Genomic DNA, 55338 nt, shown 5'->3' with positions numbered 1-55338 from the left:
ACCCGCCGTCCTCATGTCATTTCGCCTGCATGCGCCGTTCGTCGATGACGACGTCCGTGTTGATGGCGTAGACGAAGCAGCCGCCATCTCGGCCATTCCGCGCGGGATCGCTGTTACATTTCGCCAGCGCAGAGGTTTGAGCGTCCTTCAGGCTGGGATCCCCTGCCGAGATGAACAGCTTGCCCCAAGGATGGATCGCGATCGCCTTGGGCTCCATGGCCTTGTCGTAGTTCTGCACGTCAGGGCGCTGCCGCGTGATCCGCCGGATGATCGGAATCTGCGACAAGTCGTACTTACCTGCATAGTGCAGCCGCGGCATGTCTTTCGACATCATCTCGCCCTCCACAACGATCTCCTCATTCACAGCCAGCAGAGCGCATGGCTTGCCGTAGCGCAGCTGACACGCTTCAAGCGAACGGTCGCCGGTGACAGACGCGTCTTCATGCTCGCAGGAACGAAAATAGCTTGCACCGACAAGCTCTACTGCTTGTCCCTTGTTGGACTTACAGGCGACGTAGTCCTTGATCAGCGTATCGCGAGAGGTACTCAAAGCGGGGGTTGCCGCCGCGATAATCGCAGCCATCGCTCGTTCGAATTGTGATTTTCGCTCTGCATCGGTCAATGTCGCCATCGCCATGCTTGGCAGCACGAGGAAGGTTATCAGGAATTTCGTGATTCTCATCTTGCGCCCCCCAGCCTGAGGCAGAACTGTAGCCCGTCTGATCCTGCAGAAAAAACGATTCTTTGTGCGGACGACTGGGATTTGCGGCATTGCCAGGCAGGGACAGTATGCCTCGATTGTGCTGGTCAATCGGGCGCCGATCGGCCAAAAACGCTCCTGTCCGAAACCCTCCATGGTTAGCCGCCCCATGACGATCCCGACCGTCACTCCCGCCGATATCCGCCGCGCGCTGCTCCTGCGCGAGGAAATCGCGCTGCTCGATCTCAGGCATGAGGCTGGTTTCGCCACCGGTCATCCGCTGTTCGCCGCCAACATGGCCGCGGACCGGATCGCGGTCGAAGCCGAGGTGAAGCTGCCGCGTAAAAATGTGCCGATCGTGCTCTATGATGACGGGGAGGGGCTCGTCGCGCCCGGCGCCGAACGGCTTGCCGCACTCGGCTATACCAATATTTGTGCGCTCGATGGCGGGCTGAAGGCCTGGCGCGCTGCGGGTTATCAAGTATTCGAGGACGTCAACTCCTACTCCAAGGCCTTTGGCGAGCTGGTCGAATCGCGCAGGCACACGCCCTCGTTCAGTGCCGACGAGGTGGCAAAACTCATCGCGGACAAGGCCAACATCGCCATCCTCGACGTTCGCCGCTTCGACGAATATGCCACCATGAACATTCCGGGCTCGGTCAGCGTGCCCGGCGCGGAGCTGGTGCTACGGGCGGGCCAGGCCGCGCCTGATGCCGAGACCACCATCATCGTCAATTGCGCCGGCCGCACCCGCTCGATCATCGGCACGCAATCGCTGATCAATGCCGGCGTGCCGAACAAGGTCCGCGCGCTCCGCAATGGCACCATCGGCTGGACCTTGGCGCGGCATACGCTCGACCACGGTGCCGACCGGCGCGGCGCGATCGGCCCATTCGAAAGCGGCCCGGCCAATGCACGCGATGTCGCCTATCGCGCCGGTGTCCGCCATATCGGCGCGCGCGAGATGGCTGCGCTTGTCGCGCAGACCGATCGCACGCTCTATCGCTTCGACGTGCGCGACGCGGAAGAATATGCCGCTGGCCATCTTCCGGGCTTCCGCCACTATCCCGGCGGCCAGCTCGTCCAGGAAACCGATATGGCGGCGCCGGTGCGCGGCGCGCACATTGTTCTGACCGACGACAAGAGCGTCCGCGCCGACATGACGGCGTCCTGGCTCGCGCAGATGGGCTGGGAGGTCTATGTGCGGGAAGGCGGCTATGACGGCGCGCTCGAAATCGGCCCGCCGCGCGTCCTGCCCAAGCCCGATCCCGCCCACCGCTACCGCCGCCCCTATGAAGGCACCGGCGTCGACGAGCGTGCGATGCAGGCCTATCTCGAATGGGAATACGGCCTGGTCGAACAACTGCGTCTTGACGGAACGCACGGGTTTTACGTCATCTGACGACCGCACCGCCATCTTCTCCCCGTATCCAAACCCTATTGTGCTGCGCATCCCCCGCGGTCTATGAGCTGCGGCAAAGCTGTGACCCACGGAGATTTCATGCCAGCCCCAGGCCAAAGCCCTGAGCGGAACGCGAAGGCGCTGCTGCTCGAAGGCGTCAACGACAGCGCCGTGGACCTGTTCAGAACTGCGGGTTTCACCAATGTCGAGCGCCTGACCAAGGCGCTGGACGGCGAAGATTTGCGGCGGGCGCTCAAGGGCGTGTCGCTGCTCGGCATCCGCTCGCGCACCCAGATCACCGATGAGGTGCTCGCGGCGGCCGACCAGCTTCTCGCCGTCGGCTGCTTCAGCGTCGGCACCAACCAGGTCGATCTGCTGGCGGCGCGCAAGCGCGGCATTCCCGTGTTCAACGCGCCGTTCTCCAACACGCGCAGCGTCGCCGAGCTCGTGATCGGCGAGATCGTGATGCTGCTTCGGCGCATCTTCCCGCGCTCGGTGTCGGCGCATGAGGGCGGCTGGGACAAGTCGGCGACCGGCAGCCGCGAGGTACGCGGCCGCACCCTCGGCATTATCGGTTACGGCAACATCGGCTCGCAGCTCTCGACGCTGGCCGAGGCGATCGGCATGCGCGTGATCTATTTCGACCGCACCGACAAGCTCCGTCACGGCAACACCGAACCGGTCGAGAAGCTGGAAGAGCTGCTGGCGCAGAGCGACGTCGTCAGCCTGCACGTGCCGGAGACGCCGGAGACATCAGGCATGATCGGCGAGAAGGAGCTGCGGGCGATGAAGCCCGGCTCCCTCCTGATCAACAACAGCCGCGGCACCGTCGTCGATCTCGAAGCACTGGCGGCGGCCCTGCGCGATGGCCATCTCGCCGGCGCCGCCATCGACGTGTTTCCGGTCGAGCCGTCCTCGAATTCAGACCGCTTCAAGAGCCCGGTGCAGGGCCTCGGCAACGTCATCCTCACCCCGCATATCGGCGGCTCGACCGAGGAGGCGCAGGAGCGCATCGGCGGCGAGGTGGCGCGCAAGCTGGTCGATTTTTTCATCACCGGCTCGACCACGGGGGCGGTGAATTTCCCGGAGGTGCAGCTGCATTTGCGGCCCTCCGGCGCGCGCTTCAGCCACGTCCATCGCAACGTGCCGGGCATGCTGCGCCGGCTGAACGAGGTCTTCCTCCAGCGCGACATCAACATCGCCGCGCAATATCTGGAGACCGCCGGCGACCTCGGTTACGTCGTGCTCGATGCCGACCTCGGCGGCCAGGATTCAGGCGCGCTGCTGGAGCAGATCCGCGCCCTCGACGGCACGGTCGGCGCGCGGCTGGTGTTCGAGCACTAGGCCAGGTCGCGGGAGGTCCCACGTTCCAGTTGCATCTCGCAGCAAAAGCTCCCTACAGTACGCCATTGGTGTTCGACGACGTGTGACAAATCGCGTCGAATTTGAGTTTCAGTTGCGTGAGTGCCGCCATGGAACGGGACGCCGTACTGATCGATCTCGCGCTTCAAGGCGGCGGTTCGCACGGCGCGTTCGCCTGGGGCGTGCTCGACCGTCTCCTGGAAGAAAAGTGGCTCACCATCGCCGCGATCTCCGGGACATCGGCGGGCGCGATGAATGCGGCCGTGCTGGCGGATGGCTGGATCGCGGGTGGCGCCGAGGGCGCGCGCGACGCGCTCGAAAGATACTGGCGCCGCGTTTCGAAGGCCGCGGCCTTCAGTCCGCTCCAGCGCTCGCCGCTCGACCGGCTGATGGGGCGCTGGACGCTCGACACGTCGCCCTTCTACATCCTGACCGACCTGATGTCGCGGGTGCTGTCGCCCTACGATCTCAATCCGACCGGTTACAATCCGCTGCGCGCAGTGCTGGCCGAGAGCATCGATTTCGAGCGGCTCGCGAGCTCACCCATCAAGCTGTTCATCACCGCGACGCGGGTGCGCACTGGGCGCGGACGCATCTTCCGCAACGCGGAGATCACGGCGGATGTGTTGCTGGCATCGGCCTGCCTGCCGACCATGTTCCGGGCGGTCGAGATCGACGGCGAGCCCTATTGGGACGGCGGCTATGTCGGCAACCCGACGATCACGCCGCTGGTGCGCGAGAGCGATGCGCACGACACCATCCTGGTGCAGATCAATCCGACTGAAACGTTCGAGGAGCCGCGGACGGCTGCGGAGATTCTCAACCGTCTGAACGAGATCTCGTTCAATTCGCCGCTGATGAAGGAGCTGCGCATGATCGCGCTGCTGCGCCAGGCGGCGGACCCCGGCAGCGGCGAGGGCGCGCGCTGGGCAAAGATGCGGACCCACCGCGTCAAGAGCGACATGCTGGCGAAGTTCGGGGCGTCGTCGAAGCTCAACGCGGAATGGGAGTTCGTCTCGATGCTGCGCGCCGAGGGACGTCTGGCGGCGCAGACGTTTCTCGACGAGCACGGCGCCGATATCGGCCAGCGTTCGACCGCCGATCTCGACGTCCTCCTGGCGGAGTGCTGAGGCGTGGGTCTTCTCGGTATTCTCGTCGGGCTCGGTCTGCTCGTCCTGTTTGCCTTCCGCGGCTGGAGCGTCCTGCTGCTCGCGCCGTTCGCTGCGCTCGTCGCGGCGCTGTTCGGCGGCGAGCCGCTGCTCGCGAACCTGACCCAGATCTTCATGGTGAATGCGGCGGGGTTTCTGGCGCAGTTCTTCCCGATCTTCCTGCTCGGCGCCGTCTTCGGCAAGTTGATGGACGACAGCGGCGCGGTGAGGTCCGTGGCGGGCTTCATGGCGCAATGCCTCGGCGAGCGACGCGTGATTCTCGCGGTCGTGCTGGCCGGCGCGCTTGTCACCTATGGCGGCGTGAGCCTGTTCGTCGCGTTCTTCGTCATCGTTCCGATGGCCCAGTCACTGTTCCGCGCGGCCGCGATTCCGCGCCGGCTGATTCCGGCCGCGATCGTGCTCGGGACGTCGACCTTCACCATGTCGGCCCTGCCGGGCACGCCGTCGATCCAGAACGCGATCCCGATGCCGTTCTTCGGCACCACGCCGTTTGCCGCGCCAGGCCTCGGTATCGTCGCGTCCCTCATCATGCTCGGCGCAGGCCTGTGGTGGCTGCAGCGAGCCGAGGCTGCGGCCCGCCGTGCCGGAGAAGGTTATGGCGAGGACGTGCGGGGCGCGGCCGAGCACGCCGCCGATGACGAGCTGGTCCGCGAGCGCGCGACGACCGCACGCGAGTTCGATCCGGCCGAGATCCGGCACGGTCGCCGCAGCGACGGGGCTGCTCCGGTGGCGAGCGCCATCCTGCCACTGGCAGTCGTCGTGGCCGTCAATCTCGTGATGTCACTCCTGGTGTTGCCGCGGCTCGATGTGTCGTATCTGAGCGAGCAGCGCTTCGGCGGAATATCGCTGGCCGCGGTCGCCGGCGTATGGTCGGTCAGTGTCGCACTTGGCGCGGCCATCGTCGCGACCATCGTGCTGAACTGGACCCGGCTTCCCTCGTTGCGGCAGACCATGGACGCCGGCGCCAATGCATCGGTCCTGCCCGCACTCAGCGTTGCAAGCCTCGTCGGATTCGGCGCGGTCATCGCGGCGCTGCCGGCTTTCGAAACGGTGCGCGACTGGGTGCTTGCGATCGAAGGCGGTCCGCTGGTCTCGCTCGCGGTCGCGACCAATATTCTCGCTGCGCTGACCGGCTCGGCGTCGGGCGGCCTGACCATCGCACTCGACGCTCTTGGCCCGACCTATGTCGACCTTGCCGCGCGCACCGGCGTCGACCTCTCGCTGATGCACCGCGTCGCGGTGATCGGCTCGGGGACGCTGGACATCCTGCCGCACAATGGTGCCGTGGTAAGCCTGCTCGCGATCTGTGGCCTGACCCATCGCGACAGCTATTTCGACATCGTGATGGTCGGCATCGTGACGTCGCTGCTGGCCCTGGTGGCCGTGATCGTTTTGGGCGGCGCGTTGGGATCGTTCTGAACGGAATTCTGGCATGAGCGATTGACGGAGGAGCGAAGGTTGCATTCAATGCGGCCAACTGTCGAACGCAACAGGCCGGGGTGAAAACGATGACGCGAGCGAGTGCGAAGCTGTGTGCATTGCTTGTAGGTACGGCAGCTGCGCTGGGCGCAAGCAGCGCGTCGGCAGCGACCATGGCCGAGGATGCAGACACGGTCTGCAAGGGCCTCGTCGGCGGGACCGATGCCGTGAAGATCGATTCCGCAACGTTGCAGGCGCCGTCGCAACTGGCCGTGGCCGAACGCGGCCCGACGCCGTCGGGGCGCGTCACGCCCGCCAATCCCGGCTTCTGCAAAGTGCTCGGCCATATCGATCCCACCGATCCCAAGGCGCCACCGATCAAGTTTCAGGTCAATCTTCCCGTCGAATGGAACGGCCGCTCGCTGCAATATGGCGGCGGCGGCTTCAACGGCGTGCTGATCACCGGTTTGACGTTGCCGCCGGCCTACCCCTTCGACAAGCCGTCGCCGCTGGCGCGCGGCTTCGTCACCTACGGCACCGATTCCGGACATGAGTCCAAGCCGGGCGAGCCGCCGCAGCTTTTTGCGCTCAACGACGAAGCCTTCGAGAATTTTGCGCACCGCGCTTACAAGAAGGTGCGGGACGTGGCCGTGGCGCTGATGGAGCGCGCCTACGGCAAAAGGCCTGAGAAGATATACTTTATGGGTTCGTCCGAAGGCGGCCGCGAAGGCCTGACGATGGCGCAGCGCTATCCCGACGACTTCGACGGCATTTTTGCCCGCGTGCCCGTCATCAATTGGGTCGGGCTGCAGCATGCCGGCACCCGTTCGGGTCTCGCGACCATGGGCGACGGCTGGATCAATCCGAAGCAGGTGAAGCTCGTGGGCGACGCCGTGCGGGCCGCTTGCGACAAGGCCGACGGCTCCGATGACGCGCTGGTGCAGGACCCCGTCGCCTGCAAGGCGGCGTTCAAGGTCGAGACCCTGCGCTGCACCAGCGGCAAGACGGGCGACCAGTGCCTCACCGACGCGCAGATCAAGGCGGTCGACACGCTGCATACGACCTACAAATTCCCGTTCGCGCTGGCCAACGGCCTCGACGATTATCCGGGCTGGGGCGTGTCGGGTGAGGACACGCCCGCGGTTGGCCCGACTGGCGGCTGGGTCGCGTGGTGGCTCGGCACGGCACCGCCCGCGCAACCGCCTGCGGCCAATAACGGCATCGCCTGGATCTACGGCGCCGGCGGGATTCAATATGTGTTCGCGCGCGATCCTAAGCTCGACGTGACGACGTATAAGCCCGAACAGCACAAGGCGCGGTTGCTCGAGGTCTCCAGCCTGATGGATTCCACCGATCCCGATCTCAGCCGCTTTCGCAGCCGCGGCGGCCGGCTGATCATGCTCGAGCACATGGCCGACTATGCGCAGAGCCCCTATGCCGGCATCCGCTATTTCGAGAGCGTCGAACGCAAGCTCGGCAAGGCCGAGACGGCGGAGTTCGCGCGGCTCTACACCGCGCCCGGCGTCGACCATGTCGGCTCCGGCGCGCCGGCCAATATCGACATGCTGAGCGCGCTGGTCGACTGGGTCGAGAAGGGCAAGGCGCCCGGCGACCTCGAAGTCGCCGAGCAGAAGGTCGAGGCACCGTCGTTTGCGACGCTTCGCGCGCTACCGCTGTGCCGCTGGCCGGCCTGGCCGCACTACAAGAGCGGCCCGGTGACGGAGGCGGCAAGCTTTACCTGCGCGCCGTGAGGTCGTGGGACGCCGACCGCGTTTGCGGCGGTCTCATCCCGCCGCCATCGCCTGTGCGCCTCCCAGCAACTGTGCATTCAGCCGCCCGCCGGAAAACAACATGTCGTCGAGCGCCTCGTCGATATCGGCGGAAATGACGGAGTTACCGCCATCGCGCGCGAGGCTCGCCTGCGCCAGCCGTCGCATCAACTCTTTGATAAAAGCGCAACTTGTACCCGCGCTGCGCCGGGCCGCCTCGGCGATAACCGCGTCGTCGAGCGGCAGTCCTCTGCCATAGAGACGGACCAGCTTGCCGCGGCCGGTCTCATCGGGGAGCGGCACTTCGATGGCCTGATCGATCCGACCTGGACGACCGGCGAGGGCGCCCTCCAGATCTTCCGGCCGGTTGGTGGTCAGGACGAACAGGATATCCGCGTCCTCTTTCAGCCCGTCCATTTCGTTGAGCAATTTGTTCAGCATGGATTCTTCGCACGGTCCCATGTCATCGCGATCGCGAGCGACGAGATCGACATCCTCGATCACGACCATCGACGGCTGGAGTAACCGTGCCAGGCTCATATAGGCCCCGAGAAGACCGATTTGTTCAGCGGTGATGATCAGCGTCGTATGCCCGGGCAAATGTGTTGCGAGGTAGCGGATCGTGTGGGTCTTGCCGGTGCCGGGCGGTCCGTAAAGCAGGATGCCCTTGCGTGTCGACTGGCCGAGCCGGCGCAATTGATCGCGGATGCCTACGAAATTCAACACATTGCGATCGAGCAGCCGCAGGGTCTGTTCCGGCAGGATCACCTCGTTACGCGCGACCTGCGGCAATCGGTGCACGGTTATGCCGCGCGAGCGCCCGCGATAATCGGAGTCGGCATCGAGCGACAGGATCTTGCCGCGGTAGGTCCGCGCGGCCTGTACGGCCTCTTCCAGTTCACTGAAGCATTGCTGGACGAGAGCCGAGCCTGCGGTGCCTGACGGCACCAGGATCTCGATCCGAATTCCCGGCTCCCGGCTGTACTCGCGGTGTGCGCAGAGCAAAACCGCATAGCGGAGATGATCCTGCTCGCACAGCCATAGTCCGTTATCCAGACACTTGACCTGGCTCTTCTCGCCGACGTCGACGTCGGAATATTGCAGCGGGGCAATCGCGAGCGCATTGCGGCCTTCACGGAGGAGCCGCGAAATCGATAGCGTCTCGTAGCGCTGTTCCTCGTTCAGCCCGAACAGTCGGGTCGCCTTGCTGAATAGTCTGTCGATCGCTGCCTGGACGTCCACGCGCATATGCCCGGGAAACTGGCGGATTGTGGTCACGAGCTTGCTGCGAGGGACGCTGGCAAAGTGCCAATCCAGCACGTCACAGGCGTATTCGAACTCCTTTTCCGGCTCTTGAGGCGTGCTCATGGTGTCTGCCGCGCGAATGCAGTCGCTGCACAGCCAGATCGTGCGGCTGCCGACGCGTACATCGGTCTGTCCCTCAGGCTTGCCGCAGAGCTCACAAGGAGTCTTGATCTCTTCAAGTGTGATCTTCAGGTGATGCTGGCCGAGCCAGACATATTGCTGTGCCGACTTGAAGAGCGCCTCTGCAACGGATTGCGGGTAAGGGCCGCAGGCGGCTTTTTCTTCGCGCTCGATCCGCGTCATCAACGCGGCCGCTTCGTGTTCCGACTTGCCAAAAACCTGGCGAAGCAGCCCGATGACAAACTCGTCCGGCGTGTCGTCGTCATTGTAAATCACGAGCTGAGCCGGCTCACGCTCGCCGCGCGCGTCGTTCGTCATGAAATAACCCCACCGCAACTAGAACTAGAATAGAACAAATAAAGAACATAGAAAAGAGCGACCGTCAAGCGCGACGGCCGCGTCAAAATGCCGATTTGCGCTTGCCTAATGCGCCGGCCCGCCAGCCGCCTTCACGCGCCGCGTCAGCAGCACCGCAATCGCGGCGAGCACCAGCACCACGCCGATCACGGCAAACGTGTCGGAATAACCCATCACCAGCGCCTGGCGCTTCACGGTCTTGCCGAGTGCGACGATGGCCTGCTCGCGCGCGGCGTTCGGATCGGGGACGCCGTGCGCCATGAAATACTCGGTCATCTGCGCGATCCGGGTGCGGACTTCCTCGCGGCCGAGCGTGACCGACTGGCCGATGATGTTGGAGTGGAATTGCTCGCGTTTGGTGATGATGGTGGCGAGCGTCGCCGTGCCGATCGCGCCGCCCAGGTTGCGGAACATGTTACTGATGCCGGAGGCCGCTGCCGCGTCCTGCGGTGCGATGCCGCCGGTCAAGACCGAGGTCAGCGGCGTCAGCACCATGGCTTGTCCCACGGCGCGCACGATGTTCGGGATCCAGAGCTGGTCGCCGGCATAGTCCGGGGACATCGCCGTGTTCATGAAGCAGCTGTAGGCGAAGATCAGAAGCCCGGTGATCGCGATATAACGCGTGTCGAAGCGCCGCATCAGTTTCGGGATCAGCGGGATCAGCACGAGTTGGGGCAGGCCGGTCCATGCCAGCACATTGCCGATCTGTTCGGCATTGTAGCCCTGCGCCTGGCCGAGATAGGCGGGCAGCATGTAGACCGAGCCGAACAACGCGAAGCCAACCATGGTCATGGCAACGGTACCGAAGCCAAAATTGCGTTGGGTCAGCAGGCGCAACCGGATCAGCGGCTTCTCGATCGTGAGCTCGATCGTGATGAACAGCGTGAGGCTGACGGCCGCGATCACCGCCAGCTTGATGATGAAGGGTGAGGAAAACCAGTCGTCCTTGTTGCCTTCCTCGAGCACGGCTTGTAGCGCCGACAGACCGATCGCCATGGTGACGATGCCGGCCCAGTCACCATCCTTCAGAAGGCCGAGCTGCATCTTCTGCCGCTCCAGCGTCAGATAGAGCGCGCTCACCATGACAGCGGTCGGGATCACGTTGACGAAGAAGATGGTGCGCCAGCCGTAGTTTTCCGTGAAATAGCCGCCGATGGTCGGACCGATCGCCGGCGCAAAGGTGACCGACAGCGCGAAGATCGCGAGCCCGACGGGCTGCTGCGGCTTCGGCAGCTTGGTCAGCACCAGCGTGAACGCCATCGGGATCAGCACGCCGCCGGCAAAGCCCTGCAAGCCGCGCATCGCGATCATCGACGGCAGATCGTGGGTGAAGGCACAGGCGACGGAGAACGCCGCAAACAGTACCGCGCTCGCCAGCATGTAGCGGCGGAACGAGAACACGCGGCTCAGATAGTCGGTCAGCGGGATCACGATGATCTCACCGATCAGATACGACGTCGAGATCCAGGAGCCGTTGTCGGCGCCGGTGCCGATGCCGCCCTCGATGTTGAGCAGCGAGGCGTTGGTGATCTGGATGTTCAGGATCGCCATGAACGAGCCGATCATGGCGGCAAGCACCGCGATCCAGGTCGCGGCACTCGCACGGTTGGGATCGGCGACCGGGCGATCAGACGTCGCGGCCGGTGTTGCTTGCGTCGAAAGTGAGAGGCTGTTTGACATGGCACGACCCTCCGGAGACGAGCTTCGCTTTGGGCGCGGCGGCGGCATTGGCGGTCGGCGCGGTCGAACGTGTTGCGATGGTCGGGATCACGGACATGCCGGGCCGGAGCGCGATTGCGGGCCCGTGCCGGGCGTCGAGCGCGATCTTGACGGGGATACGCTGCACCACTTTGGTGAAGTTGCCGGTGGCGTTGTCGGGCGGCAGCAGCGCGAACTCCTGGCCACTTGCGGGTGCGATGGAATCGACGTGACCGTGCACGACTTGGCCCGGGAACATGTCGATCTCGATATCGACGGCTTGTCCGGATTTCACGTCGGTGAGCTGCGTCTCCTTGAAATTGGCCACGACATAGGCGCCCTCGGCCGGCACGATCGCCATCAGCTGTGTGCCCGCCTGCACGAACTGGCCGACGCGCAAGGAGCGGTTGCCGACCACGCCTTCAATAGGCGAGACGATCGTGGTGTAGCCGAGATTGAGCTCGGCCTGGCGCTGGAGCGCGTCTGCGCGGACGGCCGCGGCCTTGGCCTGCAGGATCTCGGCCTTCAGGAGATCGACCTGCTTCAAGGCGGAGGTGAGATTGGCGATATCGCGCTGGATCGCCGCATCGGCGCCGGCGTCGCGCGCCTGCGCCTGCTGCGCGTTCTGCACGCTGCCAAAGCCCGTCGCCGCGAGATCGGTGTAGCGCTTGTTCTCCTGCTTGGCGAAAAGTTTCGCGGCATTGTCGACATCGATGGTCGCTCTCGCCGCTGCGATCACGGCCTGCTGCACGTCGAGCTGCGCTTCCTTGCTCGTCACTGTTGCATTGGCGGCAGCGACGTCGGCCTTGGCCTGGTCGAGTGCGACCTTGAAGTCGCGGTCGTCGATCCTCGCGAGTACCTGGCCGGCCTTCACATGCTCGTTATCGCCAATCAGGACGCGGTCGAGATAGCCGCTGACCTTCGGCGCGATGGTTGTGCTGTCGGCCTTCACATAGGCGTCATCGGTGGAGACAAGGAAGCGGCCGACCGTCCAATAATCGTAGCCGTACCAGCTTGCGCCGGCTAGCGCGGCAGCCGCCGCACCTGCCAGCAACAGCTTGCGAAGGTTCAGCTTTCTTGTGCGGGCGGGGGATTGCGTGGCGGGCAGAATGCCCTCCAATGCATCGCCTGGAATCACGACGGCTTCGGACTTGGACGGGTTGGTGTGCACGGTCATGGCCGGCTCCCCTGAATTAGGAAACTTGACGATTTCCAAAATAGAACTAGCTTTGGGGCTGTCAATGGAATGACAGGCATCATTCAAAAGCATGGCTCAGGCAAAACCATCAAGTGAATGCCGCCCGCGCGGGCGGCCGCAATTGCGCAGCGACGAGGAGACGAAGCAGATCGTCTTCGAGGCCGCCCGCCACGCCTTCGCCGTCGACGGCTATGCCGCGACCAGTACCGAAGAGCTGGCGCGTGGCGCCGGCATCTCGACCAAGACACTCTATCGGCTGTTTCCGGGCAAGGCCGTGCTGTTCGAGGCGATGTGCGCGGACCGGCTCGAGCGGTTGCTCTCTGCCGTCGATCTCCAGGCCAGCGACGAAGTCGACATTGAAGTCGGCCTGCGCGCCGCGCTGCTGGCCTGCGCCGATCTTGCGCTCGATCCAGAGGTCGTGGCGTTGCAGCGCATGGTGCTTCAGGAATCGGCCGCTTTCCCCGAACTCGCCGCCAATTTCTACAGGAACGGCATATCGCGAACCGCCGCTGCGCTCGCGCGCTGGCTCCGAGTCCAGGTCAAGAAGAAGCTCATCGCGCTCGACGACGTCGACGAGGCCGCCGGCATGCTGATCGGCATGGTCGCATCGGCGCCGCAACGCGCGGCGATCTATGGCGGCCTGCCTCTGCCGTCACGCAAGCAGATCGAGCGTCGGGTGCAGACCTGCGCGGTTCTGTTCCTCGGCGGCTGCCGCGCAGCGGCGGCCTAGCAAGTCCTTTTGACAACTCGGTCGGCCTCGGCTATCTACTTCGCATGCGAACTAAAGCAGCCGGCGCGAGGCATCATCGGCTGATCTACCTGCTGAGCGTTGCGCAGCGGCGCTTGCAGCGCTGGATGGCGGCGCAGCCTTCGAGCGAGGTGACGCCGGCGCAGGCGGGACTGCTGTTCATCCTCGGCAAGCAGGACGGCGTGCTGATGGGCGAGGCGGGCGCGGCGCTCGATCTGGGGCCCGCCGGCATTTCCGGCCTCGTCGACCGCACGGCAGCTGCAAAACTGATCGAGCGGCGCGCCGATCGCGAGGACGGGCGCGCCTGGCGCGTCTGGCTGACGCCGAAGGGCCGCACGGCGCTCGCACAGGCGAAGGCCAACGCGGCAGAGGTCAACGCGGCGTTGACGGACGGATTTACCAGCGCGGAGATCGACATCGTCACGCGCTGGCTGACGAGCATTCAAGAGAAATTTCCAAGAGAATAAAGGAGAGACCCATGACAGAGCACGTCCGGATCGAGAACAACGGCGGAATCCTCACGCTCACGTTGGCGCGCCCCGACAAGAAGAACGCGCTGACGGATGCGATGTACGGCAAGCTCGCCGATGCAATCGAATCCGCCGAGTTCGATCCGTCGGCCCGCGTGATCCTGATCCGCGGCGAGGGAGACATGTTCACCGCCGGCAACGACGTCGGAGAATTCGCCGCGGTCGCAGCGGGCAAGTCGGAAGGAAGCCGCAACGTCGTGCGCTTCATCCAGTCGCTGGCGCGCTGCACCCGGCCGCTGGTTGCCGCCGTGCAGGGCCGCGCCGTCGGCGTCGGCACCACGATGCTGCTGCATTGCGACCTCGTCGTGCTCGCCGACAACGCGCAATTGTCGACGCCCTTCGTCAGCCTGGCGCTGGTGCCGGAGGCCGCGTCCAGCCTGCTGATGCCGGCGCGCATCGGCCACGCGCGCGCCTACGAGATGTTCGCGCTCGGCGAGACGGTGCCGGCCAAATCCGCGCTGGAATGGGGGCTCGCCAACCGCGTGGTGCCGCTCGACAAGCTCGATGCCGAGGCGATCGCGCTGGCGCAGCGTCTTGCCCGTCAGCCGGCCGGCGCGCTCACCGCCACCAAGAAGCTGATGCGCAATGGCGAAGCGCTGGTCGCGCAGATGAACGCCGAGGGCGAGCAGTTCGGACTGCGTCTGCGCACCGCCGAGGCGCGCGAGGCCTTCACCGCTTTCGCCGAGCGCCGCCCGCCCGATTTCACCAAAGTTGCTGATATCGGGGCCGCATGATGAAGATTTGTCGGGCCGGAAGCTCACGGCAATTCGATTAAAACCTTAACGAAACATTGGCATGTCGCGGGGCAAGGTGGCGCTCGAAAGATTAGGCCCCCGACCCAGGCCCCCCGACACCATGGCAATGTTCAAGAAATCGGTAAGTTCGCTCCTCCTGACATTGATGGCCCTGCTGGCTGCCGGTGCGCTGGCCTCCACGGCGATCCAGATGGTCGGGGCGTTCGGCCGCTACAGCGACAGTCTCGAAACCGCGCGGCTTGCCGCCGCCGACAAGGCGATCTTCCATGGCGTGCTGGCGCTGCGCAACAATCGCGGCGATGCGCAGAGCGCGATCCTCGGCGAGGACGACCCGCGGACAAAACTCGAGGCGGCGGAGAAGGCCGAGCAGGGCGGCTATGACGCCATCGGCGCCGCGCTCGCCACAGTCGACTTCGCCCGCCGAGACGAACTCGCTGGCACATTGAAGCAGGGCTGGAGCGACCCCGCGCCGCAATTCCAGCTGTTCTACGACGAGGCCAAGCGTCCGCGCGCCGAGCGCAAGATCGAGCGGACCAGTTCCTGGTACGATGCCGTCACCAAAGTCATCGACACGGCGAACCTCGCCTCCACCGCGGTGTCGAACCGCGCCTGGACGGACGATCCCTACATCGCGCGCATGATCCAGGTCCGCCGCTTCGCCTGGCAGGTGCGCGACCGTTATGGAATCCATTGTTCGTCCCTTCGATCCAACGTCAACAGCAGCAAGCCGCTCGACGATGCGCAGAAGCGGTCAGTGGCGCAGTGGGATGGCACGATCGCCTCCGGCTGGGCGGGCATGGGCGAGTTGCTGGCTGCGCCCGGCGTGACGGCGGAGCTGGTTACGGCAGCGACGGACGCGAAGGCCAAGACCGATGGCGTCCTGAAGCAGATCGGCGAGCTCACCAAGAATTTCGACGGCAGCGGCAAGCCCGCGCTTCCCGCCTCGGAATGGAATACGCTGTGCCAGTCACCCTTCCCGTCCATCGTCGCGGTGGCGAACAAGGGGCTCGACCAGTCGATCGCGCGGGCGGAGACCGTGCAGGCCAAGGCGCTCACCAATCTCGTCGTGCAGTCGCTCGCGTTCCTGCTCGCGCTGGCCGTGACCCTGGCCGGCGTGTACGTGGTGCGCAATCGCCTGATGCGCCCGGTGCGCGCCATCCTGGACGCCATCGCCAGGATCAGCGCCCGCGACTACGCCACGCCCGTTCCGCAATCCAGACATCCCGACGAGTTCGGCACCATGGCGGCCGCGCTCGAAAGCCTGCGCGAGAGTGCGGCGACCGCGGAACGCCTGGGCTTGGAACGCGAATCGCAGCAAGCGCTCCAGCTCGCCCGCTCCGGCACCGTCGATGCGGCCTGCCGCAGCTTCGACGACACCGTGCAAGCCGTCATTCACAGCGTTGCGGCGTCGACGAAAGAACTCGATGCCACCGCGACCGACGTGCGCTCGCTGGTTTCGGAATCGAGCAGCCAGACCGCGGCGGTCTCCTCCTCCGCCGAGCAGGCCACCAACAATCTCGAGACCATCGCAGCCGCGACCGAGGAACTTTCCGCGTCCGTCGGCGAGATCTCCGCGCAGGTGCAGGCCAGCGCCCGCGAGGCCCGCGAAGCCGTGTCGCAGGCAGCGCAGACCAACGCGACGGTCGAGATCCTCGATCAGACCGCTAGCCGCATCGGCGAGGTCGTGAAGATGATCAACGCCATCGCAGGGCAGACCAACCTCCTGGCGTTGAACGCCACCATCGAGGCCGCGCGCGCGGGTGAGGCCGGCCGCGGCTTCGCCGTGGTCGCCGGCGAGGTGAAGAGTCTCGCCTCGCAGACGGCGACGGCGACGGAAGAAATCTCCCGCCAGGTCGCGGAGATCCAGGGCGCGACGGGCCAGGCGGTCACTGCCATCCGCGCGATCGGAGGCGCCATCAGCGGCATCGACGAGAAGATGACGGCGATTGCCGCCGCGGTCGAACAGCAGCGCGCCGCCACCACCGAGATCTCGCGCAACTTCCAGCAGGCCGCGCAGGGAACCCGCGAGGTCACCGATACCATCGGCAGCGTCGCCAGGCTCAACCAGGAGACCGGCAATGCCGGCTCGGTACTGTCGGTGTCCGTGAAGAAGATGTCGGCCGACGCCGATCGTCTCCGCGTGGCGGTCGAGGGCTTTTTGGGTGCGGTGAAGACCGCGTAGCTTCGACAATCCTCTATCCCCACGTCGCGCAATCGGCATTGCCGCCGATGCGCGCGGCGGGTACATCTGTGACGCTGCGCCAGCGCCGCGGCAGATGTAGAGAAGATCAGGGATGGAGAGTTCGATGCCGGTCACGCCACACCACAAGGCCCAGCGTCCTTATCGCGGCGTGTTCCCGGTTGCACCCACCATCTTCGACGAGCGCGGCGAGCTCGATCTCGAGGGACAGCGCCGCTGCATCGATTTCATGATCGATGCCGGCTCGAATGGTCTGTGCATCCTCGCCAATTTTTCCGAGCAGTTCGTGCTCACCGATGCCGAGCGCGAGACCGTGATGTATGCGGTGATGGAGCATGTCGCGGGCCGCGTTCCCGTGATCGTCACCACCACGCATTTCAGCTCGGCCGTGTGCGCTGCACGCAGCCAACAGGCGGAGACGGCCGGTGCCGCCATGGTGATGGTCATGCCGCCCTATCACGGCGCGACCTTCCGCGTGCCCGAGAAAGGCGTCGTCGAATTCTTCAAGGTGCTGTCCGGCGCGATCAACATTCCGATCATGATCCAGGATGCGCCGGTGGCCGGCACGCCGCTGTCGGTCGAGCTGCTGGCGCGGCTGGCGCGCGATTTCGCCAACATCCGCTATTTCAAGATCGAGGTGCCCGGCGCTGCTTCTAAGCTCCGCAGCCTGATCGAGGCAGGCGGCAGCGCGATCGAGGGTCCCTGGGACGGCGAGGAGGCGATCACGCTGCTCGCCGATCTCGATGCCGGCGCCACCGGCGCGATGACCGGCGGCGGCTATCCCGACGGCATCCGCCAGATCATCGATCCCTATTTCGCCGGCAAGCGCGAGGAGGCGAAAGCCGCCTACGAACGCTGGCTGCCGCTGATCAACTACGAAAACCGCCAATGCGGCCTGATCGCCTGCAAGGCGATGATGCAGGCCGGCGGCGTGATCAAGTCGGACACGGTGCGGCATCCCTTGCAACCGCTGCACCCGGCGACGCGGGCAGGGCTCCTGGAGTTGGCCAAGGAGCGCGATGCGCTGGCGTTGAGGTGGGGGAAGTAGGGCGCTGCCTGCTCGGCGGTCGCTATATAACTCCGCCGTCGTCCTGGACAAGCGCGCCCTAGCCTGATCCCGCCAGCTGCCATCTGGCTGAAGGCGTCGAATTAACGCGGTTCGCGCGGTTTCCCGCAAGCCGGCGATGACATATTGTACGCTCGCCAACCAGGCCCGCGGAGCATCTCAAGACATCGCGCAACAGCTCTTCATTATGCCGCTATTCCGAGCCAGGCTGGAGCGAGCCGACGAAACAGGGAGGCAGTGCCATGACGATGAGGCCGGATCCCACCTTTCACGCATCGCCCAAGCTTGCGATGGAAGCACCTGCGGAGAACTTTGCCTACACGTTGCTGCTCAGTCCGGATTTCTCGAAACCGGATGCTCTCGCGGTCATCGACGTCAAGCCGGGATCGCCGACCTACAGCCAAATCGTCCACACCGTGACGATGCCCAACAAGGGCGATGAGTTTCATCACTTCGGCTGGAATGCCTGCTCCTCCGCCTTGTCACCGCTCGCCGGGCATGCCTTCATCGAGCGGCGCTATCTCATCATCCCCGGGATACGCTCGTCGCGGATTTACATCATCGATACCAAGCCCGATCCGACCAAGGCCAAAATCCACAAGATCATCGAGCCTGAGGAAGTCTTCAAAAAGACCGGCTACTCGCGGCCGCATACCATCCATTGCGGGCCGGACGGCATCTATGTGAGCACGCTGGGTGGCGGGGGCAAAGACGGCACCAACGGGCCTCCAGGCGTCTTCATCATGGATTGCGAGACGTTCGAGGTCCTCGGACGATGGGAGATCGACCGCGGTCCGCAGACGCTGCACTATGATTTCTGGTGGAACCTGCCGCGCGATTACATGGTGACGAGTGAATGGGCGTTGCCGCCGCAGTTCGAGAACGGGATTGTCCCGGAAGATCTGCTCGCGAACAAATATGGCCACCGTCTCCACTTCTGGGATCTTCGCGCCCGTCGCAATGTGCAGACCATCGACCTCGGCGCTAATCATCAGATGGCGCTGGAGGTACGGCCGGCGCACGATCCGGTTCGCGAATACGGCTTCGTGGGCGTTGTGGTCGACACCACGAATCTCGAAGCCTCGATCTGGACCTGGTGGCGCGAAGGCGGAAAATTCCATGCCGAGAAGACGGCGACGATCCCGCCCGAGCCCGCGCCAAAAGAGAAGCTCCCGCCGCTGCTCCAGGGCTTTGGCGCCGTACCGCCGCTGGTCACCGACATCGACCTGTCGATGGATGACCGGTTTCTCTATGTCTCGTGCTGGGGCACGGGTGAAATGCGCCAGTACGACGTGAGCGATCCGCGAAAGCCGAAGCTTGCGGGCTCGGTTCACATCGGCGGCGTCGCGCGCCGCACCCCCCATCCGAACGGCAAGGCATTTGCGGCCGGTCCGCAGATGGTCGAGATCAGCCGCGACGGCAGGCGCGTATACTGGACCAATTCGCTCTATTCCACCTGGGATGACCAGTTCTATCCCGATGGCGTTCCGGGTGTGGAAGTCATGGCCAATGTCGGTCGCAATGGCGGCCTCGAGCTCGACAAGGACTACTTCGTGAGCTTCCCCGACGGATATCGTGCGCACCAGATCAGGCTGGAAGGCGGCGATTGTTCGACGGACTCGTTTTGCTACCCGTCGGCCTAGATTGGGCACACGCGAGCCTCGGCGGGCTGTGGCTCGCTCTTGTTGCGAGCGGTCTCTATCACGGGGTCAATCCGGGAATGGGCTGGCCGCTCGCCGTTTCGGCCGGGCTCATGGACAAGAGCCCGCGCGCGCTCTTTCGCGCGTTGTGGGCTCTGGCGGCCGGACATCTCCTGGCAACATTTCTCGTGCTGCTGCCATTCGCGTTCCTGCTCGTGCTGGCCGAGTGGCAGCGTCCGATCCAGCTCGGCGCGAGCCTTCTCGTCATTGGTTTCGGCGTTTATCGGCTGGTCGAGCGGCGCCATCCGCGCACGCTGGCACGAATTCCGCCAACGCAATTGGCGCTCTGGTCATTTGCCGTCGCCATTGCCCACGGCGCCGCCTTGATGCTTGTGCCGATCTATCTCGGGCTCTGCCAGGCCTTCGAACTCGATGCCGGCCACGAGGCCGCCGGCGCGCTGATCAAGGCAAGCCTCGGGATGGCGGTGCTGGTGTCTTTGGTGCACGTTGCCGCCATGGTCGGCGCCGGCGGATGTCTGGCGTGGCTGGTCTACCGCCATCTGGGATTGAAGATCGTCTCGCGAAGCTGGTTCAATCTGGATGTCATCTGGGCGACCAGCCTCATTCTGGTTGGCGTTGTGGCCCTCGCCTTCAATCTCGGGAGCTGGCACTGACGCTTGACTGCGTCAAAGCCCACTCGCCGATGATGCGGAAGCGAGCCTTGGCGTCACCCTGCCTGAACAGCGCGACGCGATCGATCGCTAGCGTGTTGAGACCGAGCGCAGCAAACCTTGCCCGCAGCATTTTCAAAATCGGGCCGCGGCGCTCCGCGTCCAGCCGCCCCGTCAGCGTCATGTGGAAGCGGAATTCCTCCATCACGTAGGGATAGCCCCAGCGATCGAGATAGTCGCGCTGCCGCTCGCTGAGCTTCTCGGGCTTCCGCCGCCCGCGATCTTCCGCCGTCATAGCCGGACGGAATGAATCAAATGCGCGGACGCAATCAGCGGCGAGCTCTTGGAGCGCATCGACCGGCTCGGCCGGAATGACCGCAATAAAACCACTGATGGAATCGACGATCGGCCGGATCACCGGGATCGTCCGCGCCTCGCCGGCAAAGGTTGCGCAGGCCGCCAAAAGCTCCGCTTCGGTCTTGCCGGGCGCGAGCGCCATCGGCGCCTTCAGCGTGCCGTGAAAGCCGTATTTGCGGGGATCGGCTGTGATGTCGCGCCAATCGGGCGCGGCATGCAGCGTGTCGCTAGGAAACGGCAATTCGTTGCCGGTATGGGTATCGTAGCCGAGCAGCTCGGCGCCGAAGCGGGAGAGGGCGCTGTTGCTGCCTGCGGCAAAATAGATCGCGTAGCGGGAAAGACCTGTCATCGCCTCAGCATAACCGGTTTAGGCCGCAACGACAGCCTCGCGCGGCGTTGCCACTGCTGCGAGCAGCCGCGTCGCATCGGTGAGATGCACGAGCTTGCCGCCCGCGATGACGGCCACGAGTCGCGGTCGCAGCGGAATGCTGTCGTCGACCAGCAGAATGTCGGCGCGCCGTCCTTCCGCGAGCACGCCGCGATCGGCAAGGCCGGTCGCGCGCGCGGGTGCGGCGGAGACCAGGTTCCAGGCCTCGGTCAGCGGCAGCACGCCATCGGCTGCGAGGCGGAACGCAGCGAGCAGCTGCGCGGGATAATAATAGTCCGAGGCCAGCACCGAGCAGAGCCCCTTGGCGATCATGTCGGACGCTTTGGTCCAGCCCGTGTGGCTGCCGCCGCGCACGACGTTCGGCGCGCCGTAGACGATGGCATCGCCGTGGCTGGCTGCCTCCCGCGCCGTCTCCTCGTTGATCGGAAACTCCGCGATCGCCACGCCTATGGCGCGAAAGCCCTGGCGCACCGCCGGCGTCGCATCGTCATGCGAAAGCATCCGCACCTCGGCGGCGCGGGCAGTCGCGGCAAGCCGCGACACGGAAGCCGGGACCTCGCTGGCGCGCGAAAGCACGTGTCCCACCAGCCGGTCGAATTCCTCGCTCGACAGGCCGGTACGCTCCACCATGCGGTTGCGCTTGCGAGGCTTGGCCATGTCCCCGACCGTGCCGTCCATGTGGTCGTTGAAGGCGAACAGGTCGACGCGACCTTTGGCGAGCCATTGGCTCATCTCCTGCTCGGCATCGAGATTGTAGGTCTCGTGGCGCAGGTGGAAGCGGGTATCGGCCGCGAATTGCGGGCGCTGCCGTTCGATCGCTTCCATCAGGCCGCGCGCATTGTCGGCGCTGCGCAGGCCCGGCTCCCACGAACAGGTCGTGGCGTGAAACACCGTGGTGATGCCGTTGCCGATCGCCTGGCGGTCGCTGTCGGCGAGCGCCACATCGATCGGGAAGTCGACACCGGCACGCGGCATCATTTGCCGCTCGAAGGCATCGCCATGCAGATCGACGATGCCGGGCAGCACCAGCAGGTCGCGCGCGTCGATCGCAAGCCGCGTCCGGCCGCGAGAAGCGTCGAGCTGCGCAATGTCCGTTCCGGATACGAGAAGTGAAGTCTCGACGAGCTCGGAGCCGATCAGGGTCCGGCCGCCCTCAAGGAAAATGTCTGTCACGCGACCGCGCTTTGTTTGCTGCTGCCAAGAGGACTGTTGAGAGAACTTGCCCGTGCTTCATATGTCGAGAGGAAATCTTCAATCCCGAGCTTGCGAAAATCGGGCAGTGCTTCACGCAATTTGTCGTGATCCCAGTCCCACCAGGCGAGCCTGGCGAGCCGCCCGGCGATCTCTTCCGAGAACCGGCGGCGGACGATGCGCGCCGGATTGCCGGCGACGATGGTGTAGGCCGGCACGTCCTTGGTGACGATGGCGCCTGCCGCGATCACCGCGCCGGTGCCGATGTTGCGGCCCGGCAGCACGATCGCGCCATGGCCGATCCAGACGTCATGGCCGATATGGATGTGATGCTGGCGCCGCCAGTCGAAGAATTCCGTATCGTCGCTCTCGCCTTCGAAGTAGGCGCTCGAACGATAAGTGAAGTGCGCCTGCGTGGCGCGGTGCATCGGGTGATTGCCCGGATTGATCCGTGTCATCGCCGCGATCGAGCAGAATTTTCCGATGGTGGTGTAGGTGATCTGGGCGTCGTTCACGACATAGGAGTAATCGCCCATCGTCACGTCGTGCAAAATCGTGCGCGCGCCGACCTCGGTGTAGGCCCCAAGCCTGGTGTCGTGCAGCCTGGCCGAGGGATCGATGGTCGGCTGGACCGAAAGAGTTTTGGCGGCCATGTTGCATCCGAACGAGAGGGCGGGCATTTCTCTTCGAGCGGCTTGATGACAATGTCATGACGACGCGATGACAGGGGATGAACAGGCGATGAGGTGTGTAGGATCGCCGCACCGCAACGCGCGTGTCACACAAGTGTCAAGCGCCGGCGTTAGCGGTGGGCCCAAGCTACTCTGGAGCCCTGCATGCTGGTGGTTGAAGGTCTGACGTGTCGCTTCGGCGTGAAAGCCGCGGTGGACGACGCTTCGTTTCAAGTTTCCCCCGGCGGCTTCGTCGGCGTGATCGGGCGATCCGGCGCCGGCAAGTCGACCCTGCTGCGGACCATCAACCGCCTGGCGACGCCGACGCAAGGCCGCATCCTGTTCGACGGCATCGACGTCACGGCGCTGCGCGGCAAGGAGTTGCGGCAGTGGCGGGCACGTTCCGCGATGATCTTCCAGCAATTCAACCTGGTCGGCCGGCTCGACGTGCTCACCAACGTCCTGATGGGGCGACTCGCGACGATGCCGGCCTGGCGCTCCCTGACGCAGACCTGGCCTGAGCAGGACAAGGCGCTGGCGATGTCCGCGCTCGAGCAGTTCGACATCGCCCCGCTCGCAGCCCAGCGTGCCGACCAGCTTTCCGGGGGCCAGCAGCAACGCGTGGCGATCGCCCGCGCGCTGGTGCAGCAGCCCGACATCATCCTCGCCGACGAGCCGATCGCCTCGCTCGACCCGCGCAACACCAAGATCGTGATGGATGCGCTGCTGCGCATCAACAAGCATTTCGGCATCACCGTGCTCTGCAATCTTCACTCGCTCGATCTGGCGCGCAGCTATTGCGACCGCCTGATCGGCATGGCGCAGGGCCGCGTGGTGTTCGACGGCGCGCCGGCTGAGTTGACCGATTACGTTGCGCGCGAGCTCTACGATCTCGAAGCCGCCGAAATCATGGGCGGCATGCCCGTGCCGGCGCCCCAGGGCGTTCCGGCACTTGGAACGGCGGCCGCCGCCTGAGCCGCGCTTGTTTTGTTTTCAGTTCTTGCGTCAACCGACCCCAACCGATGAAGAGGCTATCATGATCACTCGTAGACTAGTTCTTGCCGGCGCCGCCGCGCTCGCGTTCACGACCTCAGCCTCCGCCGACGACTGGAAAGCCAAATATCCCGAACTGACCTTCGCGGTCATTCCGGCGGAAAACGCCTCGGGCGTTACCGAGCGCTGGGCGCCGTTCATGAACTATCTCTCCAAGGAGCTGGGCGTGAAGGTCACGCTGCGCATCGCCAACGACTACGCCGCCGTCATCGAAGGCCAGCGCGCCGGCAACATCCATATCGCGAGCTATGGCTCGGCCTCGTTCGCCCGCGCCCGCCTGACCGGCGTCAAGACCGACGCCTTCGCCAACGACATCAACGCGGACGGCTCGACCGGCTACTACTCGGTGTTCTTCGTCAAGGCGAACAGCCCCTACAAGAGCGTCGATCAGCTCAAGGGCAAGAACCTTGGCCTCGTCGATCCGAACTCGACCTCCGGCAACAACGTGCCGCGCTTCGAGCTCGACAAGATGGGCATCGCGGACGCCGACACCTATTTCGGCAAGGTCGTCTTCACCGGCAGCCATGAGAATGCGATCCTGGCGCTCGCGCAGGGCACCGTCGACGTTGCGGCCAACCAGTGGACCAGCGATGACGATTCGACGCTGGCGCAGATGCTGACCAAGGGCATGTTGAAGAATGCCGACGGTCCGCCGATGAAGAAGGACGATTTCCGCATCATCCACAAGTCGGACCCGATCATCAACGGCCCCTACGCCTACAATTCGGACCTGCCGGAAGAGGCGAAGGCGGCCATCGCAAAGGCGTTCTTCGACGCGCCCGCCAAGGACAAGGCGGCCTTCGATCGCCTCCAGGATGGCCAGAAGAAGGGTTTTCATCCCGCCACCACCAAGGACTGGGATGGCACGATCGAGCTGATCAAGTTCGTCGATGCACTGCGTAAGAAGAAGGCGTCCTGATTTCAGGATGATGGCATTGGAGCCGGGTCGATGGACCCGGCTCTTTCTCTTTGATCGACCATTTTTCCTGGCCAGATGACCGTCGCGGTTTCGATCCTCCCCGAGCAGCAGCTCGCCGTGCTCAACGCCGCCTATCGCCAGGCGGTCGCGCGCAAGCGGCTGCGACTCCTGTTTGGAGCCGTGATCTTCGCTGCAGCACTGTTTCTCGCCGCGATCGGCGCGGAAGTGAACCTGCGCACCCTCTTCGCCCATTACGGTAACTTCCTCAGCTATTTCGACCGCATCTTCGCGCTCGACAATGGCCAGCGGGTTTGGACCGATGTCGGCGAGTGGCTGTGGGGCTGGCGCAAATGGCTGAGGATGCTCGGCGAGACGCTGTTGATCTCCTATGTAGGCACGCTGATCGGTGCAACGTTCGCTTTCGCGCTCAACTTCTTCGCGGCCGAAAACACCTCGCCGTCGCCCTGGCTGCGCTTCACGGTGCGCCGCCTGCTCGAATTCGCCCGCACCGTGCCCGGTATCGTCTTCGCTCTGATCTTCGTGATCGCCTTCGGGCTCGGGCCGATGGCCGGCGTGCTCGCGATCGCGATCCACTCCACCGGCGCGCTCGGAAAACTGTTCTCGGAGATCGTCGAGAACGCCGACATGAAGCCGGTCGAAGGCATTCGCTCGACCGGTGCGAGCTGGCTCTCCTGCATGCGCTTTGCCGTCGTGCCGCAGGTGACCGCGGGCTATGCCAGCTACGCGCTGCTGCGCTTCGAGGTCAATGTCCGGGAAGCCTCGGTGATGGGTTTCGTCGGCGCCGGCGGCATCGGCCAGGAGCTCGTCGTCGCCATCCGCAAGTTCTATTACTCGGACGTCAGCGCGATCCTGCTCACCATCATCGTCACGGTCTTCGTCATCGACATCAGCACCGGCTGGCTGCGCGGCCGGCTGTTCGGCAGGGAGACGCGGACGTGACGGGGCGGCAGGAGATCGACACCGTAGCGCTTCGCGCGCGCTATCCTGAAATGTTCGACCGGCCGGCCTCGGCGCGGCTTGCGATGCCGGCGATGATCGTCGCGGCGTTCGCGATCCTGGTCTACGGCCTCGTCGATCTCGATTTCTCGCCGTCGCGGTTTTTCGCAGGGCTGAACCAGCTCGGCTGGATCAGCCTGATGATGATCCCGCCGGATCCCGGCTCGTCGCTGCCGATCTATCTGAAGGCGCTGGGCGAGACGCTGTCGATCGCGCTGCTCGGCACGACGCTTGCGGCCGTGTTCGCGCTTCCGGTCAGCCTGTTGGCCGCCCGCAACGTGGTGCCGTCGAGCATTCTGCGCTTCCCGGTGCGACGTTTCCTGGATTCGATTCGCGGCGTCGATACCCTGATCTGGGCGCTGGTGTGGATCAACGTGGTCGGGCTCGGCCCGTTTGCCGGCGTGCTCGCCATAGCCGTGTCCGATTTCGGCGCCTTCGGAAAATTGTTCTCGGAGGCGATCGAGGGCGCCGACCAGAAGCAGGTCGAAGGCATCCGCGCGTCCGGCGGCAGTGCGCTGCACGAGATCCGTTTCGGTTTGTTGCCGCAGGTCCTGCCGGTGATCGCCGGTCAGGTGCTCTATTTCATCGAGTCGAATACGCGCTCGGCCACCATCATCGGCATCGTCGGCGCCGGCGGCATCGGGCTCCAGCTCGCCGAGCAGATCCGCGTGCTGGAATGGCAGAAGGTGTCGTTCCTGATCCTGATGATTCTGGTCGCGGTCGCCGCGATCGATTTCGTCTCGGGAAAACTCCGCTTCGCCATCATCGGGCGAAGGGCGGTGGCTTAATCGCAGACACCGTAGCCTCCATTTCATGGTTGCTACGACTCCACCAAAAATTCCACCCGCTCCGCGGCGAAGCGCGAATGCTTGGTGACCAGCGGCTTGCCGTCGAGGTCATGGTCGGTCGCGTCGACCACCAGAATCGGCCGTCCCAGCGCCAGATCGAGCCGTGCGGCGTCGGTTGCGTCGACGATGCCGGCGGTGATGCGGGTCGCGCCGCGACGATAGTCGCGGACGCCGTAATGCTCGAGCAGTTTCGTCATCGAGCGCGTCGCGGCGAATACATTGCCCGCCCCCGGAAACAATTCCGCCGACAGCCAAGTGGTGGAGACGCAGATCGGCGTGCGGTCGGCGAGGCGCATCGCCTCGATCCGCACCAGTGGTGCGCCGGCCTTCAATCCAAGTTCCCGCGCGAGTTCGCGGGTCGCGGCATCATCGGACGCCTCGATCAACCGGCCATGCGGTTCGCGACCGTCCGCGCCGACGATCTCGGAGAAGCGGGTCCGCGAGCGCAGCGGATAGGCGAGCTTCTGCGCCTCGACATAGGTTCCGCTGCCACGCTCGGCCCGCACGATGCCGCGCTCGGCAAGCGCGGCCAGCGCGCGCCGCACTGTGTGGCGGTTCACGCGATAGGTTTCAGCGATCTCCATCTCGCCCGGCAGCTTGTCGCCGGCCACAAAGCGGCCGTCGGCGATGCCGCGCTCGATGCCGTCGGCAACGAGGCGCCACAAGGCGACGCCGGAGGAGGCTGTATCCTGCATGCTCATGTGGCCGGGAAGCTACTCCAGAAATCACGCCCTTGTCACGAAACAGTCATGGCGCTCCGGTATCAAGTTGTCTAGTATCATAGACAACTTGGATTCGGCAAGTTCGGCAAACAGGTTCGGTGGATTTGGTGACCCAGCACAACAATCAGCAAGCCCGGCGCAAGGCCGCAATGGCCGTGCTGGCGCACGCGGAGGCGGGCGAGATCGCCGCTCGCCTCCGCGCTCTCGCCCTGCCGGCGCATCAGGATTTGCGTGCGCCGGAAAATGGCCTCGTCATGCTGCGCGGCCGGGTCGGCGGCGACGGTGCGCCGTTCAATCTCGGCGAAGCGACGGTGTCGCGCGCCGCGATCAGGCTCGCGAGCGGCGAGGTCGGTTTCGGTTACACGCTCGGTCGCGACGGTGAGAAGGCGCGGCTGATCGCGCTGTGCGATGCGCTGGTGCAGTCCAGCGATTTCGGCGGAGCGGTGGAGCGGGAAATTATCGCGCCGTTGCGTGAGCAGCTTATGGTCAGGCGCAAGCAGGCGGCGGCCGAGACCGCCGCGACGAAGGTTGATTTCTACACCATGGTGCGCGGTGAAGGGTGAGATCATGACCACGATTGCGGAACTGCCGCCGGGGTTCGCCGACAAGGTGCTGTCGGCGCAATCGACCTTTCGTTCGGTCATGGACGCGATGGCGCGGCCGGGGTCGGTCCAGCGCATCGTGCGGACATCAGGAGCGCCTCATATAATGATGCGCGGCACCGCCGCGATCGCGCTGACTCTGTTCGACCACGACACGCCGCTCTGGCTCGATGCGCGCATGTCGGAAAGCACCGACGTGGCAAAATGGCTGAAGTTCCACACCGGCGCGCCGGTGGTGCAGGATTCCTCGATCGCAGGCTTCGCGCTGATCAGCGACGGCGGAGCGCTGCCTTCGCTCGAGCGCTTCGCGCTCGGCACTAGCGAATATCCGGATCGTTCGACCACATTGATCCTTCAGGTCGAGAGCCTGGACTCAGGGCGCAGCTTCGAGCTGCGCGGCCCCGGCATCGACGGTGTCGCGACGCTCCAGGCCTCGATCAGGCCGTTCGACCTGTTCGAGCGCCTGCGTGTCAACGAGACGCTGTTTCCGCGCGGCACCGATGTGGTGCTGGTCGCCGAGGACGCCGTGGTTGCGATCCCCCGCACCACGCGTGTCGTGAACAAAGGAAGCTAGCCGCATGTATGTCGCAGTCAAAGGCGGCGAACGCGCCATCGAGAACGCCCATCGCCTGCTCGCCAGTGCACGGCGCGGCGACCAAAGCGTTCCGGAAATTTCCCTCGACCAGATCTCGGAGCAGCTTGGCCTCGCCGTGGACCGCGTCATGAGCGAAGGCTCGCTCTATGACCGCGAGCTCGCGGCGCTCGCAATCAAGCAGGCGCGTGGCGATTTGATCGAGGCGATCTTCCTGGTCCGCGCCTTCCGCGCCACGCTGCCGCGCTTCGGCGCCGGCGAGCCGGTCGAGACCGGCGCGATGCGGGTGCAGCGGCGGGTGTCATCGACATTCAAGGATATTCCCGGCGGCCAGATCCTCGGGCCGACCTTCGATTATACCCACCGCCTGCTCGATCCCTCGCTCGCCGAGGGTTTTGTGCCGGAAGCGCCCGCGACGGCCGAAGCGTCGACAGCGCCAACGCCGCGGGTGACCGACATCCTCGGCCGCGCCGGCCTGATCGAATCCTCGCCGCAGGCCGAGGAAGGCGCCAGCGTCGGCGACCTCACCCGCGAGCCGCTCAATTTTCCCGCGGATCGTGACCTGCGCCTGCAAAATCTCGCGCGTGGCGACGAAGGTTTTCTGCTGGCGATGGGCTATTCCACCCAGCGCGGCTACGGCCGCAATCATCCCTTCGCCGGCGAGATCCGCTTCGGCGAGGTCGAGGTCGAATTCTCGGCGGAAGACGTCGGCTTCGCCGTGCCGCTCGGCTCGATCGAGCTGACCGAGTGCCAGATGGTCAACCAGTTCAAGGGCTCCGCGACGGAAGCGCCGTGCTTCACCCGTGGTTATGGCCTCGCCTTCGGCCAGAGCGAGCGCAAGACCATGTCGATGGCGCTGGTCGACCGCGCGTTGCGCGCGCGCGAACTCGGCGAAGAAGCACTCGCCCCGGCACAAGATGAAGAATTCGTGATGTCGCATTCGGACAACGTCCAGGCGACCGGCTTCGTCGAGCATCTGAAGCTGCCGCATTATGTCGACTTCCAGTCCGAGCTCGGCCTGTTGCGCAAGCTGCGCCAGGAATTCGCAGAGGCCAATGCGCCTGACGCCATGAAGGAGGCCGCGGAATGAACGCGCCCGCCTACAATTTTGCCTATCTCGATGAACAGACCAAGCGGATGATCCGCCGCGCGATCCTCAAGGCGATCGCGATCCCGGGCTATCAGGTGCCGTTCGCCAGCCGTGAAATGCCGATGCCTTATGGCTGGGGCACCGGCGGCGTGCAGGTGACCGCTGCGATCCTCGGCCCCCAGGACGTGCTGAAGGTGATCGATCAGGGCTCCGACGACACCACCAACGCGATCTCGATCCGAAAGTTCTTTGCCAAGACCGCCAGCGTCGCCACGACGACGGCGACCGAAGATGCAACCGTGATCCAGACCCGTCACCGCATCCCGGAGACGCCGCTGCACGAGAATCAGGTGCTGGTCTATCAGGTGCCGATTCCGGAGCCGCTGCGTTTCCTCGAACCGCGTGAGACCGAGACGCGGCGCATGCACGCGCTGGCCGAATACGGCTTGATGCATGTGAAGCTCTACGAGGACATCGCTCGCTTCGGCCACATCGCGACGGCTTACGCCTATCCCGTGAAGGTCAACGCGCGCTACGTGATGGACCCGTCGCCGACGCCGAAATTCGACAATCCCAAGATGGACAATTGCCCGGCGCTGCAACTGTTCGGCGCCGGCCGCGAGAAGCGCATCTATGCGATCCCGCCCTATACGCAGGTCGTGTCGCTCGACTTCGAAGACCATCCCTTCGAGCCGTATCGCTTCAACGCGCCCTGCGCGCTGTGCGCGGCCGAAAATTCCTATCTCGACGAGATCGTGACCGACGACAAGGGCGGGCGCATGTTCGTCTGCTCCGACACCGACTATTGCGAGGGCCGCCAGGCCGCCGGCCATCGCGGCAGCCTCAGCGCCGCGCCGTACAAGGAGAAGGCGGGTTCACATGGCTGATCAAGACTTGGCTGATCCCGACATGCGCGAAACCGACCAGCCACTGCTCGTTGCCGGCTCTCTCAGCAAATCCTATGGCCGTATCGCCGCCTGCCGCGACGTGTCCTTTGCCCTCTATCCCGGCGAGGTGCTGGCGATCGTCGGCGAATCCGGCTCGGGCAAATCGACGCTGCTTCAGCTCCTGTCGGGACAGCTCGCAGCCAGCGGTGGGCACGTCTCCTACCGGATGCGCGACGGGGTCACCCGCGATCTTGCCACGCTGGGCGAGGCCGAGCGGCGCTTCCTGTTCCGCACCGATTGGGGTTTTGTGCACCAGGATCCCGCGCAGGGCCTGCGCATGGCGGTCTCGGCCGGCGCCAATGTCGGCGAGCGGCTGATGGCGGTGGGGTGGAATCACTACGGCCGTATCCGTGATACCGCGTCGGACTGGCTGACCCGCGTCGAGATCGACATCGCACGCATCGACGATGCGCCGCGCACCTATTCCGGCGGCATGCGCCAGCGTCTCCAGATCGCCCGCAACCTCGTCACCGAGCCGCGTCTCGTCTTCATGGACGAGCCGACCGGCGGGCTCGATGTTTCTGTCCAGGCCCGCCTGCTCGACCTCGTGCGCAGCCTGGTCGCCGAGCTTGGTCTCGCCGTCATCATCGTCACCCACGATCTCGCGGTCGCGCGGTTGCTGTCGCACCGCGTGATGGTGATGAAGGGGGGCCGCGTCATCGAGACCGGCCTCACCGACCAGGTGCTCGACGACCCACGGGAGCCCTATACCCAGCTCCTCGTCTCCTCGATTCTGCCGCCATGAGCTTTTCCGAGATGAGCCTTTCCAGCATGAGCATCGCAATGACCGCCATGATCGACATCGCCGACGCCAACAAGACCTTCACGATGCACCTGCAGGGTGGCATCGAGCTGCCTGTCGTCAGCGGCGTGACCTTCCACGTCAATCCCGGCGAATGCGTCGTGCTGTCGGGGCCGTCAGGCGCCGGAAAATCGTCGATCCTGAAGATGATCTTCGGTAATTATCGCTGCGACTCCGGCCGCATCGGCATCAGCCATCGCGGCGCGCTGATCGATCTCGCCACGGCCGAGCCGCGCCAGATCCTCAACGTCCGCCGCGCAACCATCGGCTATGTCAGCCAGTTCCTGCGCGCGGTGCCGCGCGTCGCGACCGTCGACGTGGTCGCCGAACCCCTGATCGTCAACGGCCTGGCGCGCGCGGAGGCGCAAGCCCGTGCCGGCCAATTGCTGCATCATCTCAATATCCCCGAGCGGCTCTGGCAGCTTCCGCCCGCGACCTTCTCCGGCGGCGAGCAGCAGCGCGTCAACATCGCGCGCGGCTTCATCTCGGACCTGCCGGTCCTGCTGCTCGACGAGCCCACCGCCTCGCTCGACGCCGCCAACCGCGCCGTCGTGGTCGAGCTGGTCGCCGAAAAGAAGCGCCGGGGCGTCGCCATGGTCGCCATTGTCCATGACGACGAAATCCGTCATCTGATTGCCGACCGCATCGTCGACGTCACCAGCTTCGCCGTCGCGGCCTGAAGGAAATAGACATGAACGCCAAGCCGAACGACATCGTGATCGCCAACGCCAGGATCGTGCTGGCGGAACGGATGATCGAGCAGGGCTGGCTCGCTCTCGCAGACGGACGCATTGCCGAGATCGGTGAGGGCAGGGCGCCCGCGGGCGCCGAAGATGCCGGCGGCGATTTGATCATGCCCGGCCTGATCGAGCTCCACACCGACCATCTCGAAGCGCATTACGTGCCACGGCCAAAAGTGTTCTGGAATCCGGTTGCTGCCGTCGTCTCCTATGACGGCCAGCTCGCGACATCGGGCATCACCACGGTGTTCGATTCGCTCCGGGTCTGGCGCGAGGACGGCGCTGAAGAAGTCGATGGCCGCGCCGGCGTGCTTGCCGCCGCGATCGCGACCGCGCGCGATGCCAAATTGCTGCGTGCCGACCACTTCCTGCATCTGCGCTGCGAAATCCCGATGCCGAGCGTGGTCGAGGAGGCAAAGGAGCTGATCGACCGTCCTGACGTCCGCTTGATGTCGCTGATGGACCACACGCCTGGCCAGCGCCAGTTTCGCGACGAGGTCAAGCTGCGTGACTATTATCGCGGCAAGGGTGGCGGCAAGACCGATGCCGAGCTCGACGAGCTGTTCGCGAAGCGCTTCGAATATCAGAAGCTTTATGCCGCAGCCAACATGCGTGAGATCGTGGCGCTGGCGCATGAGTACAAGATCCCGCTCGCCAGCCATGACGACACCACCGAGGAAAACGTCGCGGACGCCCTGCGCGATGGCGTTTCGGTCGCCGAGTTCCCGACCACGCTGGAGGCCGCGCGCAGCCTGCACCAGGCCGGCATCGACATCCTGATGGGCGCCCCGAACGTCGTGCGCGGCGGCTCGCACTCCGGCAACATCGCGGCGGTCGATCTCGCCCGCGAAGGCCTGCTCGATATTCTGTCGTCGGATTACATTCCCTCGAGCCTTCTGATGGCTGCGCTGCATTTGCCTGAGCACGTGCCCGCCATCAGCCTTTCGGCGGCGGTTCGCACCGTGACGAAGGCGCCTGCGGAAGCGGTTGGCCTCACCGACCGCGGCGAGGTCGCGATCGGCAAGCGCGCCGATCTGATCCGCGTGCACGTCGCGGGCAGTGTTCCCGTCGTCCGCAGCGTCTGGCGCGAAGGAAGCCGTGTCGCATGAGCGAGACTGTGACCATGGTGCAGGACGCGACAGGCGGGATTGGACCCGGGCGGCTCGTGCTCGTGGTCGGCCCCAGCGGCGCCGGCAAGGACACCTTGCTGCGGCTCGCGCAAGCGGCCTGTGTCGATGATCGCAACGTCGTCTTTCCGCGCCGTGTCGTGACGCGCGAATCCTCCGCTGACGAGGACAATGTCGCGGTGAGCGCCGACGAATTCCGGCGCGCGCGCGAGCACGGCGATTTTGCCGTGCATTGGGAGGCGCACGGGCATTCCTACGCTTTGCCGCTTGAGATCAACGACGATATCCGTGCCGGGCGCGCTGTCGTCATCAACGTTTCACGCACCGTCATTGGCGCACTGCGCCAAGCGTATGCAAACGTCGTCGTGGTCGCGATCACGGCGCCGCCGGATGTGCTGGCGCAGCGGCTTGCCGCCCGGGCGCGCATTAGCGATGGCAACGTCGCGGAAAGGCTGTCGCGCAGCGTCTGCGCGTCGGGCAATGCCGATGTCACCATCCTCAACGCGGGCAGCGCCGAATATCACAGCCGCCATCTCGTGCGCGTGATCAGGAATGAAGGCTGGCACGAATAGCGGCCGGCGCAACAAGGAGAACGGAATGTCGGTGATCGAAACGGTCGAGCAGCTGGAGGCCATCTACGGCGTCACCAACGATGCCTCGACCGTGAAAGTCGCCGACCACGTCACCCCGCTCTATCGGGTCTTCATCGAAAAGGCGCCGTTCGCCGCGCTTGCCACCATCGGACCCGAGGGCATCGACTGCTCGCCGCGCGGCGATCTCTCCGGCTTCGTCCGCATTCATGACCCGAAGACGCTGATGCTGCCGGATCGCCGCGGCAACAACCGGGTCGATTCCTTGCGCAACATTGTGCGCGACCCGCGGGTGTCGCTGATGTTCCTGATCCCCGGTTCCGGCAACGCGGTCCGAGCCAATGGGCGGGCGCATCTCTCCATCGATCCCGAATTGCTCGCCTCGTTTAAGGTCGAAGGCAAGGCGCCGCGCAGCGTCATGGTGGTGACGGTCGACGAAATCTACTTCCAGTGCGCCCGCGCCATCGTCCGCTCCGACCTCTGGAATCCCGACAAGCGCGTCGACCCCAAAATGCTGCCGACGCCGGGCCAGATCCTCGCCGAGATGAGCGAGAACAAGGTCGGCGGCGCGGAGTATGATCGCATCTGGCCGGAGCGGGCTGCGGCTACGATGTGGTGACGCTCTCTCGTCTTCCTCGTCTGCTCGTGCGGGGAGAGGGGCTCTGAGGTCGCGGGACGTGCTCGGCCTGCATGGTTCGAGACGCCCGCTTTGGCGGGCTCCTCACCATGAGGATCATCTCGCCGCGAAACGCGACCTCATCCTGAGGGCCCGCCGTGAGGCGGGCGTCTCGAAGGATGGCCGCAGGCGCTCCCCGCCACGTTTTTCTTCATATGCGATAGCCCCGTCCTGGAGGAGAGAGCGAAGGGGGAGCTCGCTGCGAGTGCTGCCCCTAATTGAACGCCATGCCGCCGCTGAGCGCGACCGTCTGCCCGGTCATGTAAGCGTTATCGACCAGCAGCATCACGGCCTTCGCGACCTCCTCCGCCGTGCCGAAGCGGCCGAGCGGGATGCGGCTGACGAGCTGCGGCTGGCCACTCATCATGTCGGTCTCGATCAGCGACGGCGCCACTGCGTTGACGGTGACGCCTTCCTTCACCAGCCGCGCCGCATAGCCGCGCGTCAGGCCCTCCAGGCCGGCCTTGGACGCGTTGTAGTGCGGCCCGATCGCGCCGGCGCCGCGCGCGGCACCGGAGGAGATGTTGACGATGCGGCCCCATTTCTTCGCGCGCATCGTCGGCAGCACCGCCTGCGTGCACAGGAAGACGGATTTCAGGTTGACCAAAATCGTCCGGTCGAAATCGTCCTCGGTGAGATCGTCGATGCCGCGTGTGATGGCGATACCCGCATTGTTGACGAGGATGTCGATGGGGCCGAGCTCGTTCGTGACGCGGTTGACCATCGCGGTCGCGGCCTCGCGCTGCGATACGTCCGCAGCAACGGCGATGGCGCGGCCGCCGCGCTTGCCGATCTCATCCGCCAGTTGCTCGGCCTGCCCGATCCGCTCGCGGCAGTTGATCGCCACGGCCGCGCCGGCCTCGGCCAGCGCACGGCAGACCGCAGCGCCGATTCCGCGCGAGCCCCCGGTGACGAGCGCGGTGCGTCCCTTCAGAACCTCCGCCATGATCGGGCCTCCCTGTCAGCTGTTGCTTATGGAGCGGACAGTACCATGGCCGGCCGCGCACCGGCGTTGAACTCATCGCGAGATAAATTCGTTTGCCTGCGCTCGCACCGGGAGAAGTGCCGATGCGCGCCGGTGGCAAATATGGATACCCATTTCATTGACCGAACGCGTCAATCCCTCGATATTCGCAGCATCGAAACTGCTCCTTGAGCCGAAGCCGCCACATGAGAACCGATCACCAGCGCAACAACAACAACGACATGCATGCATGCATGCATGACGCGGCGCTGTTTCTCGGCGGCCACCGGCGCCTGTTGTTGTTGCTAACCGCCGCCTCACAGCACTTCACGCAGCAAATCTCAAGACAGGAACGCCGAGACCCCGGCGAGCGAGCAGTCATGTCCCAACAGCAGTCCAACGCCTACATCATCGAAATCCACGACCGCGCCGCCGGCATCGTCACGCGAGACGCGCGCGGCTTCCGTTTCTTCTCCTCCGAGCGGCTGTTCGACAGTCTCGAAGGTCGCCAGTTCCGCTCGGCGCGCGAAGCCGAGCGTGCTGCCCGTGCGGTGTTCTCCGAACGAAGCCGGCGCGCGAATTCCCAATTTTTCGCCAACTGATCCCACCGAAAGGGCCACGTCATGATCAATCGACGACACATTCTCGCAACGACGCTTCTGCTCGCGATCGCCTTGGCCGCACCGGCACGCTCTGAGGACAAGCCGGTCGAAATCCGCATCGGTACGCAGAAGGGCGGCTTCTTCCCTGCGGTTCGCCAACGTCAAACGCTCGAAAGCGCCTTCAAGCCGCTCGGCATCGAGATCAAGTGGATCGACTTCCAGTTCGGCCCGCCGCTGCTGGAGGCCATCAATGTCGGGAGCGTCGATTTCGGCTTTGTCGGCGATACGCCGCCGATCTTCGCGCAAGCCGGCGGCGCCAGGATCCGCTATGTCGCGGCCGTGAAGTCCGACGGCGACAATCAGGCGATCATCGTGCCGAAGGATTCGCCGATCAAGACGCTGGCGGACCTCAAGGGCAAGCGCATCGCCTTCGGCAAAGGATCGAGCGCACACAATCTCCTGGTCGTGGCGCTCGAAAAGGGAGGCCTGTCCTGGTCCGATATCACCCCGGCGCCGCTCGCGCCGGCCGATGCGACGGCGGCCTTCGTCAAGGGCTCGGTCGATGCCTGGTCGATCTGGGATCCTTATCTGGCGCTCGCCGAATTGAAGGAGAACGCTCGGGTTCTCGTCTTCGACAAGGATGTGCACAAGCCGAACGCCTACTACATCGCCAACACCGATTTCGTTGAGAAGTATCCCTCGTTGGTCGCAAAGCTCAATACGGCCTTTGCGTCTGAAGGCGTGTGGGCGGAGTCGCATCACGAGGAGGTCGCAAAGGCACAGGCCGAGGCGACCGGCGTCGACATCGAAGCGGTCCGCCGCTTCGTCAATCGCTCCACCTATCGCGTGGTGCCGCTCGACGCCGAGGTGACCAAGAGCCAGCAGGCGGTCGCCGACCGTTTTGCAAAGCTTGGCCTGATTCCGAAGCCGGTCAACGTGTCCGACATCGTCTGGAAGTGGACGCCGGGTTCCTGAGCGAAACGAGACTCAACTCCGGCGGCGCGCTCTGGTGCGTGCCGCCTTCTTTGCGGCGGCGGAGCGGACGTTGGCGCCCTTGGTGCGGCTCGCCTTGCGCGCCGCGGCCGAACGCGACGCAGCCGTTCGCCGGCCCGCGGCGCGCTTGCCCTGCTTCGACAATGCACTGCGCGATGCGGTCGAGCGCGGCTCCTTTTTCAAAACCTCCTCGACGGCCCGCGACACGCGCGGCCGGCGCTTCGGAGTGCGCTTGCCCTGGCCGACCTCGTAGGCATATTTGGCGCTGCGGCGCGTCGTCTTCTTGACGCGTCCCTTTCGCGGCGGCGGGAGATCGACGCCGGCGCGGCGTGCCTCGGACAGACCGATGGCGACAGCCTGCCGCGTCGAGCGCGCACCATGCTTGCCCTTGCGGATCTTGTCGATCTCGTCCTTGACGAATTCGCCGGCCTGCGTGCTTGCCGATTTGCCGGCACGCTTGTCTTGTCTGGCTTTGCGGATGACTTCCTGTCTTGGCATAGGTTCAGTTCCCTCTGGATTTCACAGGGATGTCTGACCGCAACGCGCAAGATGGACGATTGATCCTTTCAGTTCCTGAGCGCAGCCAGCAGTTCATCCGGGCGTTCGGCCATGATCATGTGGCCCGCGCCCGGTACCACGACGGTCTTCGCATGCGGGATCGCCGCCGCGAGCGCCTTGCCGGCCTTCACCGGTGTCATCATGTCTCGCTCGCCGAGGATGAGTGTGACTGGCACCTTCACGCTCGCGGCGGCTTGAAGCGCATTCGCGTAAGCATTGCAGGCCGACAAATCCCTGAACAGCACGCCCGGCTCGCAATGCTTCAACACGGCCTGCGCGCCGCCATGCATCCACAGGCCCGGTGCGAGGCTGCCGCCGAGTTCGGCGCTGAAGCCGAGGCCCCAGATCGAGACCATGTCGAGCGCGTCCTGGTCGTTGGCCTCGGCTGCCTTCAGCAGATCCGGGCCGACCGTCATGGTCGCGGCCGTGCCGATCAGGCTCAGTGCGGATACTTTTTCGGGATGCCGTGCCGCCGTCTCCAGCGAGATCAGCGATCCCATGGAATGGCCGATCAGATGCGCCTTCGTAACTCCGGCCGCATCGAGCAGCGCGGCCGTCCAGTCGGCCATCTCGGCGATGCTGCCAAGCGAAGGCCCGGACGAGCGGCCGTGACCGGGCATATCAGGCGCCAGCACGGCAAAACCGTGATGGGCGAACCAGCGCGTGTGCAGTGCCCAGGTCGAACGATCGAAGCCGGCGCCATGGAGGAACACGACCGCAGGCAGGGACTTGTCGAAGTCGCGGCCGCCGGTTGCGACAAACATTTCGGCGCCGTTGACGGAAAGCTTCATGGCGTCAGACCTTTTGCGAGATGCGCAGCGCCTGCGCAAGATCGTCGATGATGTCGCTTGCCGTCTCGATGCCGACCGACAGTCGCACCAATTCCTCGCCGATGCCGGACGCCTTGAGCTGCGCCGCGTCCATCTGCTGGTGTGTGGTCGAGGCGGGGTGGATCACCAGCGTCTTGGCGTCCCCGACATTGGCGAGATGGCTGATCATGCGCAGCGATTCGATGAACTTGCGCCCCGCGGACCGCCCGCCCTTGATGCCGAAGGAGACGATCGAGCCGGCGCCGCGCGGCAGCAATTGTTTTGCCAGCTGGTAATCCGCGTGGTCCTCGAGCGAGGGATGCAGCACCCAATCCACCGCCTTGTTGGCTTTCAGTGCTTCCAGCACGAGATGTGTGTTCTGGATGTGGCGGTCCATGCGCACGCCGAGCGTCTCAACGCCCTGCAACAGCTGGAACGCGTTGGTCGGCGACAGGCAAGCACCGAAATCACGCAGGCCTTCGGTGCGGGCGCGCATGATGAAGGCGGCCGTGCCGAACTGTTCGTCGAAGACGATTCCGTGATAGCCGCCATAGGGTTCGGTGAGCACGCCGAATTTTCCGGATGAACGCCAATCAAACCGGCCGCCGTCGACAATGGCGCCGCCGATGGCGATGCCGTGGCCGCCGATCCATTTGGTCGCCGAATGCATGACGAGGTCGGCGCCGAGCTCGATCGGACGGCTGAGATAGGGCGTGGCAAAGGTGTTGTCGATCAGCAGCGGGATCTTCGCGTCATGCGCGATCGCCGCGACCTTCGGAATGTCCAGCACCTCAAGCCCGGGATTGCCGATGGTCTCGCCGATCACCAGCTTTGTGTTCGGCTTGATCGCCACGCGGAATGCATCGAGATCGCGCGGCTTCACAAAAGTCGTGGTGATACCGAAGCGCGGCAGCGTGTGCGCCAGCAAATTGATGGTGCCGCCATAGAGCGAACTCGACGCCACGATATGGTCGCCGGCGCTGAGCAGCGTGGCGATGGCGAGATGCAGCGCCGCCATGCCGCTCGCGGTGCAGATCGCGCCGACGCCGCCCTCCAGTGCTGCGAGCCGCTCCTCCAGCACGCCGGTGGTGGGATTGGAGATGCGCGTATAGATATGGCCGGCGCGTTCGAGATTGAATAGCGCGGCGGCGTGATCGGAATCCTGGAACACGTAGGACGTGGTCTGGTAGATCGGCACCGCGCGGGCGCCGGTCGCGGGATCCGGATGCTGGCCCGCATGCAGGCTCAGGGTCTCGAAGGCGGGCGGTTTTGGCGCGGGCATGCGTGGCCTCGTTGGTCGGTCGGCGGAGGCGGCTCTTGTGCCACAAACCGCGCACTGCGTCAGCCCATTGACTACGGCGCGCGGCGGCTCGCAACGAGAGTGTGATGCGAGCCCGTGGCTGCAACGGCAGGACGCTCCTTTCTCCTCGCATGCGGGGGAGTGGACCATCCGCTAGGCCCTGCACTCACCAAGCGGCTGGCCGCTTGATGTCCGGTTTACCGCCAACATCGGCCGAAGAGCGGATGGCCTCCGAGGTCGCAGATGGGCCAGATCCAGAAGTCGCGCTCGTCTCGGTCCATTCCTGTATTCTGATCGAACCCGAAATGTCGAAATGGTGTAAAAGCCGCGCTTCGCGTTATCGGAGCATAAACGCTGAGGCATCATAAGGAGGTAGCAACCTAGGCTGGTGATCGATGCGACATCTCATACTATCACTGTTCATGGTCTTCGCTTGCGCCCTGCAGGCAGAAGCCGAACCAACATCCGTTCGGTGCGACGGCAAATACTATCAGCAGCAGCAACCTTACTTCGTAACCTACGACCTCAAGACAAACCATTTTGTATTTGAGCGCGCCGGTGGGAACATTGTGACGGGCGAGATCATCGCAGCAACCGACGCGCAACTCGACTTCAGCCTCAGGGCCACGGGAGGACGCATCCTTTTCTCCTTCAACCGCCAGCGCAACGTGATGACGTGGCCGGGAATGCCCGCAGAAGAACTGGGAAGACCTTTGCTGCGACACGCCTGCGCGGAAGTTACCGGCAGAACAATGCTTTCCGCATTCTGGCAGCCGGAGCAATTTGATCCGAAACGTCGCGACCCGGTCGATGCCTTTTCGCTCACCTGCCCAGGCCAATATGGTCCATATTTCGTCACTTTGGATCGCTCTACAAAAACAGTAGTTCTAGAGACCCAATCCGCGGCCGAGATCATGTCGGGCAACATCACGGGGGCTGACGATGGCTTCATTAGGTTCGGAGTCGCTGGTCGTTCTGGTCAATTTGATCTGCTGTGGGATGAGCGCAAGAAAATGCTTAGCTGGATTGGCGTTCCGGATAATCCGTCGAGGCCGACAACAAGCCACGAATGCACTGTCACAGCGCCGCGATCAATTATGGTGTACTACGATGAATGGGCCCGCTGGGGAAAATGAGACGGCATCCATGGGCGGCCCCCAAAGTCGCCTATGGGTCCACAAGCCGCGGATCACGCCCGAGGTGGGAGACTTCCGCTCTGCATTCGCAAGCCGACGTTATGAGTACACGTCCTGGGCACCACCGCCCCGGATCGCCTGCTCGATCGCGCGCGCTTCCCGCAGCAAAATCTCCGCGACCTCCTGCTCGCGGCGGGGGCCGAGCCTCGTCCGAACGGCGGAGACGGTCATCGCGGCAGCGGGGCGGCCGTCCGGCGTCTTGATCCAGGTCGAGATCGATTTCGTACCCTGCACCAAGCCGATCTCCCTCATGCCGTATCCCAGCCGTCTCGCGGCGGTGACCTCGCCCAGTACCGTCGCAACATCGGTCCGGTAGGCCTCGAATCTCTTCTCGTTGGCTGCGACGATTTTTCGCGCGTCCTGCGCCGGCATCGCGGCGAGGATGGCGACGCCTGCGCTGGAGACGCCGAGCGGCCGGCGCGCGCCGATCTCGATCGACAGCACCTGGATCGGATAGACGCCGATCCTGCGATCGACGCACAGCGTGTCGTTGCCGGTCCGCACCGTCAGGAACAGCGTGTCGCCGATCTCGGTCGACGCACGTTGCAGCGACGGATTGGCGGCGATCAGCAGCCGCGACGGTCGGGCCCGTGCGAGCGCGAGCTCCGGCACCTGATTGCCGATCGCGTAGCGGTCGGTTTTGTCGTGCCGTTCGATGATGCCTTCCTCGATCAGCACATGGACGATGCGATGCACGGTCGGACGGGTGAGGCCGGTCGCCCGCACCACCTCGGCCAGCGGCACGCCGTCTTCACGGCCTGCGGCAAGAATACGCAGCACCGCGAGCGCGCGCCGGATCGCCTGCGCGCCTTGTCGCGGTTCCGTCATGCGGCGGGCGGATTTCGCGGAAGTCGTCTTGTCCATAATATGGACAAGAACGCCACAATTCACTCGACAGGTAAAGCGCGCATTCGGAGACTGCGCTCCGATCGAGATGCCATAAGCAACGTCCGGGCATTCGACGTCGAATTCGAAGACTTGGAATTGCAAGCGACTTGGAATTGCAAGCGCTGCCGGGAGGTTAACATGAGATTAATCTGGATTGCCATGGCTGCCGCAGCGGCGACGCTGGCGGGACCGGCGTCGGGCCAGCAATGGCCGGCGCGCAACGTCAAGCTGATCGTGCCCTATCCGGCCGGCGGCAATGTCGACAGCGCCGCGCGCATCATCGCCGACAAGCTCCAGGAAAAGCTCGGCCAGCCCTTCATCATCGAGAACAAGGCCGGCGCCGGCGGCATGATCGCGGGCGAGGCTTTTGCGAAATCGGCGCCCGACGGCTACACGCTGTTCGTCGGTGCCAACGGCCCGGTGCTGTTCGCAACCGAGATCAACAAGCGCGACGCCTACAACTGGAAGAAGGACTTCCTTCCGATCACGACGATCTCGATGACGCCGCTGGTGCTCGAGGTTCATCCCTCCGTGCAGGCGACCACATTCAAGGAATTCATCGACCTCGCCAAGCGCGAGCCCGGCAAGCTGACCATGGCCTCGCCCGGTCCCGGCACCACCAACCATTTGCTCAGCGAGCTGATGCAGTCCAGCCTCGATCTGCAATGGGTCACCGCGCACTACCGCGGCAATGCGCCTGCGGTCAACGACCTGCTCGGCGGCCAGGTGCAGTTCGCGTTCGACCAGCTCACGGTCAGCCTGCAGCACATCAAGGCCGGCCTGTTCCGGGCGCTGGCCGTCACCAGCCCGCACCGGCTGAAGTCGCTGCCTGACGTGCCGACCTTCACTGAACTCGGCTACAAGGATTTTGACGGCCAGACCTTCACCGGCTTGTTCGCACCGGCAGGCACGCCGGCGCCTGTTATCGACAAGCTGCACGAGGCGCTGACCGCGATCCTGAAAGACCCGGCCGTGGTCGACAGGTTCGAGAAGCTCGGCGGAGAAGCCGTCGCGATGACGCCGGACGAGTTCAAGGCCTATCTCGAACGTGAGGACGCCAAATGGATTCCGATCGTGCGCAAGGCCAACATCAAGGCGGATTGATCGATGCGGATCGACCCCGCTGAGCTCGGCGCCGAGCGCATCTACCGGCTGATGACCGGCATCGTGGTACCGCGTCCGATCGCCTGGGTGACGAGCCTGTCGCGCTCAGGCGTGCTCAACCTCGCACCGTTCAGCGCCTTCACCTTCGTCTCGCAGAAGCCGCCGATGCTGGCCATCGGCGTCGGCCGCAAGGGCGCGGACTACAAGGACACCGCGCACAACATCCTCGACACCGAGGAATATGTCATCCACATCGCCGATACCCCGCTGATGCAGGCGGTGCACGACAGCTCCGTCGAGCATCCGCCTGAGATCAGCGAGGTCGCGGAGCTTGGCCTGGAGACGCATCCGAGCGAGCGCATCAAGGTGCCGCGGCTTGGCGTTGCACCCGTCGCGATGGAATGCCGTTTCCGGCAGTGCCTCGAATTCGGCGATGCCCGCAGCCGGCTGATCGTCGGCGAGGTCGTGATGTTCCACATTCGCGACGGCCTCGTGAACGACGGCAAGGTCGAGACCGCGGCGCTCGACCCGATCGCGCGCATCGGCGGGCCACGCTACGCCCGGCTCGGCGAGATCGTGACGCTGCGCGGCGTGTTCCAGACTTCCAAATCGACCGAGTAAGCGCGCAGCCTTGGGCCGCGCCGTCAAGACCATTGGAGAACGACAATGCGACTCGTGAGCTATCTTCTGGACGGAGAGCCGCGCTACGGTGCCGCCGTTGAAGGCGGCGTCGTCGATCTGACCAGGCGGATCGGCCGCGACTTCTCCGACGTGAGGGCGCTGATTGCGGCCAATGCGCTGGCCGACGCGCAGGAAGCCATCGCCGGACAAAAGCCGGACCACGCACTCGACGATCTCGTGCTGCTTCCGCCGGTGCTGGCGCCGGAGAAGCTGTGGTGCATCGGTGTCAATTACGCCGAGCGCAACGCCGAGTACAAGGACAGCTCGGACCTGCCCAAGTATCCCAGCCTGTTCGTGCGCAGCATGTCCTCGATGACAGGCTCCGGTCAGCCGCTGGAGAAGCCCAAGGTTTCGGACCAGCTCGATTACGAAGGCGAGCTCGTCATCGTGATCGGCCAGGGCGGCCGTCACATTCCGCGCGAAAAAGCCTGGGCGCACATCTTCGGCATGACGCTGTGCAACGAGGGCACGATCCGCGACTGGCTGCGCCACGGCAAGTTCAATGTCACGCAGGGCAAGAATTTCGACCGCTCCGGCAGCATCGGACCGTGGATCGTCACCGCGGACGAACTCGACCCGCGCGGGCCCCATGACATCATCACGCGCGTCAACGGCGAGGTACGGCAGCAGGACACGACAGAACGGCTGATGTTCCCGTTCGACTTTCTGATCTCCTATCTCTCCACGTTCGCGACCCTCAAGCCCGGCGACATGATCGTGACGGGCACGCCGACCGGGGCGGGCGCCCGCTTCGACCCGCCGCGCTGGCTGAAAGTTGGCGACGTCGTCGAGGTCGCGTCGAGCCGCATCGGCGTGCTGCGTAACACCGTCGCGGCGGAGCAGTAGACCATGCTCGATACCGCCACGATCGAACGCCTTGCCGCGCGCCTCGATGAAGCCGAGCGCACCAAGACGCTGATCCCGATGTTCTCGAAGGACTATCCCGATTTCGCGATCGAGGATGCCTACGCCGTTCAGCGCGCCTGGACCAAACTTCAGCTCGGCCGCGGCCGCGTCATCAAGGGGCACAAGATCGGCCTGACCTCGAAGGCGATGCAGAACGCGGTCGGCATCTCCGAGCCGGATTACGGCGTGCTGTTCGCCGACATGTTCTATGCCGACGCTACGCCGATTCCGTTCGACCGCTTTCACGCGCCGCGGATCGAGGTCGAGCTCGCCTTCGTGCTCAAGGCGCCGCTACGCGGTCCCGATTGCACCATCTTCGACGTGCTCAACGCCACCGACTACGTCACCCCGGCGCTGGAGATTCTGGAGACGCGCATGCACCGCGTCGATCCCGAGACCGGCAAGACCCGGAAAGTCATGGACACGATCTCGGACAACGCGGCGAATGCCGCGCTGGTGCTCGGCGGCCGGCCGTTCCGCCCGATGGATGCGGACATGCGCTGGATCGGCGCGCTGTTGTTCCGCAACGGCGAGGTCGAGGAGACCGGGCTTGCGGCCGGCGTGCTCAACCATCCCGCCAATGGCATCGCCTGGCTCGCCAACCGCCTCGCGCCGCATGACGAACATCTCGCCGCCGGGGAAGTGGTGCTGGCAGGTTCGTTCACGCGGCCCGTGGACATCCGCCGCGGCGACACCTTCCATGCCGACTATGGCACGTTCGGCTCGGTGTCGTGCCAGTTCGTCTGAGTCAACACATGAAAGGGAGCGCATCATGAATGGTCACACGCGTCGCAAGAGCATCCATATCGGCGGCTTCAAGCATGCCAATCCGATCCCGAACGCCTGCCGCATCGGTCATCTCGTGATGTCCGGTGTCATCCTCGGCCGCGATGGCAACGGCGTCATGCCCGAGAGCCTGGACGCGCAATGCGCCAACATGTTTGCGCATATGAAGGCGACAATAGAGGCCGCGGGCGGCACCACGGACGACATCATCAAGATGACGGTGTGGCTGAAGGACCGCAACGACCGCGGCCCGGTCAATGTCGAGTGGCTCAAAATGTTTCCGGACGAGCATTCGCGCCCGGCGCGCCACGCGCTGCCGATGGACAACATGGATGGCGGCGCGCTGGTGCAGTGCGACTTCACCGCTATGATCGACTGAGGGAGCCTGCCGCATGCCGACCTATCTGCCGTTCGACCCGAACCCGCGCCGCCCGGTCAAGGCGCCGCCGCCCAAAACCGTCGACAGCCAGTTTCACGTGCTCGGTCCCGTGGATAAATATCCGGAGCGTCCAGGTGCGGCCTATCGGATGCCAACGGCGACCTGGGAAGCGGCGCTGCGCGTCCACAAGACGCTCGGCATCGAGCGCGGCATCATCGTGCAGACTACGACTTACGGCGCCGATCATGCCGTGGTGCTCGACGGCCTCGCCGCGATGGGTCCGAACTATCGCGGCTGCGCCAACGCGCTGGTGTTCGCCGAGGCCAACGATTCCTATCTCGCCAAGCTGCATGATGCAGGCGTCCGCGGCGCGCGCTTCAGCTTCCGCCAGGAGCTCGGCGCCGTGCTGTCGGACGCCGACTTCGCTCGCGCCATCGCGCGCATCCGCGAGCTCGGTTGGTACGTCAAGATCCAGCCCGAGAAAGACGGCATCGTCTCCAGCGTCGCCAAGTACGAAAATCTCGACGTGCCCGTGCTGATCGACCACATGGCGCGGCCCGACCCCGAGGCCGGCAAGGACGATCCGAATCTGCGCAAGATGCTCGAGCTGCTCGCCAAGGGAAATTTCTGGGTGATGCTGTCGCTCGGCGAAAAGACCTCGAAGGCCGGCCCGCCTTACGACGACGTGATCCCGATCGCGCGCGCCTATATCGAGGCCGCCGTTGACCGCTGCGTCTGGGCCAGCGACTGGCCGCATCCGGTGTCGGTGAAGCAGCCGCCCAACGACGCCGATTTGCTGGAGCTGATGTACCGCTACGCGCCCGACCAGGCGGAGCTGGAGAAGATTTTGGTGCACAATCCGGCGAAGCTGTTCGGATTTGCGGATTAGTCCGCAACCCTCATGGTGATGAGCGCGAAGCGCGTCTCGAACGATGCAGGCCTGACTGTTGCCGGCGGCCATCCTTCGAGACGCCCGCTATGCGGGCTCCTCAGGATGAGGTCTGGTTTCGCGGCGAGAATGTTAGACCCTCATGGTGAGGAGCCCGCCAAAGGCGGGCGTCTCGAACCATGGAGGCCACGCACTCAATCCTGGTGATCACGCCGCTGGCTGCCCCGCCAGCCGGTCCCGCACCTCGGCCGCGATCTCGAACGAGCGCAGCCGGGCGGCGTGATCGTAGATCTGTCCCGTCGTCATCAGCTCGTCCGCGCCGGTCTCCGCGATCAGCGCCTTCAGCTTCTCTTCGACCACGTCAGGCGAGCCGACCGCCGAGCACGATAGCGACTGAGCGACCATGGCCTTCTCGGCCGGCGACCACAGCGCGTCCATGTCTTCGACCGGCGGCGGCAGCGGGCCGGGCGTGCCGCGCCTAAGATTGATGAACTGCTGCTGCAGCGAGGTGAACATGCGCTGCGCCTCAACGTCGCTGTCGGCGGCGAACACATTGACGCCGACCATCGCATGGGGCTTGTCGAGCTGCGCCGAGGGTTCGAAGCGCGCGCGATACTCCCGCAGCGCCGGCATCATCATTTGCGGCGCAAAGTGCGAGGCGAACGCGAACGGCAGGCCGAGCATGCCTGCGAGCTGCGCGCCAAAGGTGCTCGATCCCAGGATCCAGAGCGGCACGTTAGTTCCCATGCCGGGCACGGCCCGGATGGTCTGGTTCGGCTTGATGTCGCCGAGCAGCGCCTGCAATTCCAGCACGTCATGCGGAAAATTCTCGGAGCTCGTCGCGAGGTCGCGCCGCAGCGCCCGTGCCGTGAGCTGGTCGGTGCCCGGCGCGCGCCCGAGCCCGAGATCGATCCGCCCCGGATAGAGCGAGGCCAGCGTGCCGAACTGCTCGGCAATGATCAGCGGCGAATGGTTCGGCAGCATGATGCCGCCGGAGCCGACCCGGATCGTCCTGGTCCCGCCCGCGACATGCCCGATCACCACCGACGTCGCCGCACTCGCGATCCCCGTCATGTTGTGATGCTCGGCCAGCCAGAACCGCTTGTAGCCCCAGGCTTCGGCATGCTGGGCGAGATCAAGCGAATTGCGAAAAGCCTGCGACGCATCGCCGCCCTGACGGATGGGCGCGAGGTCGAGCACGGAGAAGGGGATCATGAGTGGGGTCCGGAGTGAAGGATCTGCGCATCTGGCACGTCACATGTAGTGTCAGCGTGTATGATGGGTAGAGCACTTGCGAAACTCATCATGTTTTGTCATGGGCGTAAGGGCGATGGGTTTCGCTGCCGCTCCCCCCGTCCTACGAAGCTGTTCGAGTGGCCTGCACTCCCGTTCACAACACCGTTATTGCGGTCTGGTGCGCCGTTCGCGGTAACTGGGCGGCTCTCTCCTGTTGTTGTACTCTCGGTGGAGCCACTGCACTCGCCAGGAGGAACCGACATGACCATCGTCGTACTCAATCGCCGCAACCTCCTCGTCGCCGGCGGCACCGTCCTTGCAACCGGAGTTTTGGCAACCGGCGTTTCCGGCCTCCTGCTACCGGCCCGCGCCGAAGGCCTCGCACCGACCGATTCGATGTCGGGCGGGGCGAACAACTACCGCAAGGGCGCGGCGATCGTGGATCGGATCGGCAAGGGCGGCTTCTGGATGAGCGGCACGGTGCGCCGCGCCGGTGACGGGGCTCCGCTTGCCGGGCAGCGCATCCAGATCTGGGCGCATACGACCGAAGGGCAGGAGCACGAGCCGCAGAGCCATGGCGCAACGCTCACCGACAAGGACGGCAAGTTCCGGCTCGAGATGCCGCAGATCATTCCCATCTTCGGCCAGCCGCATGGCCACCTCGCCTATGACAGCGGTGAATTCAAGACAGTCTTCCTGCGTCCGGTGATGCGGAGCGCGAAGGAAACCAGCCTCGAAGCGCATTTCGTCCTTCAGCCGGCCTGATCGAATTGCAAACGACGCCGTGGAGATTGGCGCGGCCGCCCCTGATCTGGGTCGCCCTTGCTTTGGCCATTGGCGTGCCGATCGCGCTCGCTGCGGGGAGCGAGCAGCTCGCATGGCGCGGCCCGGTCTACATCCTCGCCGGCTTCGCGGGGATGATCGCGCTTGCTCTCGTACTCGTTCAGCCTCTGCTGATCGGCGGATATTTGCCGGGACTGTCGGCCTATCGTGGCCGGCGCGCCCATCGCTGGATCGGCGGCGCGCTTGCCCTGGCGGTGGTGATCCACGTCGCTGGCCTCTGGATCACCAGCCCGCCCGACATGATCGACGCCCTGACCTATACATCACCGACGCCGTTCTCCCCCTTCGGCGTGACCGCGATGTGGGCCATCTTCACCGTCGCGCTTCTGGCGCTACTACGCCGGCGATTGGGCCTGCGGCTGCGAACCTGGCGCATCGTCCATATTCCCCTCGCGATCGTCATCGTCGCAGCCAGCGTGGCCCATTGCCTGCTGATCGAGGGGACGATGGAGACGATCTCGAAGGCGGCGCTTTGCGCGCTCGTCCTCGCAGCGACCATCAAGGTCATCGCTGACCTCTGGAGAAAGCGGGCGTTGCGCGGCAGTAGCGCGTAGGATGGATTTCGCTTCCGCTCTACCCATCCTACCGGCTGATTGCCGCTGACGGCGAGGGGGCGTATGTTCGCGCGATGGTTGTCAGTGCCCCCGATCTGAAAGCGTTCCTGCTCGCGACGCCGTTCTTCGGTGGTCTCCCGGACCCAAGTCTCGATCTCCTGATTCGATGTTGGTCGAGTGCCGCTTCGATGCCGGCGCGACCGTCGTGGTGGAAGGCGAGCCGGGACGCTCGATGTTCATCGTCAAGGCCGGTCGGCTGGCGGTGAGCAAACGGGCGAGTTCGGGGAGCGTCATCCCGATTTCGGTTCTGGAGCCCGGCGATTTCTTCGGTGAAATGACGCTGATTGAAATGCAAAATCGCTCCGCCACGGTCGCCGCGGAAAGTCCAAGGCCTCGATGGGTTTCGCTTCCGCTCTACCCATCCTACGAGCTAATCGGCTTTTTTGGGCAAACGAGAAACGTCTACCCCCGCTTCTTTGAGGCGCATGGTTGCTGCCGACACGACCTCGGCATCAAACCGATCGGTGTGCCGCAACACAATGGCTTCTCCGGTGAGCTCCGGCATGTTTCGCTCGATTAGCATGGCAAAACCATCCGTGCTTTTGCTACCCACGGCCCAATCCCGAAGCGTCTCGATCTCCCCGACCCGCGCCACCTTCTGCCGCGTGCGCGCAAGCCGCGTCGTCTTTCCTCTCTCCTCGCTCAGGATGTGTTCGAAGGCATGGACCGTCCGCCAAAAATCATGCTCTACCGTACCTGGCGCCTCTTTCGGTAGAATTTCGATCAAACGTCGAAATGCGGCTTCCTCAATATCGGCTTGCTTTTCTTTTCGAGCATTCACGATCCAGGTACGCAGCTTATCGACGTCTTCGCTAGCGGCGATTAGGGCGAGTATCTTTGCGTGGTCCGGCATCTGAAATCCCTTTCAATCAATACAGTCGAGCGTATGTTAGCTGTTGTTTGAGCTTACCAACAAGCAAGCGTAAGATGGGTAGAGCATTTGCGAAACCCATCATGTTTCGTCATCGACTGCCCTCGACGGGTTTCGCTTCCGCTTACCCTCTTCGAGCTACGGCGGACAAGTCGCTCTACTCATCCTACGAGCTGTCAGAAAGCTGCCAAACGACTACACCCCAAATTCCCAACAACGTGAGCATCGCGTGGCCTATCTTACCAACAACGCCCGCCACCCGAATAAATGGGCCGTACTTTGAAACCCCACGCAAACGGAGAAAAGACGGGGATCTTCGTTAAATCCTATAGAGCACAAGCATTATCATAGCGCTGCCATCGCTTAGGAGAGTCCAAGGCTCGATCCCTTACCCGCCTAACACCACCCCTTTGCAGATGAGCTTTTTTCGCCTTACCCTTCGGCAGGTTCGGCAAGGCCGTAGAGCGTTATAGTCTCATTCGTTAGACCATCAGGCGAGGAACAGCATGGCCGAAGAACGCCCTGATCTCCCATACGAGAAAGCGGTTGAGGAAGCCGCCAAGACGCTTAGCAAGGCCGTCGAGGTCGTCAAATCCGCCTCGCCAGCCATCGCAGACATCTACGGCTGGATGGTCGGAGATCGCGTGAGTGAGGCCCGTAAACGGAACGCCGACGCGTTCGCCCGCAAAACAAAACGGATCATCCAAGAACGCTCCTTAGAGGAGCCGCAACCTGTCCCCGAAGATTTGGCGACGCCATTGCTTGAACAAGCGCAACGCGAGAGCCGAGATGCAATGCAGGAGCTGTATGCTGCACTTCTGGCGAATGCCATGGAACCTGCCCACGCCAATGACGTGAGACCGGAGTTCATCAAAACTTTAAAAGACCTACAACCGATCGATATCATTGTACTCCGCAAAGCAATGGACCTTCGTGGCACACAAAATCCAACCTTTCACCAGCCTCGCTTAAATGAAATCTTGCCAGGCGAGCGACCGTCAGCTTTGGAAATTAGCATAAACCATCTCGAAGCACTTCGTTGTATCCGCTCACATCCTCAAGGCTTCGTCATCTCGTCCTTTGGCCAAGAGCTGCTTACTGCCTGCGATCCGCACATCTCTCAATGATCGCCGCGAACTCAGTGCGCAGGATGGGTAGAGCGCAGAAAAACCCATCACAGACTTGAACCATGTTGTTGCGCTCTTTTCGCTCCCGCAAGTTGCCGGGCAAATTCGACCCATCGGGCAACACACCCGCCTCCCCCAAAATCCCGTCAATCCCCCATCATAAAAAGATTCCACTTTACCGAAATTCGGAATTGCGGTATCAATCCCGCCATCCCGGTCCAGGGAGAGGGGCGGTCGTCCGTCGTAACGAAACGTGGATCGGGGGGCGGTGGACGCGGCAGCGTCGGGCACGGGGAGGCGGGATCAGGGCGAGATGAACCTCGTGAGGTCCTTCTGCGTGCGGACGAACGGCGCCAACGTCCTGCGAAGCCCTTCAGGGCGAAGCGGGGTGATGCTGCGTACGGCAAAATCGTGTGGTCCTGGCCGTCGTTGCTACGGTCAAGCCTTGCGGAGATGGATCGGGGCTCTACCGGGTCTTGAGGCATCGCCAATTCGCAAGGCGACGGTGACAAAAAGGAACTCGTCGCCGGGGAGAGCGCGGCATAAGCCGTCAACCCATCGCGCAGGGAAGGCCGAGTGATTGGCTACACCTGTATGCTGCTGTGCGGTTTTTCTGCGTGTGCTTTCGCGCAGCGGACCGCGGGTGCCAGCCGGCACCCGGTCTTCCCTGCGCTCTCTTCACAGAGGAGGGCTACGGAAAAAAGCAAAACTCGGGCGCTTGATGCCGCGAGAATGCTGATCTGTGCGTGATTTGAACCAGGGAATGGTGCTGCCAGACAGGATTGAACTGTCGACCTCTCCATTACCAATGGAGTGCTCTACCACTGAGCTACGGCAGCATGTGCTGGGATCGAGAATCGGCCGCCACGAGGGGCCTACCAAGCGGGCCGATATCTGCCACAAGCCCCCCGCCTGTGCAAGCTTGCAGGCCCCGCCAAAGCGATAAAATCAGGTCGATATCGGGCCCAAAATGCTTGTTTTGGCTCGAAACGGCCGCCTTTCCGCGGATTCGGTTCCGATATCCCACCCAACTGGCCAGTTGCCCGATGCGCCGGATTCGATCCATTTCGATTTTCGCACGATCGGATCGCGCGGGCCTCTTGAGCTGCCTTATTCCTCGGGCATGTTATCGCCGATCGCTGTAATGGACCCCGATGGCTGACGAGAACGACAAGAGCGAGCGGCAGGATTCGAGACAGGACCCGAGACAGGCGAGGGCGTCCCGCGACGACCGGCTGAAATCGGCGCTGCGCGAAAATTTGAAGCGGCGGAAGGTGCAGGCGCGGGAACGCGCCGCAAGTGCCGACCCCTCGCAGAACGAGGATGGTTCCCTAGATGAGGGGGCCGCCGGCAAGACCGCTGGCAAGACCGGCGGCTAGAATCCGGCGGCTGGAATTTTTTGGAGTGCATGGACGTGGCAATGGGGCAGGACGAATCGCAACGACCCGACGGTGACGCGCAGATGTCGCGGTTCACCCGCCCTGAACAGACCTTTCCGGCGCTGACATCAGCCGAAATCGAGCGTGTCAGGCATTTCGGCGAGGTCCGCCTCTATGCCGATGGGGAATTCCTGTTCGAGACCGGCAAGCCCGGGCCGGGCATGTTCGTCGTGCTGAAGGGCCACGTCGCCATCACCCAGCGCGACGGCCTTGGTCACGTCACCCCGTTGATCGACCAGGGGCCGGGGCAATTTTTGGCCGAGCTCAGCCAGCTCTCGGGGCGGCCGGCGCTGGTCGACGGCCGCGCCGAAGGCGATGTCGAGACGCTGCTGTTGCCGCCGGAGCGGCTGCGCGCGCTGCTGGTCGCAGAGGCCGAGCTCGGCGAGCGCATCATGCGCGCCCTGATCCTGCGCCGGGTCAATCTGCTTCAGGGCGGTGTCGGCGGTGTCGTGCTGATCGGTCCCTCGCATTCGTCAGGCGTGGTGCGATTGCAGGGTTTTCTCACCCGCAACGGCCAGCCGCATCATCTGCTCGATCCCGAGCGCGATCGCGACGCCGCCGACGTCATCGCGCGTTATTCGCCCAAGCCGGAAGACTGGCCGCTGGTCGTCACCCCCGATGGTGCGGTGCTGCGCAACCCCGGCGAAACCGAGCTTGCGCGCGCGATCGGCATGATCGGCGGCCCGCGCAACGACCGCATCTACGACGTCGCGATCGTCGGCTCCGGGCCGGCCGGGCTCGCTACCGCCGTGTATGCCGCGTCCGAAGGCCTCTCGGTCGCCGTGCTCGACACCCGTGCCTTTGGCGGCCAGGCCGGCGCCAGCGCGCGCATTGAAAACTATCTCGGCTTTCCGACCGGAATTTCCGGCATGGCCCTGACCGCGCGCGCCTTCAACCAGGCGCAAAAATTTGGCGCGGAGATCATGATCCCGGTGACGGTGAAGTCGCTCGACTGCACGCGCAAGGATGGCGCGTTTTCGGTGGCGCTTGACGGCTGCGACCCGCTGCATTCGCGCGCGGTCGTTGTCGCAAGCGGCGCGCGCTATCGCCGGCCCGAGATCGAGAACCTCGACAAGTTCGAAGGCCGCGGCGTCTGGTATTGGGCGTCGCCGGTCGAGGCGAAGCTGTGCGCCGGCGAGGAAGTGGCGCTGGTCGGCGCCGGCAACTCGGCGGGGCAGGCGGCCGTGTTCCTGTCGGGGCACGCGAAGCGCGTGCTGATGATCATCCGCGGCGGCGGCCTGGGCGCCAGCATGTCGCGCTATCTCATCGAGCGCATCGAAGCGACGCCGAACATTGAATTAATGTTCAACACCGAGATCACGGCGCTTGAAGGCGACGAGGCCTCGCTGCTGCGGCGCATCCGCTGGAAGAGCCGGCTCTCGACCGACGAGGATTTTGCGGACGTCCGCAATCTGTTTTTGTTCGTCGGCGCCGATCCCGCCACCAACTGGCTCGACGGCTGCGGCGTGACGCTCGATCGCGGCGGCTTCGTCGTGACAGGCGCGCAGTCCGAGCAGAATCAGGGCCGGCTGGTGGCGCCGCTGGAAACCTCCGTGCCCGGCGTCTATGCCGTCGGCGACGTTCGCTCCGGCTCTGTCAAGCGCGTCGGCGGCGCCATCGGCGAGGGCGCGCAAGTCGTGGCCTCCCTGCACGGCTTCCTCGGTGACGCCGCAAAGCCGGCGCTTTAGAGCACGAACCGGAAAAGTGTGCAGCGGTTTTCCGAAAAGATCGTGCTCAAACAATGAGCCAAGTAGAAGACAAGCAGATGGCAAGGCGAATGTGACTTGCCATTGTGCCGTGTCATACGTGACTATCCCCTCATCCTGAGGAGCCGCGACAGCGGCGTCTCGAAGGATCGAGGCCCGGCTGCCAAAGCCGGGCCTGCATGGTTCGAGACGTGTGCTTCGCACGCTCCTCACCATGGAGAGGATCTACAAACAAAACGCTTAACGGGAGGAACTAAATGGCTGAAATCGTCGTGCTGTACAAAACGCCCACGGATCCTGCGGCCTTCGACAAGTATTATGCCGAGACCCACATTCCGCTGGCCAAGAAACTTCCAGGCCTGAAGAAGTACGCCATCAGCAAGGGGCCGGTCGGCTCCCCCGCCGGACCGTCCGGAATCCATCTGGTCGCCATTCTCACCTTCGACAGCGCGGCCGACATCCAGGCGGCATTCGGCAGCCCGGAAGGCAAGGCGACCGGCGCTGACGTGCCGAAATTCGCCAGCGGCGGCGCCGACCTGCTGATCTTCGACACCAAGGAAGTGTGAGTTCGTCTTGCATCGGCCCGCCGATGGCGGGCCGATGTTGCGACGTTCGATTCAACTTTCCTCGAAAACCTGCCGTCGTTTGTGACAGCGGTGCAAAAAAATAAAGCATGCGTTTGTCGATTCGCACGACGGTGCATGGCCGCACGCGCATATGTGACACCGGCGCAGGTGGCAATTCGATGAGGACCGTAATACTATCTTTCCGATCTCAATGCGAGACGAGTAGGAGAGATGTCATGATTCTTGGGTTGAGCTTGCCCGCCTTCACGATGGTGCATGTCATCATCAGCCTGATCGGCATCGCAGCCGGCCTCGTCGTGATGTTCGGCCTGCTCGGCTCGAAGCCGATGCCGGGCCTCACCGCGATCTTCCTGCTGTTCACGATCCTCACCAGCGCCACCGGTTTCCTGTTTCCGTTCAAGGAGCTGCTGCCGTCGCAC

General features: G+C 64.3%; 56 protein-coding genes, 1 tRNA gene and 2 pseudogenes (2 of these 59 only partly in view). 43 read left to right on the top strand and 16 right to left on the bottom strand.

The features are described from left to right. Positions 1-71 (top strand): annotated as a pseudogene (locus IVA74_RS33520) (PepSY-associated TM helix domain-containing protein); its annotated part reaches 442 nt to the left of the window's first position; the annotation flags it as partial. Here IVA74_RS33520 and IVA74_RS33515 read toward each other — a convergent pair. Then, positions 17-856: a hypothetical protein gene (locus IVA74_RS33515; protein WP_247351394.1), complete on the bottom strand. Its 840-nt coding sequence runs from the start codon at positions 854-856 to the stop codon at positions 17-19. The pseudogene IVA74_RS33520 and the gene IVA74_RS33515 overlap by 55 nt on opposite strands. A gap of 13 nt (positions 857-869) precedes the next feature. Between IVA74_RS33515 and IVA74_RS33510 the strand changes: the two genes are divergently transcribed. From IVA74_RS33510 to IVA74_RS33490, 5 genes are all read left to right on the top strand, one after another. Beyond that, positions 870-2102: a rhodanese-like domain-containing protein gene (locus IVA74_RS33510; protein WP_247351392.1), complete on the top strand. Its 1233-nt coding sequence runs from the start codon at positions 870-872 to the stop codon at positions 2100-2102. A gap of 99 nt (positions 2103-2201) precedes the next feature. After that, positions 2202-3446 (top strand): phosphoglycerate dehydrogenase, encoded by a 1245-nt coding sequence (serA, locus tag IVA74_RS33505; protein ID WP_247351390.1) that lies wholly within the window; start codon positions 2202-2204, stop codon positions 3444-3446. A 128-nt stretch (positions 3447-3574) separates the two neighbouring features. Then, positions 3575-4594 carry a patatin-like phospholipase family protein gene (locus tag IVA74_RS33500; RefSeq protein WP_247351388.1) on the top strand — a complete coding sequence of 340 codons (1020 nt, stop codon included), beginning with the start codon at positions 3575-3577 and terminating at the stop codon, positions 4592-4594. 3 nt (positions 4595-4597) lie between these two features. Beyond that, positions 4598-6052: a GntP family permease gene (locus IVA74_RS33495; protein ID WP_247351385.1), complete on the top strand. Its 1455-nt coding sequence runs from the start codon at positions 4598-4600 to the stop codon at positions 6050-6052. Between the two features lie 89 nt (positions 6053-6141). Next, positions 6142-7803, top strand: a complete 1662-nt coding sequence (locus IVA74_RS33490; protein WP_247351383.1) for a tannase/feruloyl esterase family alpha/beta hydrolase — start codon at positions 6142-6144, stop codon at positions 7801-7803. Positions 7804-7836: 33 nt separating this feature from the next. Here IVA74_RS33490 and IVA74_RS33485 read toward each other — a convergent pair whose 3' ends face one another. From IVA74_RS33485 to IVA74_RS33475, 3 genes are all read right to left on the bottom strand, one after another. Then, positions 7837-9564: an ATP-dependent Clp protease adaptor ClpS gene (locus tag IVA74_RS33485; RefSeq protein WP_247351381.1), complete on the bottom strand. Its 1728-nt coding sequence runs from the start codon at positions 9562-9564 to the stop codon at positions 7837-7839. Between the two features lie 105 nt (positions 9565-9669). Continuing rightward, a complete protein-coding gene (locus IVA74_RS33480) occupies positions 9670-11283 on the bottom strand; it encodes a DHA2 family efflux MFS transporter permease subunit (RefSeq protein WP_256467558.1) in 1614 nt (537 codons plus the stop codon). After that, entirely contained in the window at positions 11231-12478 is a 1248-nt protein-coding gene (locus IVA74_RS33475; protein WP_247351379.1) for an HlyD family secretion protein, read from the bottom strand. Before IVA74_RS33475 ends, IVA74_RS33480 begins: the two co-directional genes overlap by 53 nt. 142 nt (positions 12479-12620) lie before the next feature. Here IVA74_RS33475 and IVA74_RS33470 point away from each other — a divergent pair, with 142 nt between their 5' ends. The 7 genes from IVA74_RS33470 (at position 12621) to IVA74_RS33440 (ending at position 20112) form a co-directional block, all read left to right on the top strand. Beyond that, on the top strand, positions 12621-13229 hold the full coding sequence (locus IVA74_RS33470; RefSeq protein ID WP_345946905.1) for a TetR/AcrR family transcriptional regulator: 609 nt from the start codon (positions 12621-12623) through the stop codon (positions 13227-13229). A 44-nt stretch (positions 13230-13273) separates the two neighbouring features. Beyond that, entirely contained in the window at positions 13274-13714 is a 441-nt protein-coding gene (locus IVA74_RS33465) for a MarR family winged helix-turn-helix transcriptional regulator (protein ID WP_247351374.1), read from the top strand. Positions 13715-13725: 11 nt separating this feature from the next. After that, positions 13726-14511, top strand: a complete 786-nt coding sequence (locus tag IVA74_RS33460) for an enoyl-CoA hydratase (protein WP_247351372.1) — start codon at positions 13726-13728, stop codon at positions 14509-14511. A 121-nt stretch (positions 14512-14632) separates the two neighbouring features. Next, positions 14633-16714 carry a methyl-accepting chemotaxis protein gene (locus IVA74_RS33455; protein ID WP_247351492.1) on the top strand — a complete coding sequence of 694 codons (2082 nt, stop codon included), beginning with the start codon at positions 14633-14635 and terminating at the stop codon, positions 16712-16714. 124 nt (positions 16715-16838) lie between these two features. Further along, a complete protein-coding gene (locus IVA74_RS33450) occupies positions 16839-17780 on the top strand; it encodes a dihydrodipicolinate synthase family protein (RefSeq protein WP_247351370.1) in 942 nt (313 codons plus the stop codon). A gap of 260 nt (positions 17781-18040) precedes the next feature. After that, positions 18041-19441 carry a selenium-binding family protein gene (locus tag IVA74_RS33445; protein WP_247351367.1) on the top strand — a complete coding sequence of 467 codons (1401 nt, stop codon included), beginning with the start codon at positions 18041-18043 and terminating at the stop codon, positions 19439-19441. Positions 19442-19518: 77 nt separating this feature from the next. Next, the gene (locus tag IVA74_RS33440) at positions 19519-20112 is read left to right on the top strand and encodes a hypothetical protein (protein ID WP_247351488.1); all 594 of its coding nucleotides are present in this window, start codon (positions 19519-19521) and stop codon (positions 20110-20112) included. Here IVA74_RS33440 and IVA74_RS33435 read toward each other — a convergent pair. Genes IVA74_RS33435 through IVA74_RS33425 form a run of 3 tightly spaced genes read right to left on the bottom strand, consistent with a single transcriptional unit; the run spans position 20090 to position 22698 of the window. Beyond that, entirely contained in the window at positions 20090-20815 is a 726-nt protein-coding gene (locus tag IVA74_RS33435; protein WP_247351365.1) for a DUF1045 domain-containing protein, read from the bottom strand. The genes IVA74_RS33440 and IVA74_RS33435 overlap by 23 nt on opposite strands. A gap of 18 nt (positions 20816-20833) precedes the next feature. Next, complete coding sequence (locus IVA74_RS33430) at positions 20834-22027, bottom strand: alpha-D-ribose 1-methylphosphonate 5-triphosphate diphosphatase (RefSeq protein ID WP_247351364.1); 1194 nt, start codon at positions 22025-22027, stop codon at positions 20834-20836. Next, positions 22024-22698: a chloramphenicol acetyltransferase gene (locus tag IVA74_RS33425; RefSeq protein WP_247351363.1), complete on the bottom strand. Its 675-nt coding sequence runs from the start codon at positions 22696-22698 to the stop codon at positions 22024-22026. Before IVA74_RS33425 ends, IVA74_RS33430 begins: the two co-directional genes overlap by 4 nt. 183 nt (positions 22699-22881) lie before the next feature. Here IVA74_RS33425 and phnC point away from each other — a divergent pair, with 183 nt between their 5' ends. The 4 genes from phnC (at position 22882) to phnE (IVA74_RS33405) (ending at position 26493) form a co-directional block, all read left to right on the top strand. Further along, positions 22882-23691 carry a phosphonate ABC transporter ATP-binding protein gene (phnC, locus tag IVA74_RS33420; protein ID WP_247351362.1) on the top strand — a complete coding sequence of 270 codons (810 nt, stop codon included), beginning with the start codon at positions 22882-22884 and terminating at the stop codon, positions 23689-23691. Positions 23692-23752: 61 nt separating this feature from the next. Next, on the top strand, positions 23753-24688 hold the full coding sequence (gene phnD / locus IVA74_RS33415; RefSeq protein WP_247351361.1) for a phosphonate ABC transporter substrate-binding protein: 936 nt from the start codon (positions 23753-23755) through the stop codon (positions 24686-24688). 75 nt (positions 24689-24763) lie between these two features. Next, complete coding sequence (phnE, locus tag IVA74_RS33410; RefSeq protein WP_247351360.1) at positions 24764-25648, top strand: phosphonate ABC transporter, permease protein PhnE; 885 nt, start codon at positions 24764-24766, stop codon at positions 25646-25648. After that, complete coding sequence (gene phnE / locus IVA74_RS33405; protein WP_247351359.1) at positions 25645-26493, top strand: phosphonate ABC transporter, permease protein PhnE; 849 nt, start codon at positions 25645-25647, stop codon at positions 26491-26493. The genes phnE (IVA74_RS33410) and phnE (IVA74_RS33405) overlap by 4 nt, the downstream gene beginning before the upstream one ends. 32 nt (positions 26494-26525) lie before the next feature. On the opposite strand, the gene phnF is transcribed toward phnE (IVA74_RS33405), so the two are convergent. Then, positions 26526-27254: a phosphonate metabolism transcriptional regulator PhnF gene (gene phnF, locus IVA74_RS33400; RefSeq protein WP_247351358.1), complete on the bottom strand. Its 729-nt coding sequence runs from the start codon at positions 27252-27254 to the stop codon at positions 26526-26528. A gap of 170 nt (positions 27255-27424) precedes the next feature. Here phnF and phnG point away from each other — a divergent pair, with 170 nt between their 5' ends. The 9 genes from phnG to IVA74_RS33355 are packed head-to-tail and all read left to right on the top strand — an operon-like array spanning position 27425 to position 34384. After that, positions 27425-27838 (top strand): phosphonate C-P lyase system protein PhnG, encoded by a 414-nt coding sequence (gene phnG, locus IVA74_RS33395; protein ID WP_247351357.1) that lies wholly within the window; start codon positions 27425-27427, stop codon positions 27836-27838. Between the two features lie 4 nt (positions 27839-27842). Then, complete coding sequence (gene phnH, locus IVA74_RS33390) at positions 27843-28451, top strand: phosphonate C-P lyase system protein PhnH (RefSeq protein WP_247351356.1); 609 nt, start codon at positions 27843-27845, stop codon at positions 28449-28451. A 4-nt stretch (positions 28452-28455) separates the two neighbouring features. Beyond that, on the top strand, positions 28456-29559 hold the full coding sequence (locus tag IVA74_RS33385; protein ID WP_247351355.1) for a carbon-phosphorus lyase complex subunit PhnI: 1104 nt from the start codon (positions 28456-28458) through the stop codon (positions 29557-29559). Continuing rightward, the gene (locus IVA74_RS33380) at positions 29556-30446 is read left to right on the top strand and encodes an alpha-D-ribose 1-methylphosphonate 5-phosphate C-P-lyase PhnJ (RefSeq protein ID WP_247351353.1); all 891 of its coding nucleotides are present in this window, start codon (positions 29556-29558) and stop codon (positions 30444-30446) included. The genes IVA74_RS33385 and IVA74_RS33380 overlap by 4 nt, the downstream gene beginning before the upstream one ends. Next, positions 30439-31251, top strand: a complete 813-nt coding sequence (phnK, locus tag IVA74_RS33375; RefSeq protein WP_247351349.1) for a phosphonate C-P lyase system protein PhnK — start codon at positions 30439-30441, stop codon at positions 31249-31251. The genes IVA74_RS33380 and phnK overlap by 8 nt, the downstream gene beginning before the upstream one ends. Positions 31252-31289: 38 nt before the next feature. Next, positions 31290-31988, top strand: coding sequence for a phosphonate C-P lyase system protein PhnL (gene phnL / locus IVA74_RS33370; RefSeq protein ID WP_247351485.1), 699 nt, complete (start codon positions 31290-31292; stop codon positions 31986-31988). An 11-nt stretch (positions 31989-31999) separates the two neighbouring features. Next, a complete protein-coding gene (locus tag IVA74_RS33365; protein WP_247351347.1) occupies positions 32000-33157 on the top strand; it encodes an alpha-D-ribose 1-methylphosphonate 5-triphosphate diphosphatase in 1158 nt (385 codons plus the stop codon). Continuing rightward, positions 33154-33747, top strand: coding sequence for a phosphonate metabolism protein/1,5-bisphosphokinase (PRPP-forming) PhnN (gene phnN, locus IVA74_RS33360; RefSeq protein ID WP_247351346.1), 594 nt, complete (start codon positions 33154-33156; stop codon positions 33745-33747). The genes IVA74_RS33365 and phnN overlap by 4 nt, the downstream gene beginning before the upstream one ends. Before the next feature lie 25 nt (positions 33748-33772). Continuing rightward, entirely contained in the window at positions 33773-34384 is a 612-nt protein-coding gene (locus IVA74_RS33355) for a pyridoxamine 5'-phosphate oxidase family protein (RefSeq protein WP_247351345.1), read from the top strand. 271 nt (positions 34385-34655) lie between these two features. Here IVA74_RS33355 and IVA74_RS33350 read toward each other — a convergent pair whose 3' ends face one another. Continuing rightward, the gene (locus IVA74_RS33350) at positions 34656-35387 is read right to left on the bottom strand and encodes a 3-oxoacyl-ACP reductase family protein (protein WP_247351344.1); all 732 of its coding nucleotides are present in this window, start codon (positions 35385-35387) and stop codon (positions 34656-34658) included. A gap of 398 nt (positions 35388-35785) precedes the next feature. Between IVA74_RS33350 and IVA74_RS33345 the strand changes: the two genes are divergently transcribed. Together IVA74_RS33345 and IVA74_RS33340 are read left to right on the top strand one after the other, a co-directional pair. Then, on the top strand, positions 35786-36007 hold the full coding sequence (locus IVA74_RS33345; RefSeq protein WP_247351482.1) for a hypothetical protein: 222 nt from the start codon (positions 35786-35788) through the stop codon (positions 36005-36007). Between the two features lie 21 nt (positions 36008-36028). Then, the gene (locus IVA74_RS33340) at positions 36029-36982 is read left to right on the top strand and encodes an aliphatic sulfonate ABC transporter substrate-binding protein (RefSeq protein WP_247351342.1); all 954 of its coding nucleotides are present in this window, start codon (positions 36029-36031) and stop codon (positions 36980-36982) included. A gap of 12 nt (positions 36983-36994) precedes the next feature. On the opposite strand, the gene IVA74_RS33335 is transcribed toward IVA74_RS33340, so the two are convergent. The 3 genes from IVA74_RS33335 to IVA74_RS33325 all read right to left on the bottom strand — a co-directional run bounded on the left by IVA74_RS33335 (position 36995) and on the right by IVA74_RS33325 (position 39649). Beyond that, on the bottom strand, positions 36995-37498 hold the full coding sequence (locus IVA74_RS33335; RefSeq protein ID WP_247351340.1) for a DUF6496 domain-containing protein: 504 nt from the start codon (positions 37496-37498) through the stop codon (positions 36995-36997). Positions 37499-37566: 68 nt separating this feature from the next. Continuing rightward, the gene (locus tag IVA74_RS33330; protein WP_247351339.1) at positions 37567-38349 is read right to left on the bottom strand and encodes an alpha/beta hydrolase; all 783 of its coding nucleotides are present in this window, start codon (positions 38347-38349) and stop codon (positions 37567-37569) included. Positions 38350-38353: 4 nt separating this feature from the next. Continuing rightward, positions 38354-39649 carry an O-acetylhomoserine aminocarboxypropyltransferase gene (locus IVA74_RS33325; RefSeq protein WP_247351338.1) on the bottom strand — a complete coding sequence of 432 codons (1296 nt, stop codon included), beginning with the start codon at positions 39647-39649 and terminating at the stop codon, positions 38354-38356. A 413-nt stretch (positions 39650-40062) separates the two neighbouring features. Between IVA74_RS33325 and IVA74_RS33320 the strand changes: the two genes are divergently transcribed. Then, a complete protein-coding gene (locus IVA74_RS33320) occupies positions 40063-40803 on the top strand; it encodes a hypothetical protein (protein WP_247351337.1) in 741 nt (246 codons plus the stop codon). Between the two features lie 99 nt (positions 40804-40902). Here IVA74_RS33320 and IVA74_RS33315 read toward each other — a convergent pair whose 3' ends face one another. Then, positions 40903-41727: an IclR family transcriptional regulator gene (locus tag IVA74_RS33315; RefSeq protein ID WP_247351336.1), complete on the bottom strand. Its 825-nt coding sequence runs from the start codon at positions 41725-41727 to the stop codon at positions 40903-40905. A 162-nt stretch (positions 41728-41889) separates the two neighbouring features. Here IVA74_RS33315 and IVA74_RS33310 point away from each other — a divergent pair, with 162 nt between their 5' ends. The 6 genes from IVA74_RS33310 to IVA74_RS33285 are packed head-to-tail and all read left to right on the top strand — an operon-like array spanning position 41890 to position 46496. Further along, complete coding sequence (locus IVA74_RS33310; protein ID WP_247351334.1) at positions 41890-42855, top strand: tripartite tricarboxylate transporter substrate binding protein; 966 nt, start codon at positions 41890-41892, stop codon at positions 42853-42855. 3 nt (positions 42856-42858) lie between these two features. Then, positions 42859-43476 (top strand): flavin reductase family protein, encoded by a 618-nt coding sequence (locus tag IVA74_RS33305; protein WP_247351333.1) that lies wholly within the window; start codon positions 42859-42861, stop codon positions 43474-43476. 45 nt (positions 43477-43521) lie between these two features. After that, positions 43522-44382 (top strand): fumarylacetoacetate hydrolase family protein, encoded by an 861-nt coding sequence (locus tag IVA74_RS33300; RefSeq protein WP_247351330.1) that lies wholly within the window; start codon positions 43522-43524, stop codon positions 44380-44382. A gap of 3 nt (positions 44383-44385) precedes the next feature. Beyond that, the gene (hpaH, locus tag IVA74_RS33295) at positions 44386-45189 is read left to right on the top strand and encodes a 2-oxo-hept-4-ene-1,7-dioate hydratase (protein ID WP_247351328.1); all 804 of its coding nucleotides are present in this window, start codon (positions 44386-44388) and stop codon (positions 45187-45189) included. Positions 45190-45214: 25 nt separating this feature from the next. Then, entirely contained in the window at positions 45215-45607 is a 393-nt protein-coding gene (locus IVA74_RS33290; protein WP_247351327.1) for a RidA family protein, read from the top strand. Positions 45608-45620: 13 nt separating this feature from the next. After that, entirely contained in the window at positions 45621-46496 is an 876-nt protein-coding gene (locus tag IVA74_RS33285) for an amidohydrolase family protein (protein ID WP_247351326.1), read from the top strand. 207 nt (positions 46497-46703) lie between these two features. On the opposite strand, the gene IVA74_RS33280 is transcribed toward IVA74_RS33285, so the two are convergent. Continuing rightward, positions 46704-47711: an LLM class flavin-dependent oxidoreductase gene (locus IVA74_RS33280; protein WP_247351323.1), complete on the bottom strand. Its 1008-nt coding sequence runs from the start codon at positions 47709-47711 to the stop codon at positions 46704-46706. A gap of 282 nt (positions 47712-47993) precedes the next feature. Between IVA74_RS33280 and IVA74_RS33275 the strand changes: the two genes are divergently transcribed. From IVA74_RS33275 to IVA74_RS33265, 3 genes and pseudogenes are all read left to right on the top strand, one after another. Next, on the top strand, positions 47994-48497 hold the full coding sequence (locus IVA74_RS33275; RefSeq protein WP_247351321.1) for a Twin-arginine translocation pathway signal: 504 nt from the start codon (positions 47994-47996) through the stop codon (positions 48495-48497). 26 nt (positions 48498-48523) lie between these two features. Next, on the top strand, positions 48524-49129 hold the full coding sequence (locus IVA74_RS33270) for a ferric reductase-like transmembrane domain-containing protein (protein WP_247351319.1): 606 nt from the start codon (positions 48524-48526) through the stop codon (positions 49127-49129). A gap of 74 nt (positions 49130-49203) precedes the next feature. Further along, positions 49204-49517 (top strand): annotated as a pseudogene (locus IVA74_RS33265) (cyclic nucleotide-binding domain-containing protein); the annotation flags it as partial. Between the two features lie 42 nt (positions 49518-49559). On the opposite strand, the gene IVA74_RS33260 reads toward IVA74_RS33265, so the two are convergent. Then, positions 49560-50042 (bottom strand): hypothetical protein, encoded by a 483-nt coding sequence (locus IVA74_RS33260; protein WP_247351507.1) that lies wholly within the window; start codon positions 50040-50042, stop codon positions 49560-49562. A gap of 524 nt (positions 50043-50566) precedes the next feature. On the opposite strand from IVA74_RS33260, the gene IVA74_RS33255 reads away from it, so the two are divergent. Further along, positions 50567-51187, top strand: coding sequence for an Abi-alpha family protein (locus tag IVA74_RS33255; protein ID WP_247351317.1), 621 nt, complete (start codon positions 50567-50569; stop codon positions 51185-51187). 764 nt (positions 51188-51951) lie between these two features. Here the strand turns inward: IVA74_RS33255 and IVA74_RS33250 are convergent. Further along, positions 51952-52026 (bottom strand) — tRNA-Thr (locus tag IVA74_RS33250). 315 nt (positions 52027-52341) lie between these two features. Here IVA74_RS33250 and IVA74_RS33245 point away from each other — a divergent pair. The 4 genes from IVA74_RS33245 to IVA74_RS33230 all read left to right on the top strand — a co-directional run. After that, complete coding sequence (locus IVA74_RS33245; protein ID WP_247351315.1) at positions 52342-52566, top strand: hypothetical protein; 225 nt, start codon at positions 52342-52344, stop codon at positions 52564-52566. A 41-nt stretch (positions 52567-52607) separates the two neighbouring features. Further along, positions 52608-54314 (top strand): FAD-dependent oxidoreductase, encoded by a 1707-nt coding sequence (locus IVA74_RS33240; protein WP_247351313.1) that lies wholly within the window; start codon positions 52608-52610, stop codon positions 54312-54314. Between the two features lie 275 nt (positions 54315-54589). Beyond that, a complete protein-coding gene (locus IVA74_RS33235) occupies positions 54590-54898 on the top strand; it encodes an EthD family reductase (RefSeq protein WP_247351310.1) in 309 nt (102 codons plus the stop codon). Positions 54899-55134: 236 nt separating this feature from the next. Beyond that, positions 55135-55338 carry the 5' end (the start) of a hypothetical protein gene (locus tag IVA74_RS33230; RefSeq protein ID WP_247351307.1) on the top strand. Its footprint extends 306 nt past the window's final position, so 204 of the gene's 510 nt are visible here — the first part of the coding sequence; its start codon is at positions 55135-55137; its stop codon lies off the right edge, out of view.

This window comes from Bradyrhizobium sp. 132 (genome assembly GCF_023074185.1).
Taxonomy (GTDB): Bacteria; Pseudomonadota; Alphaproteobacteria; order Rhizobiales; family Xanthobacteraceae; genus Bradyrhizobium.
This window is presented reverse-complemented; position numbering and strand designations above follow the sequence as displayed.

Bases quoted from the DNA above. Each gene is read 5' to 3' on its own strand.
- IVA74_RS33515 (WP_247351394.1), bottom strand. From the start codon at position 856: ATGGAGGGTTTCGGACAGGAGCGTTTTTGGCCGATCGGCGCCCGATTG.
- IVA74_RS33510 (WP_247351392.1), top strand. From the start codon at position 870: ATGACGATCCCGACCGTCACTCCCGCCGATATCCGCCGCGCGCTGCTC.
- serA (WP_247351390.1), top strand. From the start codon at position 2,202: ATGCCAGCCCCAGGCCAAAGCCCTGAGCGGAACGCGAAGGCGCTGCTG.
- IVA74_RS33500 (WP_247351388.1), top strand. From the start codon at position 3,575: ATGGAACGGGACGCCGTACTGATCGATCTCGCGCTTCAAGGCGGCGGT.
- IVA74_RS33490 (WP_247351383.1), top strand. From the start codon at position 6,142: ATGACGCGAGCGAGTGCGAAGCTGTGTGCATTGCTTGTAGGTACGGCA.
- IVA74_RS33485 (WP_247351381.1), bottom strand. From the start codon at position 9,564: ATGACGAACGACGCGCGCGGCGAGCGTGAGCCGGCTCAGCTCGTGATT.
- IVA74_RS33480 (WP_256467558.1), bottom strand. From the start codon at position 11,283: ATGTCAAACAGCCTCTCACTTTCGACGCAAGCAACACCGGCCGCGACG.
- IVA74_RS33475 (WP_247351379.1), bottom strand. From the start codon at position 12,478: ATGACCGTGCACACCAACCCGTCCAAGTCCGAAGCCGTCGTGATTCCA.
- IVA74_RS33465 (WP_247351374.1), top strand. From the start codon at position 13,274: ATGCGAACTAAAGCAGCCGGCGCGAGGCATCATCGGCTGATCTACCTG.
- IVA74_RS33460 (WP_247351372.1), top strand. From the start codon at position 13,726: ATGACAGAGCACGTCCGGATCGAGAACAACGGCGGAATCCTCACGCTC.
- IVA74_RS33455 (WP_247351492.1), top strand. From the start codon at position 14,633: ATGGCAATGTTCAAGAAATCGGTAAGTTCGCTCCTCCTGACATTGATG.
- IVA74_RS33450 (WP_247351370.1), top strand. From the start codon at position 16,839: ATGCCGGTCACGCCACACCACAAGGCCCAGCGTCCTTATCGCGGCGTG.
- IVA74_RS33445 (WP_247351367.1), top strand. From the start codon at position 18,041: ATGACGATGAGGCCGGATCCCACCTTTCACGCATCGCCCAAGCTTGCG.
- IVA74_RS33440 (WP_247351488.1), top strand. From the start codon at position 19,519: ATGGGCTGGCCGCTCGCCGTTTCGGCCGGGCTCATGGACAAGAGCCCG.
- IVA74_RS33435 (WP_247351365.1), bottom strand. From the start codon at position 20,815: ATGACAGGTCTTTCCCGCTACGCGATCTATTTTGCCGCAGGCAGCAAC.
- IVA74_RS33425 (WP_247351363.1), bottom strand. From the start codon at position 22,698: ATGGCCGCCAAAACTCTTTCGGTCCAGCCGACCATCGATCCCTCGGCC.
- phnC (WP_247351362.1), top strand. From the start codon at position 22,882: ATGCTGGTGGTTGAAGGTCTGACGTGTCGCTTCGGCGTGAAAGCCGCG.
- phnD (WP_247351361.1), top strand. From the start codon at position 23,753: ATGATCACTCGTAGACTAGTTCTTGCCGGCGCCGCCGCGCTCGCGTTC.
- phnE (WP_247351360.1), top strand. From the start codon at position 24,764: ATGACCGTCGCGGTTTCGATCCTCCCCGAGCAGCAGCTCGCCGTGCTC.
- phnF (WP_247351358.1), bottom strand. From the start codon at position 27,254: ATGAGCATGCAGGATACAGCCTCCTCCGGCGTCGCCTTGTGGCGCCTC.
- phnG (WP_247351357.1), top strand. From the start codon at position 27,425: ATGGCCGTGCTGGCGCACGCGGAGGCGGGCGAGATCGCCGCTCGCCTC.
- phnH (WP_247351356.1), top strand. From the start codon at position 27,843: ATGACCACGATTGCGGAACTGCCGCCGGGGTTCGCCGACAAGGTGCTG.
- IVA74_RS33385 (WP_247351355.1), top strand. From the start codon at position 28,456: ATGTATGTCGCAGTCAAAGGCGGCGAACGCGCCATCGAGAACGCCCAT.
- IVA74_RS33380 (WP_247351353.1), top strand. From the start codon at position 29,556: ATGAACGCGCCCGCCTACAATTTTGCCTATCTCGATGAACAGACCAAG.
- phnK (WP_247351349.1), top strand. From the start codon at position 30,439: ATGGCTGATCAAGACTTGGCTGATCCCGACATGCGCGAAACCGACCAG.
- phnL (WP_247351485.1), top strand. From the start codon at position 31,290: ATGACCGCCATGATCGACATCGCCGACGCCAACAAGACCTTCACGATG.
- IVA74_RS33365 (WP_247351347.1), top strand. From the start codon at position 32,000: ATGAACGCCAAGCCGAACGACATCGTGATCGCCAACGCCAGGATCGTG.
- phnN (WP_247351346.1), top strand. From the start codon at position 33,154: ATGAGCGAGACTGTGACCATGGTGCAGGACGCGACAGGCGGGATTGGA.
- IVA74_RS33355 (WP_247351345.1), top strand. From the start codon at position 33,773: ATGTCGGTGATCGAAACGGTCGAGCAGCTGGAGGCCATCTACGGCGTC.
- IVA74_RS33350 (WP_247351344.1), bottom strand. From the start codon at position 35,387: ATGGCGGAGGTTCTGAAGGGACGCACCGCGCTCGTCACCGGGGGCTCG.
- IVA74_RS33345 (WP_247351482.1), top strand. From the start codon at position 35,786: ATGTCCCAACAGCAGTCCAACGCCTACATCATCGAAATCCACGACCGC.
- IVA74_RS33340 (WP_247351342.1), top strand. From the start codon at position 36,029: ATGATCAATCGACGACACATTCTCGCAACGACGCTTCTGCTCGCGATC.
- IVA74_RS33335 (WP_247351340.1), bottom strand. From the start codon at position 37,498: ATGCCAAGACAGGAAGTCATCCGCAAAGCCAGACAAGACAAGCGTGCC.
- IVA74_RS33330 (WP_247351339.1), bottom strand. From the start codon at position 38,349: ATGAAGCTTTCCGTCAACGGCGCCGAAATGTTTGTCGCAACCGGCGGC.
- IVA74_RS33325 (WP_247351338.1), bottom strand. From the start codon at position 39,649: ATGCCCGCGCCAAAACCGCCCGCCTTCGAGACCCTGAGCCTGCATGCG.
- IVA74_RS33320 (WP_247351337.1), top strand. From the start codon at position 40,063: ATGCGACATCTCATACTATCACTGTTCATGGTCTTCGCTTGCGCCCTG.
- IVA74_RS33315 (WP_247351336.1), bottom strand. From the start codon at position 41,727: ATGGACAAGACGACTTCCGCGAAATCCGCCCGCCGCATGACGGAACCG.
- IVA74_RS33310 (WP_247351334.1), top strand. From the start codon at position 41,890: ATGAGATTAATCTGGATTGCCATGGCTGCCGCAGCGGCGACGCTGGCG.
- IVA74_RS33305 (WP_247351333.1), top strand. From the start codon at position 42,859: ATGCGGATCGACCCCGCTGAGCTCGGCGCCGAGCGCATCTACCGGCTG.
- IVA74_RS33300 (WP_247351330.1), top strand. From the start codon at position 43,522: ATGCGACTCGTGAGCTATCTTCTGGACGGAGAGCCGCGCTACGGTGCC.
- hpaH (WP_247351328.1), top strand. From the start codon at position 44,386: ATGCTCGATACCGCCACGATCGAACGCCTTGCCGCGCGCCTCGATGAA.
- IVA74_RS33290 (WP_247351327.1), top strand. From the start codon at position 45,215: ATGAATGGTCACACGCGTCGCAAGAGCATCCATATCGGCGGCTTCAAG.
- IVA74_RS33285 (WP_247351326.1), top strand. From the start codon at position 45,621: ATGCCGACCTATCTGCCGTTCGACCCGAACCCGCGCCGCCCGGTCAAG.
- IVA74_RS33280 (WP_247351323.1), bottom strand. From the start codon at position 47,711: ATGATCCCCTTCTCCGTGCTCGACCTCGCGCCCATCCGTCAGGGCGGC.
- IVA74_RS33275 (WP_247351321.1), top strand. From the start codon at position 47,994: ATGACCATCGTCGTACTCAATCGCCGCAACCTCCTCGTCGCCGGCGGC.
- IVA74_RS33260 (WP_247351507.1), bottom strand. From the start codon at position 50,042: ATGCCGGACCACGCAAAGATACTCGCCCTAATCGCCGCTAGCGAAGAC.
- IVA74_RS33255 (WP_247351317.1), top strand. From the start codon at position 50,567: ATGGCCGAAGAACGCCCTGATCTCCCATACGAGAAAGCGGTTGAGGAA.
- IVA74_RS33245 (WP_247351315.1), top strand. From the start codon at position 52,342: ATGGCTGACGAGAACGACAAGAGCGAGCGGCAGGATTCGAGACAGGAC.
- IVA74_RS33240 (WP_247351313.1), top strand. From the start codon at position 52,608: ATGGGGCAGGACGAATCGCAACGACCCGACGGTGACGCGCAGATGTCG.
- IVA74_RS33235 (WP_247351310.1), top strand. From the start codon at position 54,590: ATGGCTGAAATCGTCGTGCTGTACAAAACGCCCACGGATCCTGCGGCC.